The organism is Kribbella sp. NPDC051770, from assembly GCF_040681455.1.
In the GTDB taxonomy this organism is placed as follows: Bacteria; Actinomycetota; Actinomycetes; order Propionibacteriales; family Kribbellaceae; genus Kribbella.
Genome location: NZ_JBFAYT010000002.1, coordinates 113612 through 170152, shown reverse-complemented (window position 1 = coordinate 170152; position 56541 = coordinate 113612). Strand labels below are relative to the sequence as shown.

Genomic DNA, 56541 nt, shown 5'->3' with positions numbered 1-56541 from the left:
TCGACTCCGGCCGGTACGACGGCTCGCTGCGCTCGCTGAACTACCTGGTCGACGTCTACGGCCTCTGGTACTCCGCCCGCCTCTTCCAGCAGCGCGGCTGGGACCTGCCGCGCACCTGGCCCGAGCTGCTGGCGCTGGGCGCCGAGATGCGCGCCGCCGGGCTCGGCCCGTTCACGTACGCCGGGGTGCACCCGTACTACGTGTTCGAGGCGGTGCTGACGCTCGCCGTGAAGACCGGCGGCCACGACGTCGCCAAACGGATCGACAACCTCGAGGACGGCGCCTGGAAGGACCCGAGCGTCACCCGCGCGATCACCGCCTTCGGCGAGCTGGCCCGGCGCGGGCTGATCGCGACCGGGACGTCCGAGCTCGACCACACCGGCTCGCAGACCCGGCTGATGCAGTCGAAGGCCGGTCTGCTGCCGTGCGGGAACTGGCTGGAGAACGAGATGAAGCCGGTGATCCCGGACGGCTTCGGGCTGACCGTGTTCGGGCTGCCGCCGCTGGACGGGTCGCCGGCGCTGCCGCGCGGCGTGCACGTCGAGCCTGGGTCGCCGCTGCTGGTGCCGGCCAAGGGGCCGAACGAGCCCGGTGGCGTCGAGTACCTGCGGGCGATGCTGTCACGCGAGGTCGCCGGGCAGGTGACCAAGGAGACCAACCGGCTGACCGTCGTACGGGGTGCTGCCGACGGCCAGGAGATCGGTACGGCGTTGCGCTCGGCGCGTGACCTGCTGACGGCGGCGGGGGACCAGGCGATCCGCTGGTACTTCGCGGACTGGTACCCGACGCTCGGGACGACGGCCGGGCAGCTGACCGGGCAGTTCCTCGCGGGTGCGTTCCGTGTCGACGAGTGGACCGCGCGTGTGCAGGCCGCGGCGGACAAGGTGAAGCAGGACAGCGCGATCACGAAGTACCACCGGGATTGAGTAAGGTAAGACAAACCTAATCCCTTGTGAGGTAGTGATGCGCTCGATCCTCCGGCCGCTGGCGTTGCTGGCTGTCGTTCCGTTCGTCCTGACCGCCTGCGGCTCCGGTGCCGAGGAACCGGCCGCGTCCGGCGAGGGCAGCTCGGCCGGCTCCGAGGCGGGCGCGTTCCCGGTCTCGATCAAGAACAAGTTCGGCACCGCCGAGATCAAGGCCGCGCCGCAGCGGGTCGTCTCGGTCGGGCTGATCGAGCAGGACGCGCTGCTCGCGCTGGACGTCGTACCGGTCGGCACCACCGAGTGGTTCGGCGAGAAGCCCGGCGCGCTGTTCCCGTGGGCCAAGGACAAGCTCGGCGACCGGCCGCTGCCGACCGTGCTGAAGGACAAGGACGGGATCCAGTTCGAGCAGATCGCCGCGCTCCGGCCGGACCTGATCATCGGGCTGTACTCCGGGATCACCGCCGACGACTACAAGAAGCTGACCGCGATCGCGCCCACGGTCGCCCAGCCGCCCGGCCTGCCGGACTACGGCGTCGCCTGGCAGGACGCGGCCCGCACCGTCGGCCAGGCGGTCGGCAAGCCGAAGCAGGCCGACGAGCTGGTCAAGGGCATCGAGGACCGGTTCGCGAAGGTCCGCTCCGAGCACCCCGAGTTCCAGGGCAAGCCGGCGCTGATGGCGACGCCGTACGAGGGCTACTTCATCTACGGCAGCCAGGACCCACGCTCCGGCCTGCTCACCGACCTCGGCTTCACCCTCCCGAGCGGCCTGGACAGCCTGATCGGCGACAAGTTCGGCGCCAACATCAGCGCCGAGCGGATCAAGCTCCTCGACCAGCAGGCGCTGGTCTGGTTCCCCACCAAGGGCGGCACCGCGAAGCTCCAGGCCGACCCGCTGTACAAGAACCTCCCGGTCCGCACCCAGGGCCGCGACATCTTCGTCGAGGAGAACTTCGACGACCCCCTGTACGGCGCGACGAGCTTCGTCTCGGTCCTGAGCTTGCCGATCGTCCTCGACCAACTGGTCCCCAAGCTCAAGGCCGCCGTCGACGGCGACCCGGCGACCACGGCCTAAGGCCAGATGACCTCGTCGAGGAAGTTCTCGACGGCGGTGGCGACTTCACCCAGCACAGCGGTGGAGGCGGCGAGCGGGCCCGGGACGTACATGCCGTGGTCCGCTCCTGGCACCTCCAGCACGTACGGCGTGAGCTGGCGCGCCAAGTCGCCGTCCCACAGCGGGTCGGCGGTGCCGCCGACGAGCAGGAACGGGGAGCGGGAGCGCTCCAGCGCTGCGCGCACCTGGGGGTAGGTCAGCAGGGGCGTCAGCCAGACCGCTGGGTGGCCGCGTTCGGCGGCCAGGGCTGCTGCGTGGGTGCCGAGGGACTTGCCGACCAGCAGCAGGCCTGACCCCGCGGCGCCGAGCGGTAGGTGTGGGGAGACCTGGCCGATCACCCAGGCCTCCAGCTGGGCCTCGGTGAGCTCCAGGGCCTTCTCCCGGTCCTTCCACTCCACCGGGTGGAGGGTGGCGCCCCGGCGTTCGGCCGCGTCGGCGCTGAACATCAGCAGAGGCGCGTGCGGGCCGTACTGGCCGCCGGGAACGATCACCGCGTGCCGTGAGGTCATAGCTCGGAGTCTATGACCCGTCAGGGTTCCGGTATGAGGAATCCGACACCGTCCCCGGGTACGGGACCGACCCGGGACGGTGTCAGAATCGGGGTATGTCTGCAGCCGTCGTCCCCTCCGCGATGCCCTGATGGCGACGATCGGTGTCGCGATTCCGATCGCCGAACCCTTCGGCTCGGAGCTGCAGAAGTACCGGGCCGACTTCGGGGACCCGATGGCCTCCTCGATCCCGACCCACGTCACGCTGCTGCCGCCGACCGAGGTGGCCGACGAGGACCTGCCGCGGATCGACGAGCACCTGCGCGAGCTGGCCGCCCGGTTCCCGAGCTTCCGGATCCGGCTGCGCGGCACCGGTACCTTCCGGCCGATCTCGCCGGTGGTCTTCGTGATGGTCGCCGAGGGCATCTCGTCCTGCGAGGTGCTGCAGTCCCAGGTCCGCTCCGGGCCGCTCACGGTCGACCTGCGGTTCCCGTACCACCCGCACGTCACGGTCGCCCACGACCTCGACAAGGAGTCGCTGGACCGGGCCTACGAGACGCTCACCGACTACGACTGCGCGTTCGACGTCGCGGCCTTCAGCCGGTACGAGCACGGCGCCGACGGCGTCTGGCGCCCGCAGCGCGCCTTCCCGCTCAAGGGCTGAGGCACCTGCCAGGCTGTACGGCGTACGGGCTGGTGGTCGGGGTACAGGAGAGCAATGGGCGTCAAGGAACGGGGCAAGGCGGTCTGGGCGCGGTTCAGCCGCACGCAGCTGTGGCGGGCCTGGAAGCGGTACGGCGACCGCCGCGGCAACCGGTTGGCCGGGGCAACGAGCTTCTTCGGCTTCCTGTCGATGTTCCCGCTGATCGTGCTGGCCGCGGCCGTCGTCGGCAAGCTGCTGCCGCCGAGCGCCATCGACGTGATGAAGAAGGCGCTGGCCAAGAACCTGCCCGGGATCGGCGACCAGATCGACATCGACTCGCTGATCGCCAACGCCGGCACCATCGGGCTGATCTCCGGCGTCTCGCTGCTGCTCACCGGGCTGGGCTGGATCGACTCGTTGCGCGCCTCGATCCGGTCCATGCACGAGCTCGACGACCAGCCCGGGAACGCGGTCAAGCTGAAGGTCGAGGACCTCGGCGCCCTGATCGGTCTCGGCCTGATCGGCATCCTGGCCACGCTCGCCTCGTCGGTGCTGTCCGGGCTGTCGAAGAGGATCGTCGGCTGGGTCGACCTGGACGGCACCTGGCTGGCCGACTGGGGGCTCGGCACGATCAGCGTCGTGGTCGGGATCGCGGCCGGCGCGGTGCTGTTCCTGTACCTGCAGACCGCGATGCCGCGGATCATCCTGCCCCGCAAGGTCGCGCTGATCGCCGCACTGGCCGGCGGGGTCGTGTTCTTCGCGGCGCAGAGGCTCGGCAACGCGTACGTGAAGAACGTGATCGGCAACAACGCGGCGTACGGCGCGCTCGCGCTGCCGCTGGCGCTGCTGGTCTGGATCTACCTGATGACCCGGGTGATCATGCTGATCGCGGCCTGGACGAAGGAAGCCACGCTCGACCACCGCTGGCACACCGGTGAGGCGGAGGAAGCGGCCCGCGCCGCGATGCCGTTCGAGACCGAGCAGCCGGTGCCGCGGCGGCGGACGAACGGTTCGACGAACCCGGAGCCGGACGAGAACGGGCTACTCCCGGGGCCGCCCGGGAAGAAGTTCAAGGTCGTCCCGATTCCGGCCCGCAAGGCCGACTCGGTCGCTGTCGCCGCCGGAGCGCTGCTCGGCGTCACCGCTACAGCTATCACCGTCCAGCTCGCCAGAGCAGCTCGTTCTCTGAGGCGTTAGTGCCTTCGGGCCTTGCTCTTGCGGTTGTGGACGCGGAGCGCTCGGGGCCTGCGCAGGAAGAGCGCGAGGAGCAGGAACAGCGGGGCGGCGTACGCCCAGGACGGGACCCGCAGCGCGAGCGTCTGCACGGCCAGGCCGGGCATCGTGACCGCGCGGGTGCGCTTCGGCAACGGCGTACCGGCGGCGGACTTCTTCGAGATGTTCGGCCCGGTCTTCGCTGCCGCCGCCGGCTTGACCAGCGTGCCGATCGGGCTCAGCGCGGTGTAGTGGTCGAACGACCAGTCGAGCAGCTTGGTCGCGTCCTCGGTGATGCCGTGCGGTGAGTTCATCAGCGTGACGACCAGGGTGTGCCCGTTGCGGCGGGCTGCCCCGATGAACGTGTTGCGGGCCAGCGTCGTGTAGCCGGTCTTGACCCCGAGCGCGCCGTCGTAGTTGAACAGCAGCTTGTTCTGGTTCGCGACCTGGTACGTCCCGGCCTTGGCGAGCGGGAAGTTCGTGTACTTCGTCGACGCGTACTTCGCGAAGTCCGGCCGCCCCAGCCCGGCCTGCGCGAACAGCGCCAGGTCGTACGCCGACGACACCTGCCCGTCGGAGTCCAACCCGGTCGGGTCCGTCACGTGCGTGTCGAGGGCGCCGATCTCGGCGGCCTTCTTGTTCATCCGCTCGATCGTCGCGGCCGTCCCGCCGGCGTCGTGCTCGGCCAGCGCGTGCACCGCGTCGTTGCCCGACGCCAGGAACATGCCCTGGAACAGCAGGTCCACGGAGTACCGCAGGCCGGGGTACACGCCGACCTTGCTGCCCTCGATGCCCGCGTCGCCGTCCGACCCGACCACCACGTCGGCCTTGTTCAGCCGCGGCAGCAGCACCAGCGCGGTCAGCGTCTTGAGCGTGCTCGCCGGGCGCAGCTTGGCGTGCGGCGCCTTGGCGGCGAGCACGGTCCCGGTGTCGAGGTCGGCGACGACGTACGAGCCTGCCTGCACCGCCGGCGGCTTGGCGCCCGCCGTGACGACCGTGGCGTCCGCGGTCAGCTGGGCGCCGCCGACCGGGCTCCGGGAGCCCTGGGCGGCGGCAGTCGCTGTGAGCGGGCCGGCCACCAGCATCACGGTGGTCGCGCACGCCGTCAGGAGCACACGCATCGGCGGCACTCTAGACAACCTCCAGTCCAAACACCACGCGGACAACCTGCCGGGGCCGGTCCCTGCCAGGGCAGAGGACCGGACCACGGTTCAGGTGGTATCAGGCGCGGTACGCCGTCCACATGCTGCTGATCCGGGAGCTCTGGCCCGGGGTGAACTGGTTGTAGCAGGAGTCGTAGGAGTAGTCCATGTAGTTGTGGATCGGGTCGTTGCCCGGCAGCGAGCAGGAGTTCCGGCCGGTCGGGCAGCCGCTGCTCGCGCTGCCCTGGGCCGGGGTGTCGGCGACGGAGTCGTTCGTCGACGTACAGCCGCCCTGGAAGGTGTGGTAGAGCCCGAACCAGTGCCCGGCCTCGTGCGTCGCGGTCTTGCCGAGGTTGAAGTTCGTCGAGGAGCCGCCGGGCAGCGAGCTGTACTGCACCCGGATGCCGTCGATCGACGGGTTGCTCGAGTAGTCCCACGGGAAGGTCGCGATCCCGAGGTAGGAGAAGTTGACCAGCCAGATGTTGAGCGCGTTCTTGCCGCCCTTGCGGGTCTGCGACCGGTACGTCGTGCTCTGGCCGTCGCGGTGCCAGGTGTTGTTGTTGTACCGGTAGGTCCCGGCCAGCGAGAAGGTGAACCCGGTGTTCGCCGCCGCGCTGGACTCGCCGCCGGCGAAGTTCTGGTTCATCTCGGCGATCTGCTGGGTGATCTGCGCGTTGGTCACGTCACCGGCGCCGGTGCTGCTGCGCATGACGTGGACGTACACCGGCACGTTCGCCGCGGCCAGCTTCCCGGGCGCCGGCGCGAGCCCCCGGGCCCGCTTGGCCGCGACCAGCTCCGCGGTCCGCGCGTCGATGGCCTTCTGCTCGGCGACACTCAGCTCCCGGTGGTCGGCCTCCTGACCACCACGCGCCGACGTCGACTCCGCCGGACTGAAACACGGGTTCCCGGTGACGTCGGCCGGCAACTTCGCGTTCGCCTGACCACCGAGCGGACTGAACGCGAGCGCAGCACCAGCCAGCAGTACGGCGAACGCGCGGGGACGGTTGACGAAAGATCGCATGACGCGCTCCTCCAGATCGGGCCACTTGGGCGGTGCGGCCGAATCACCCGATTTTCAGCACGGTTCCGCGGTTTCCGAAGACCCACCAGTGCCACGGCAGTACTGCGCCGTGCGTCAGGAAGTGGAAGCAGCCGAAGAAAACAGCACTCGCATTGCGACCGAACTCGCTGACCGGAATCGGACATCCGCCCGATCTTCCTTGGAAACAAGGCCTTTCGGGCGAAAAGTGTCCGTGGCGTTCGGCAGACTGCCGGTATGACGTACTGCGACGAGCGACCCCCGTGGTCCATGGCCGGCAGCGAGATGCTGCTGGCGCTCGACGACGTCCAAGCGTGCGTCGACCGGCTCCAGAGCTACCGCCTGCGGCTCCTGGCCGCCTTGGACGCCGGCGGCCACGCCGCCGAGATCGGTGCCCGAGACACCGTCCAGCTGATCGCCGTACGCCATCGGCTGGACCCGATCGAGGTTCGCAGAGATCTTCGACTGGCGACAGCTCTGCCGAGGTACGCGGAGGTCGCGGCGGCTCTGCACCGGCGGGCAGCTGACGAGGCGGGTGCGCTCCGGCGCGCAGTTCGTCAGCCGGTTCCGCTGCCTGCGGACACGCCGGACGCATCGGGCACGCCGGATGCATCGGACGCGCCGGGTGCAGTGACACTGGTCGATCAGCTTGCGACACCGGCCGGTTTGTTCGCGGGCGGAACTGCCGTTTCGCCTCCTGATTTGGGTGCCGCATCCACCGAACTGCAGGCATCCGCGGGTGCCGAGCCATGCACCGAAGCTCCTGTGCTGCGTCCGGCGCAGGCTGAGGCGATCGTCACGGCCCTGGAGCGGATCCCCAGCACTGCTCAGATCCCGGTCGAGGACCTGCAGGTCGCCGAGCGTGAGTTGGTGAAGGCCGCCCAGGTCCTGTGCCCGGCCGAGCTACGCAAACTGGGCAAACGGGTTCGGGACACTCTCGACACCGACGGCCCCGAACCGGCCGAGCACCGGGCGCTGGCCGCGGAGACCCTGTGGCTCAAGCGCGGCGACCAGGGGACCGAGTTCGGCGGCTACCTCGCCGGCGACAACGCCGAACTCCTCCACACGCTGATCTTCGCCGGTGCCAAACCCCACCAGACCGCAGACGGCGCCCGCGATCCCCGCAGCCGCGGCAAGCGACAGGCCGACGCGCTGACCGCCGTTCTCACCACGGCCGCCGCGACCGGCGCCGCCGCCCCGGCCCACGGAGACATCAAGCCCCACGTCACCGTCACCGTCGACCTGAACGACCTGTCCGCAAGCACCGGCGTCGGCACCCTCGCCTCCGGCGCGACCCTGTCCACCGGTGCGATCCGTCGCCTGGCCTGCGACGCCGGTGTCATCCCGCTCGTTCTCGGCTCGACCTCGGAGCCCCTGGACGTCGGCACCGAGCACCGCTTCGTCACCCGCGCGATCCGCCACACCCTGAACGCCCGCGACAAAGGCTGCGTCATCTGCCAGGCCCCACCGGCGATGTGCGAGGCCCACCACGTCACCCACTGGGCGAACGGCGGCCCAACAGCCCTCACCAACCTGGCCCTGCTGTGCAAGGCCCACCACATCGACGTCCACCAGGGCCACTGGACCATCACAGTCGACCAAGGGCACCCGACGGTAACCCGCCCCACCTGGGCCACCCCGAACCAACCTCCGTAGCCTACGTCCGCCCGTGCACGTGCCCCCTGCGCGGCGGCGCTGGCGTTCGCGCGTGTCCGCCCGTGCGTGTGGCGCGTGCGCGGTGTGCTGCCGCCTGACCAGCGCATGCGCGGTGCAGTGTCGCTCGGCCCACGTCTGGCCGTACGACCTTGCGCCTGACGCCCGCGCTCTGCAGTGACGTCCGGCGAGACGCCTGTGCGGTGTGCCGGCGCGCGGCTCGCGTCCGCTAGTGCGAGCGTGCGCGTGACGCTTGCGCGTTGCATTGACGCGCGGCGAGGACTGCGCGGCGTGATGCCCGGTCGGTGTCGGTGCCTTGTGCTGACGCTTGGCCGGCGCGTACGTGGTGCACTGACGCCCGGTGAGCGCGTGCGCGCTGTGTTGCCGCATGGCTCGCGTCCGCCCGTGTGCGTGAGGCGTGCGCGGCGTGCTGCCGCTCGGCCCCCCGTCCGCCCGTACGACCGTGCGCATGAAGACCGCGCGGTGCAGTGACTCCTGGCCAGCGCCTGCGTGTTTCCTGCCGCTCGGCTCGCGTTCGCCGGTACGACTGTGCGCCTGGCGCCCGCGCGGTGCGCTCCGCCGGCTCGCGTCCGCTAGTGCGAGCTTGCGCGTGACGCTCGCGCGGTGCACTGACGCCCGGCGAGCACTGCGGGGCGTGCTGCCGCTCGACTCGCGTCTGCCGTGCGTTCTTGCGCCTGACTCCTGCGTGGTGCTGTGACGTCCGACGAAGCATGTGCGGTGTGCCGGCGCGCGGCTCGCGTCCGCCCGTGCGAGCTTGCGCGTGGTGTTTTGAGCGGTGTGCCGATGTCTGGCGAGCGCCTGTGCGGTGTGCTGGCGCTTGGCTGGCGTCCGCTCGTACGAGACCGTGCGCGTGAGGCCCGCGCGGTGCACTGACGCCCGGCGACCACTGCGCGGCGTGATGCCCGGCGAGTGTCTGCGCGGTGTGCTGGATACCCGGCCAGCGCCGGTGCGTGCGCTGATGCAAGCCTGCGCCTGTGCTGATTCTCGGCCTGAGCCTGCGCTTGGTGTGGGTCTGCGCTCGGCCTGAGCCTGCGGCCGGCTTCGGCTGGGCCTGCGCCTGAGCCCGGCCTGCGTCCTATGCCACCGACGCCTCACGCCGTACTTGCTGTTGATCCGGCTCCGGCCTGCGCAAGCGGTTGGCTGAGGTCGAGCGAGGGATGTCACTACCTGCAACAACCTGGCCGGGGCGGCTGTCGGGGGTCGAGGCTGAAGGCGGACACACACCCCTCTCGAGAGCGAGCCCTCCCATGAACGTTCTTCGTCCGGTCGCCGCGGCGGCGCTTGCTGGTCTTGCTGTGGTGACCACCGGTCAAGGGCCGGCCGCGGCCGCTGTGCAGTTCGCGCCGGACACGATCCCGAAGCTGTGTGCTTTCGCGACGATCATCGACCCGGACTGCAACGAGTTCGCGCAGGGGACGATCAACTGGGGCAACCGCACCGCCACCATCACGATCAAGGTCGGGGACAAGTCCAGCGGCGGGACCACCCGGGTGTTCTTCGACGCCTTCGCCGGGTCGACGAAGGTGGACAGCGACGTCCGCTCGGCGGGCGGCGTCACCGTCACCCACACCCCGTTCGTGATCGGCGACCCGAACCGGCCCGGTGGCATCAACCGGATCCGTACCCAGGTCTGCTACTTCAACGCCTCCAACCAGCGCGTCTCCTGCAGCACCCAGTGGAACGACATCCGCGACTGACATCGGCCGCTGGACGACAACATCGAGTGGGGTCTGTAGCCGCTGGCTGAGGCTCCGCGCCGGTCTGCCGCAGGCTCGACTGCGGCAGATCCGGCGTCAGAGGTGGGGGATCTTGGCGTAGTGCCCGCCGTCCTGGCGCTTCCAGTACGTTCCGCCGTGGAGATCGGCCCACACCCGAGCACGTGCTTCGGCCAGTACCGGGTCGCCCAGGAAGTTGTAGTCGGTGAAGCCGGGTTTCACGTAAGCCGTCACATCGTCGTACTTGACCGTCCAGGTGCCGTTGGCCGGTTGCTGGGACACCGAGCGAATCGGGCCTAGGCTCATGGTGTTGTTCTCCCTAGCGCGGCTACTGCAGCTCCGACTCCGCCTGTTGGATGGCGGCGAACTCCTCCTCGGGGGCTGAGGCGACCAGGTGGTGGCGGCTATAGAGCCAGAAGTAGGCGATGGCGGCGAGGAAGATCGCGGCGGTGATGGCGGCGGCGAGCTTGTCGACGAAGAAGGTGGCTACGACGGCGATCACCGCGAGGGTGAGGGCGATGCCGGTGGTGACGGTGCCGCCGGGGGTGCGGTAGGGGCGGGGGAGGTTCGGCTCGCGGACTCGCAGGACGATGTGGGACAGGGTCATCAGGACGTAGGAGACCGTGGCGCCGAAGACCGCGATGTTGATCAGGAGGGCGCCGTCCTGGGTGATCGCGGCGAGCAGGAAGCCGATGGCGCCGGGGACCAGCAGGGCCAGGTACGGCGTCTTGCGCTTGCCGGTGACGGACAGGAAGCGCGGCAGGTAGCCGGCCCGGGAGAGGGCGAAGAGCTGGCGGGAGTAGGCGTACACGATGGAGAAGAAGCTCGCCACCAAGCCCGCCAGACCGACGTAGTTGACGAAGTCGGCGGCCCAGGGGTCACCGCCCAACGCCGTACGAAGTGCCAACGGCAGCGGGTTGTCCGAGTCGGCGACGACCGAGGATCCCGCGCCGCCGGCGGTGAAGACGAGCATCAGCGCGGCGAAGACGAGCAGGATGCCCATCGCGGTGATGATGCCGCGCGGCATGTCGCGGACCGGATCGCGCGCCTCCTCGGCGGCCAGCGGGACGCCCTCGACGGCCAGGAAGAACCAGATCCCGTACACCAGCGCCGCCAGCACCCCGGCGTACCCGAACGGAATGAACTCACTCGCCCCCGCGGCGTCGTTCGGCACGATGTCGAAGAGCTTGTCGGCGTCGAACTGCGGGACCATCGCGATCACGAACACCACCAGCGCGACCACCGCAACGGCGGTGATACCGAGAGTCAGCCGCAGCGCCTCGCCGACGCCGTACAGGTGGATGCCGATGAAGATCACGTAGCAGCCCAGATACACCGGCCAGCTCGAGGTCAGCCCGAACAACCCGAGCGCCTCGATGTACCCGCCGATGAAGGTCGCGATCGCGGCCGGCGCGATCGCGTACTCGATCAGGATCGCCGTACCGGTCGCGAATCCGCCCAGCGGCCCGAGCGCCCGCCGGGCGAACCCGTACCCCGCACCCGCGACCGGGATCGCCGACGCCAGCTCGGCCAGCCCGAACACCATGCAGGTGTACATCGTGGCCATCAGCACGGTCGCGATCAGCAGGCCGCCCCAGCCGCCCTCGGCCAGCCCGAAGTTCCAGCCGGCGAAGTCGCCGGAGATGACGTAGGCGACCCCGAGCCCGGCCAGCAGCACCCAGCCGGCCGCGCCCCGGCGCAGCTGGCGTTGCTCCAGGTACTCCTTGCCCACCTGCTGGTAGTCGACGCGCGAGGTCTTCCGGCTCATCGTGGCTCCAATGGTCTACGGGCATACCACTAGGAATGGCCACGAGGTTCCTCGCGCCGACCGGCACTGTCAAGGGATCGCGCGCATTGACATCGGCCCGGTCGCTTGCGTCAATGGACTGACCGCAGACCAATAGAACCCGGGAGAGACCGTGGCCCCAACCGGCAAGCTGACCGTGCAGCAACTGCGGGACCTGGTGGCCGAGGGGGCGGTGGACACGGTCCTGGTCGCGATCACCGACATGCAGGGCCGGTTGCAGGGCAAACGCTGCGGCGCGCGCTACTTCCTGGAGGAGGTGCTGCAGCACGGCACCGAGGGCTGCAACTACCTGCTCGCCGTCGACGTCGACATGAACACCGTCGACGGCTACGAGATGTCGTCCTGGGAGCGCGGGTACGGCGACCTCCTGATGGCGCCCGACCTCGACACGCTCCGGCTGCTGCCCTGGCTGGAGGGCACGGCGCTGGTGCTCTGCGACGTGCAGTGGCTCGACGGCCGGCCGATGCCGGCCAGCCCGCGGCAGATCCTGAAGGCGCAGCTCGACCGGCTCGCCGAGCGCGGGCTGTCGGCGTACGTGGGGACCGAGCTCGAGTTCATCGTGTTCAACGACACGTTCGAGCAGGCCTGGTCCAAGACCTACAAGGACCTCGATCCGGCCAACCAGTACAACGTCGACTACTCGCTGCTCGGCACCGCGCGGATCGAGCCGCTGCTGCGCGACATCCGGAACGCGATGGAGGGTGCGGGCCTGTACGTCGAGTCGGCCAAGGGCGAGTGCAACCTCGGTCAGCAGGAGATCGCCTTCCGCTACGACGAGGCGCTGAAGACCTGCGACAACCACTCGATCTACAAGACCGGCGCGAAGGAGATCGCGGTCAAGCACGGCAAGAGCCTCACGTTCATGGCCAAGTACGACGAACGCGAGGGCAACTCGTGCCACATCCACCTGTCCTTCCGCAGCACCGACGGCGACCCGGTGCTCGCCGGGGACCGTGAGCACGGCTTCAGCCAGCTGATGGAGCAGTTCATCGCCGGGCAGCTCGCCTGCCTGCCCGAGCTGACCTACCTGCTCGCGCCGAACATCAACTCGTACAAGCGTTTCCAGCCCGGCAGCTTCGCGCCGACCGCCGTCGCCTGGGGTCTCGACAACCGCACCTGCGCGCTCCGCGTCGTCGGCCACGGCCAGTCGCTGCGCGTCGAGAACCGCCTGCCCGGCGGCGACGTGAACCCGTACCTGGCCGTCGCGGCGCTGATCGCGTCCGGCCTGTACGGCATCGAGAACGAGCTGGAGCTCGAGCCGCTGCTGGCCGGGAACGCTTACACCAGCGACAAACCGCACGTCCCGACGACGCTGCGCGAGGCCGCGGCGCTGTTCGGCGGGTCGAAGATCGCCCGCGAGGCGTTCGGCGACGAGATGGTCGACCACTACCAGAACGCGGCCCGGGTGGAGCTGGACGCGTACGACGCCGCCGTCACCGACTGGGAGCGCGTCCGTGGCTTCGAACGGCTCTGAGCGGCCGCGGATCGGCATCACGACGTACCTCGAACCGACCATCTGGGGAGTCTGGGAACGTGATGCCGCACTGCTCCCGCGCGTCTACCTGGACTCCGTCGTGGCCGCGGGCGGCGTCCCGCTGCTGCTCCCGCCGGTCGGCACCGACCCGTCGATCCTCGATCTCCTCGACGGACTGGTGATCGCGGGCGGTTGCGACGTCGACCCCACGTCGTACGGCGCTGTGCCGCACTCGGAGACGGTCGACACCCGGCCCGGCCGCGACGACCACGAGGCTGTGCTGATCCGAGCGGCGCTGGAGAAGGATCTCCCGCTGCTCGCGATCTGCCGCGGCCTACAGATGCTGAACGTCACGCTCGGCGGCACGCTGCATCAGCACCTGCCGGAGGCGGTCGGTCACGACGAGCACCGCCCGTCACCCGCGATCTTCGGGCGGACGGATGTGAAGATCGATCCCGGTTCGCTGACCGCGGAGCTGTTCGGCGACCGCACCACCGTCCACTGCTACCACCACCAGGCCCTGGACGTCGTCGCCGAAAGCCTGCACGTCACCGCGCGCGCCGGTGACGGCACGGTCGAGGCGGCCGAGGTGACCGGCCACGGCTTCGCGCTCGGCGTGCAGTGGCACCCCGAGGAGAACCCCGACGACCTGCGGCTGTTCAGAGCGCTGGTCGCCGAAGCATCGAGGAGACGAACCACGTGACGTACGACGTGATCAACCCGGCCACCGAGAAGGTGGTCCGGACGGTCGAGCTGGCGTCGGTCGAGCAGACCGACGCCGCGATCGCCCGCGCGGCCGCGGCGTTCACCAGCTGGCGCGCGGTCGCGCCGGCCGATCGCGGCCGGTTGCTGCGCCGGTTCGCGGACGCGGTCGACGCCGACCTGGAGAACCTGGCCGCGCTGGAGGTCGAGAACGCCGGCCACACGATCGGCAACGCGCGCTGGGAGGCGGGCAACGTCCGCGACGTCCTGCACTACTACGCGGCCGCTCCCGAACGGCTCTTCGGGAGGCAGATTCCCGTTGCCGGAGGCATCGACCTGACGGTGGCCGAGCCGCTCGGCGTGGTCGGGGTGATCGTGCCGTGGAACTTCCCGATGCCGATCGCCGGCTGGGGCTTCGCGCCGGCGCTTGCCGCGGGCAACACCGTCGTCCTGAAGCCGGCCGAGCTGACGCCGCTGACGGCGCTCCGGCTCGGCGAGCTCGCGCTGGAGGCGGGGATCCCGCCGGGCGTGCTGGAGATCGTGCCCGGCGCGGGCGCGGTGGTCGGGCAGCGGTTCGTCACGCATCCCGCGGTCCGCAAGGTGGTCTTCACCGGTTCGACCGGCGTCGGCAAGCAGGTGATGGCCGGGTGCGCGGACCAGGTCAAGCGGGTGACGCTGGAGCTCGGCGGCAAGTCCGCGAACGTGGTGTTCGCCGACGCCGACCTGGACAAGGCCGCGGCGCAGGCGCCGTACGGGGTGTTCGACAACGCCGGGCAGGACTGCTGCGCGCGGTCGCGGATCCTGGTCGAGCGGTCGGTGCACGACCGGTTCCTGGAGTTGCTGGAGCCCGCGGTGCAGGGCGTGCGGGTGGGCGATCCGAGCGACGCAGCGACGGAGATGGGTCCGCTGATCTCCGCGCGGCAGCTCGAGCGGGTGGCGTCGTACGTCGACGAGGCGGCGGTTGCCTTCCGCGGCTCGGCGCCCGACGGGCCGGGGTACTGGTTCCCGCCGACCGTGCTGACTGGGCTCGCCGATGACGCGCCCGCGCTGACCGAGGAGATCTTCGGGCCGGTCGTCGTGGTGGTCCCGTTCGAGGACGAGGCGGACGCGATCCGGCGCGCCAACGACTCGGCGTACGGGCTGTCGGGCTCGATCTGGACCCGGGACGTCGGCCGCGCGCTGCGGGTCAGCCGCGGGATCGAGGCCGGCAACCTGTCGGTCAACTCGCACTCGTCGGTGCGCTACTCGACGCCGTTCGGCGGCTTCAAGCAGTCCGGGCTCGGTCGCGAGCTCGGTCCGGACGCGCTGGCCGCGTTCACCGAGACCAAGAACATCTTCATCGCAGCAGATTGATCGGGAGGACTGACCCATGACCGAAGTCAACGCACACCGCCTGGAGGGCCGCGTCGCGGTCGTCACCGGCGGCGCGAGCGGCATCGGCCTGGCGAGCGTACGACGGCTCGCGGCCGAGGGCGCCAACATCGTGATCGGCGACCTCGACCCGGTGGCCGGCAAGACCGCCGCCGACGAGGTGGGCGGGCTGTTCGTCCCGACCGACGTCACCGACGCGGCCGCGGTGGACAACCTGTTCCAGCAGGCCTTCGACACCTACGGGTCGGTCGACATCGCCTTCAACAACGCGGGGATCTCGCCGCCCGAGGACGCCTCGATCCTGGACACCGGGCTGGAGGCGTGGCGCAAGGTGCAGGAGGTGAACCTGACCTCGGTCTACCTGTGCTGCAAGGCCGCGATCCCCTACATGCAGCGCCAGGGCAAGGGCTCGATCATCAACACCGCATCGTTCGTCGCGGTGATGGGCGCGGCGACCTCGCAGATCTCGTACTCCGCGTCGAAGGGCGGCGTGCTGGCGATGAGCCGCGAGCTGGGGGTCGAGTTCGCCCGGCAGGGGATCCGGGTGAACGCTCTGTGCCCCGGGCCGGTGAACACGCCGCTGCTGCAGGAGCTGTTCGCGGCCGACCCCGAGCGCGCGCAGCGGCGCCTGGTGCACGTCCCGATGGGCCGCTTCGGCGAGCCGGAGGAGATCGCCGCCGCGGTCGCGTTCCTGGCCTCCGACGACTCGTCGTTCGTCACCGCCAACACGTTCCTGGTCGACGGCGGCATCTCGGGCTCCTACGTCACCCCGCTCTGAGCCGTCCTTGAAGCACCGGCCGGCCACAGATCGTGGCTGAGCGCTGCTCGAAGTCAGGGGATCTAGGGTGGGGGTCCGACGGGGAGAGGTGGCGAGGTGGTCGAGGAGGCGCGCGCTGGGGAAGCGCTGTTCCGGCCGGTGCGGACCGGCAACCCGTTCGAGGAGACTGTCGAGCGGCTGCTGCAGTCGATCAAGCTCGGTGTCGTCGCGCCGGGCGAGCGGCTGCCGTCCGAACGCGACCTCGCCGCGCGGCTGAACGTCTCCCGCGTCACCCTGCGGGAGGCGATCCGCGCGCTCACCGAGGCAGGGTACGTCGAGTCCCGCCGCGGCCGGTACGGCGGGACGTTCGTCAACACCCGCCTGCCCCGCCCGCGGCGGGTCGGCGCGAAGAAGCTCGTCCGGGAGCTCGGTGACGGGCTCGAAGACGCTCTCGTCCTTCGCTCCGCTCTGGAGGTGGGTGCGGCTGACGCGGCCGCGTCCCGGTCTCTCAGCGGCGAGGAGCAGGACCACCTCACCCGCTGCCTGGCCGACACCGCGGCGGCCAAGCTGACCGACTACCGGCGGATGGACTCGCGGCTGCACCTCGCGATCGCCGAGGTCAGCGGCTCGCCGTCGCTGACCTCCGCGGTCGCCGACGTCCGGATGCGCCTGAACGCGCTGCTCGACGCGATCCCGCTGCTGGAGCGCAACATCGTGCACTCCGACGAGCAGCACCAGCAGGTCGTCGACGCGATCCTGGCCGGCGACCCGGCGGCGGCCCGGGACGCGATGCGGCTGCACCTGGCCGGGACCGCCGCGCTGCTGCGGGCTTTTCTCGGATGACGAGGGTGGGCGGCGGAACAGGAAATTTTGGCGTGCTCCCGGGCGACACGCCGGACGTTTGTGCAGCGCCGAACGGGGTCAGGCGTGAACAGATGGGTAACGAGGGGATGGCGTCCGGATATCCGTGTGTGACACTCGCCGTGTCCAGTGGCACTCGACTGTGATGTCCGCGAATGTAATCCTTCGGGGAGAATGTTGATCGATGACTGACGACGAGCTGGTCGGGCGCGCCGGACTGGTCGAGCGTGCGCGGACGCAGCTCGAGACCAGTGGCTCCGTGCTGCTCTACGGCCCGACCGGTATCGGCAAGTCCGCGCTCGGCCGGGCGCTGGTCGCCGACCGGGCCCGCTCCGGCTGGCGGGTGCTGAGCGCCGCGCCGTCCCAGAGCGAGGCCGGCCTGCCGTACGTCACGCTCCTGGACCTGCTGTCCAACCAGCTCGAGCTGGCCTGGCAGGTGCTGCCCGACCACCTGCGGCAGCCGCTGGAGGTCGCGCTGCTCAAGGCCAGCGCACCGGACACCGTCCGGGACGAGCTGGCTGTGCGGCTGGCCGTGCTGCACGTACTGCGCCGCCTGGCGGCGTCCGGGCCGGTGCTGCTCGTTGTCGACGACATCCAGTGGGTCGACCCGTCCAGTCTCGAAGTGCTGACCTTCTGCGCCCGGCGGCTGACCGATGGCGTGCACATGCTCGCCACCGAGCAGGTAGCCGACGGCGATCTCCCGGTGATGGCCGAGGCCTGCCCGGAGCCGGTGCTGCAGCTGGAGGTCCCGCCGCTGGTTGAGCCCGACGTACTGGCGTTGCTGCGCAATCGCCTGTCCAGCCCGCTTCCGGTGCGGACCGCGCGGCGAATCTACGCCGCCAGCGCGGGCAACCCGTTCATGGCGCTCGAGCTGGGCCGCGCCGTACTGCGACACCCGCAGGGCGTCTCGCCGAACGACCCGCTCCCGGTGTCATCGCGGCTGAAGACCCTGCTCGGTGACCGGCTGGCCGATCTCAGCCCGGCGACGCACGAGCTGCTGCTGCACGCCGCCTCCTCACCGCGACCGACCACGTCGCAGCTGGCCGCGTCGATCGGCCGCCCGGTCGACCTGGAGCTCGCTGAGGCCGAGGCGCTCGGGCTGATCGACGTGTCCTCGGAGAGGCTCCGGTTCAACCACCCGCTGCTCCGCGAGTTCGTGTACGCCGAAGCAACGTCCGCCGCGCGCAGGCAGGCGCACGCCCGGCTGGCCGCGGTCGTCGAGGAGCCGGTCGAGAACGCCACTCACCGGGCCCTGGCCACCCAGGAGGCCGACGCGGACCTCGCCGCCGCGCTGGAGGAGGCGGGGACGACTGCAGGCGCTCGTGGGGCGCTGGGCGCCGCCGCGACGCTCTGGCGGCTCGCTGCCGACAGGACCCCGGCGGACTCGCCGGACGACCGGGCGCGACGACTGACTCGCGCTGCTGACGACGCGGCGGCTGCTGGACACCTGGTGGAGTCGGCGGAGATGGCGCGGCTCGCCGTACAGGCTGCCAGCCACGCCGAGGTGAAGGTGCCGGCGCTGCTGCTGCTCGTCGACGCCGCCTGGCCGGAGCGAGAGCACCGGATCGAGCTGCTCGCCGAGGCCTTCGAGGCCGCCCAGGGCAACGACCGGCTCGAGGCGCAGGTTCGGATCATGCGCAGCCACAGCGCGTACTTCGACCGGCGGCTCGACGACGCCCGCGAGGACGCGCGAGTCGCCGAGGAGCTGGCCCGTCGCTGCGGCGACACCGAGGCGCTGGTCGACGCGCTGAGCGCGGCGCACCCGGTCGAGGTCGCGGTCGGCGGCGGGCAGACGTCGGACCGGCTGCTGGGGATGGCCGGTGAGCTGGCGATCGGGCTGCCGCTGACCAAGAGCGTCGTGCACGCGCGGCAGATGGCGGCGATGCGGGAATTGTTCCGCGGCAACAACGCGGCCGCGATCGAAGGCATCAGCACGCTCGTCGAGGAGGTCCGGGTCGGCGGCGCGGTGCGCTGGCTGGCCGGGATCCTGATCTCGGCGACCGCGATCTACGAGCGCAGCGGCCGCGGTGCCGACGCGCTCGCGGCCGGGCACGAGTGCCTGCAGCTGATGCAGGACCTGGGCGACGAGCCCGAGGTCGGCATGGTGATCGCCGCCCGCGCCGAGTGGGCCGGCGGGACCGCGACGATGGCGCGCGAGATGGCCGAGGCGTCGCTCGAGGCGGTGCGCGTGATCGGGAACGACGAGTGGACCGGGCCGGCGCTGTCGGCGGTCGGGCTGGTCGGCGTACTGGTCGGGGATCCGCAGCGGGCGGTCGAGGCGTTCGACGCGATCGCCGAGTCGGGTGAGGCGGCGATGCCGTACGACCCGGCCGTGATCCCGTGGCACGCGGACTACGCCGAGGCGCTGGTCGCCTCCGGCCGGCTGGACGACGCGGCGGCGCTGATCGCCGACATCCGGGACCGCGCGGACACGCTCGACCGGGACGTGGTCCGGGTCGGGCTGGCGCGCTCCGAGGCGCTGCTGATCGCCAAGCAGGGCGATCCGGCGGCGGCGCTCGACCTGCTGGAGAAGACGATCGCGACCGCGGGGGACCGGGTCTACCCGCTGGACCTGGCGCGCTGCGAGCTGACCCGCGGGCGGGTCGCGCGGCAGGCGCGGCGGCGTTCGGTCGCGCGGACGGCGTTCCTGGACGCGATCGAGCAGTTCGAGCAGTACGGCGCGCCGGCCTGGCGCGAGGTCGCGGAGACCGAGCTCGCGCGGCTCGACGTACCGAGTCGTAGTCGTCAGCCGTCGGAGCTGACCGACAACGAGCTGCAGATTGTGGCGATGGTCCGGGACGGATCGACCAACCGGGAGATCGCGGCCGCGCTGTACCTGAGCGTGAAGGCGGTCGAGTCGCAGCTCACCCGGCTCTATCGGCGCTTCGGCGTCGCGAACCGGACGCAGCTGCTCCGGACCGTCGACCGCGGGGGAACCGACCTCGCGCAGAGGTAAACCCTTGAAGTGACCCGCCGGTAGCTTCTTTTGCTTGCTCTGGAGTCACTCGGTCGCGCAGGGTCGAACTCACGTGGAGAGCTCGCCCCTCGCGGGGCGGCCGAGTGAGGCGCGGCCGCCCCCTACGTGCACACTGGCAGGGTGAAACTGGAACGCAAGCACGCACTCGTCCTGCTCGCCATCGCGGTCTGGAACGTGGTCACCTACGTGACCTTCATCAAGAACCTCGCGGCGACCGAGGGCCGGCCGACCGGGTACTACGTGGCGCACACGGTGCTGATCGTGGTGAACCTGGGGATCGCCGGGCTGCTCGGGACCTGGGGTGTTCGGGCGTACAAGGCGGCGAAGGCGGAGTCGCCTGCGAAGGTCGACGCGCTGTAGCTCGCGGACGTCGTACGGCTGCGGGCGCGAGCTGGGCGAGCCGTCAGGGCTTGGCGAAGGCGCTCGGCGTGACACCGAGCATCCGGCGGAAGTGCCGCGTCAGGTGCGCCTGGTCGTAGAACCCGGCCAGCGTCGCGACCTCAGCAGCCGGCCGGCCCTCCAGCAGGTAGCGGCGAGCCAGGTCGACGCGGCGCCCGGTCAGGTAGCGGTGCGGCGGCATGCCGTACTCGCGGCTGAACGCCCTGACCAGGTGCGCGGGGTGCGCGTGCACCAGCTTCGAGGCCTCGTCGAGAGAGACACCAGTCGGCAGCCGCGCGTCCAGGAGGTCCCTGAGGTCGCTGGCGACACCTGGGTCCTTCAGCCGAGCCGGCGGAGTCTGGCGGCGCAGGTACTGCCGTAGCCGCTCCTCGATCAGCGTCAGCCGGCTCTCCGCCTCCAGCGGCTCCTGCCCGACAGCCAGTACGCCGTGCAGCTGCTCGATGCGCCGCCGGAGTACCGGGTCGAGCAACTCCGGCTGGTCGACAGCAGCTCCGGTCAGATCGGTGCCGAGGCGGTCGGGCTCCAGGTACAGCACCCGCTTCCGGAACCCCTCCGGCCGCACCGACCGCCCGTCGTGCGGCACGTTCGGCGGCAGCAGCGACACCTGCGTCCGGCTCTGGTCGTGCTCGCGATGGTCCAGGTCGTACCGCACGACGCCTTCGTCGACGAGCAGCACGGTCCAGGCGTCGTGCGTGTGGCTCGGGTAGGCGTGCGACGGGAAGTAGGCGTGCAGCACCTCGACGACACCGTTCAGTCCCGGTCGCCAGGCTCGTACCTGCGCCCTCGCGCTCACCCTTCAGAACACTACGCTGGCCTGCTGACGCAGCACGAGCAGAGGTAGCCCGGCTCCGCCGGGGAGGCCAGCCGCAGCGTCGCCTCCGGGCGCGGGCGGAGAGCGGCGTAGGACCAACTGTTCCGGCCGCGGCTGCGTCAATCAAGTACCGGCCACCGATCGAGGGTCTGCACTCGAGAAGCGTGGACGGATGACGACGTCCGAGGAAAAGGGTGGGTAACGGGTGAAGGTGTACATCAGCGCGGACATGGAAGGCATCACCGGCCTGGTCGACGCCGAGGACGTCCAGCCCCCCGGCCGCGACTACGAACGCGGCCGCGCCCTGATGACCGAGGACGTGAACGCCGCCGTCCGCGGCGCCTACGCCGCCGGCGCGACGTACGTGCTGGTCAACGACGCCCACGGCCCCATGCGCAACCTCCTCCCCGACCTGCTCGACCCCCGTGCCCTCCTGATCAAGGGCCGCCCGAAACCGATGGGCATGATCGAGGGCCTGACCCCCGACTTCGACGCCGTCGTCTGCATCGGCTTCCACTCCCGAGCCGGCACCCTCGGCGTCCTCAGCCACAGCTTCATGGGCCACGAAATCGAAGACATCTGGCTCGACGACCGCCCGTGCGGCGAAATCGGCCTCCTCCACGCGACCGCGACGTCGTACGGCGTCCCGCTGGCAGCCCTCACCGGCGACAACACGGCGTGCATCGAAGCCACCCAGTGGGACCCGGCGATCCACACCTACCCGGTGAAACAAGCCAAAGACCGCTTCGCCGCCCAACTCGTCCCGGTTGCAGACTCCCGGTCAGGCATCGAACAGACCATCCGAACAGCCCTCACCACTCTCCCTACCGGGCCCGCCCCCGCCCCCGCCGCCGCGGAGGGTAATCACCCGGGCCCCTCCAAGCCCGTCCACCAGCTCACGGTCCGCTGGCAGTCCGCCTCAGTTGCTTCCCACCTCGAAGCCGTCCCAGGCGTCCACAAAACCGACGACCGCACCGTCACCACCGAAGGCGAAATGCCCCACCTCTACCGCCTCTTCAACCTGTACTTGCGCGTGGCCACAGCAGTCACAAGCAATCCGCCGTACTGCTGAGGAAGCCGTCGAGCTCTTCGTCAACGCTCCGCAGTTCGAAGTCGCGGACGATGATCGGTCCGCCTTCCAGATGGCGTATCCGCTGGCAGCGCCTACCCGGCGGAGGCGAACGCGCGTGTTGCATACGAGGATCGCAGTGGGTCATGCTGACGGACAACTCCGAGGACGCTGTGGTGGCGGAGATGAGACGGCAGCTGCGAGCGGGCGCGGAGGACCTGGCGACAGTCCCAGCGAGCCGGAGGACGACTTGCTGATGGCGCTCGCGTTCAGTGCGACGTTCGCTGTGAGTTCGGTGCAAGCGATCCGCGCGAACCGGTGCTGCACCTCGGCCTCTACCTCCCCGTAGCCACAGCACTCACCTCGAACCCGCTGTACTGCTGACCTCGAGCCGGTGGATGTCGCAGTAGTCGACGTCGTCCAGGCCCGTCACCGACTGGATCAGCATGTTGTGCGTGACGGCGATGAACGGCGTCGAGCCGGCCTGCCGCCGCAATGCGGCGACCGCCCGGGATCGCAGTGCGGACAACGGCTCCCACCGGCGCGTCTCGCCCGGTGGCCACTCGCCCTCACATCGGTGAAGGTCCTCGCTGAGCGCCTGGATGTCCGTGTAGTCCCGCCAGGACTGTGTCGAGTCGGGCTGCCATTCGCGGAGGTCTAGTTCAACAGCAGTGACCGGCAGCCCGGTCTCTGCGGCGATCAGCGTTGCGGTGTGCATCGCCCGAGTCAACGGCGAACTGACGATGCGATCCGCCTCCGAGGAGCGGAGTGACCGGCCGGCAGCCTTCGCCTGCTCAACACCGCGCGGCGTGAGCGGCGCGAGATCTCGCATGGTTCCCCACCACCCTTCGTCGTCGATCTGTGCTGAACCGGCTTCGCCGTGCCGGACGAGGTAGACGTGATTCATGCAAGGAACGTACAAGCCTCGGAGGCGGCTGGGCGGGGAGATTGGGGGCTGTGGATGACGAGATCAGATTCGATACCAAGATCGCCGTGCTCCTGCGGGACGACCTGGCGACCTGGCAGCGGTTGAACGTGACGGCGTTCTTGGTGTCCGGGTTGGCCAAGGCGGAGCCGGAGTTGTTGGGGTTGCCGTACGTCGACGCGGACGGGACCGAGTACCTGCCGATGTTCCGGCAGCCGGTGCTGGTGTTCGAGGGGGCGAAGGAGCAGATGGCGGTGTCGCACGGGCGGGTGCTCGGGCGGGGGATCCTGCACTCGGTGTTCACCGCGGATCTGTTTGCTACGGGCAACGACCGGGACAACCGGGCGGCGGTGAAGGCGGTGGCGCGGGACCAGCTCGACCTGGTCGGGATCGCGGTGCACGGGCCGAAGAACGCGGTGGACAAGATCCTGAAGGGCGCACGCATGCACCCGTGAGGCGCCCCGGAGAGGTGCAACTCTCCGGGGCGCCACGCGGGGTTACCGCGGAGTGTGGATCGTGGTTTCGCCTGACCGGGTCAGGCTCTGGCCGGTCACGTGGATCGCCAGCGTCGAGCCGTGCAGCAACGGGACCTGCACGAACGCCTGCATCCTCCCGGCGCTAGAAGCGCGGCCGTGCGCGACGGGCAGGATGCCCATCCACACGGTCCACGGCTCGTTCGGCGCGAGGCCCGCGGCGGTCACCGACACCGTGCTGCCCGTGGGCGCCGGCGAAGGCGCGGCGTCGACCGAGAAGGTCGAGCCGCCACGGACCGGCCCCAGGTCAGCAGAGGTGAGCGGCGTCGCGAGCAGCGACCGTACGGCGAGGTACTGGATGTCCGGCCTGACCACCTCGTAGAACGCGGTCGCCCACAGCGGCTGACCGGCCGGAACGTTCAGTGTGCGCGACACCGGCGCCTTCTCCTCCGGGCTGTACACGACCGGGATGTCCTCGGCGTACAGCTCCTTCGGCCCGGTGTAGGTGTCCGTGCCCTGCCCGACCAGCAGCGAGAACAGCCCGCTGTACCCCGCCGGACGGTTCGTGAGCGTCAGCTGCAGTTGCTGCCCACTCCCGCGGCGGAACGTCGCCCAGAACGGCTCTGCCATAGCAGGCCGACCAGTGAGCCGGCTCTTGTCCAGGTTCCGGTACGTCGCCACAGCAGCGCCGTCGAGCACCAGGTCGAGCCGGTCCACCCCGGTCACGTCGTACGAGCGCGCCAGCGCCTGTTCCGGGTCCGCCTGCAGCGTCGCGAAGATGACGTCGCCGCTGGTCAGCTTGTAGCGCAGGGTCGGGAAGACCGTCCGCTCGCCGTGGTTGACGAAGCTCACCTTCGCCTTCCCCTCGGACTTGGCGATCGAAGCAGAGCTCGCCGCTCCGGCCACGGGAGTCCAGCTGACCGTCTTGCTCTGGCCGGCCCGCCCGTGGTCGAGCTGAACGGTCAGAGTCGCCGTGAGCTTCTCAGCGCGGGTCTCCACGCGTGCGGACGACCAGTCGATCGCCGGGAACGTCCCGCTGTCGACAGGCATCGTCTGGTCCAGGTACACGCTCGTGCGGCCCTTGATGGTGACCCGCACCGAGCCCTTGCCGCTCAGCGCACCCACCAGCGCGACGAACGGGTTTCCGTCGAACGCCTGCCGGTCGTCACCAGCCAGCCCACGCAGCACCACCGGAGTCACGGTCAGCGTGTCCCGCACCGTCTTCCCACCAGCACGCACCTCCACCGTCACCTGCCCAGCGGCCAGCCCAGTCGGCAGGGTGACCAGCTGGCCGACCCGTCCGTCCTCGCTGGTCCGCCCGCTGCCGAGCACCTTCCCCTTCACCAGGATCTGGTAGCTACTACCCGGCGCCAGCCCACTGGCGACCACAGCCACCGGACGACCGGCCAGCGCGTACTCCGGCTTCACCGTCGCCTGCGCACCCGACCCGCCACCAGGCGGTCCGGTCCGCGGGTCGCTGGTCACCACCACGTACGACGTACGCCCGCTGTCGCCGAAGCTCACCCGGCCCAGGTACTGCCCGCCGGGCTCCAACCCCTTCCAGGACAGCGCAACCGGCGTACGGCTACCGATCTCCAGCGACACGGTGGACGGGTCTGCCTTGAACGACCCCGCTGACTCGTTCAGCGCGAAGCCGGTCAGGCTGAACCCCAGCGGACCGCTCCCCGCGTAGAAGCTGACCTCCACGACGTACAGCCCGTCGCGGGGGTCGTCCAGGTCCAGCTGCTCACCAGCGGACGGCGTAGCGGCCCGGGCGACCAGCTGCTTGTCGCCGTACTCGTTGAACCGGTACACCGACAGATCCAGGTCAGCACCAGGCGTCTGAGTGCTCAGCACGAAGCGGGCGTGTGTAGTACCGGCAGGGACCTCCACTACCTGGCTCTGCGGAGCTGAGCCGACGGTGCCCGAGCCAGCCACGCTCTGCCCGCGGCTGAGCCCAGTCACAGCCAGCGGCACCTCCTGTACGTCGCCACCAGCGACAGTCAGCGTCGTGCTGCCGGTACTACCTGTGCCAGTCACCTCAGCAGGAGTCACCAGCGCAACAGGTCGCACAGCAACAGCACTGCGCACGGTCTGGTCGCCGCTGCGCCACGTCAGCAGCCCGGTCGCGTACTCGTCGAGCGGCGCGGTCGTCCGGGTGAACGTCACCTGGAAGCTCTTCGACTGCCCGGCCGCGGTGAAGCTCAGCGTCGACGGCTCCACGACCGTCGTGACACCAGGGATCGAGACCGGGTCGGCCACGAACGTCCCCGGCGCGGTCGACGTCACCGTCCGGGTGACGGTCTGCCGACCGGCCAGCGCGCCGACGCCGATCGACGCCAGGTTCAGGTCCGACGGGTCCGGAGCCGAGGCATCGCCGTGGATCGCAGCAATGTACGCCGCCCAGTCGTCAGGACCGTTCAAGTACAGCAGTCCCGGCTTCAGATACCGCGTCGGATCGACCTGACCGTTGCCTTCAGCAAACACATCGCCGGCGGCGGCGCCGGCCGTCGGCCGGGTCGTCGTCATCAGCGCCGACTTGATCTCGGCAGGCGTCGCAGCCGGGTGCAGCCCGAGGTACAGCGCGGCCAGGCCGGCAATGTGCGGCGACGCCATCGACGTCCCCGACAGGAACGCGTACTCCGGCCGCTCCCCGGACGCGTTCGCCGCGGCAGCGAGGATCCCGACACCCGGCGCCGCCAGGTCCGGCTTGATCAGGTCGCCGCCGTCCGCGGTCACCGGACCGCGCGAGGAGAACCCGGCGATCTGCGGCGCCGCCGGCTCGGGCAGGTGCATCGGGTTCCCGTTGACGAGCGTTGCGGTCGCATCGGCGCCGGCCGCGAAAGCCGTCAGTACGTCGTACGCATCGGCATCGACCTGCACGGTCGGCAGCGTGTGCGCGTCGAGATCGACCGAGTCGGGCGTCGGGTTCACCAGCACCATCCCGAGGCCTCCGGCCCGCTTCACCTCGGCCGACTTCGCCAGCCGGTCGACGATCCCGCGCTCGCACAGCACCAGCTTCCCCGCGACCTTCGCCGGGTCGAGCGTCCCGGCTCCGCACATCGACGGCTGCGAAGCGGTCGCCGTACCGGACGCCGAGGCCGCGACCAGCGAACCGCTGACCGGTGCGCTCGGCAACGAAACCGAGGCGCCGAGCAGGTCCGTTCCGTTGCCGAGCCGCACGGTCGCGGTCCAGGTCGGGATCGTGCTCGCCGCGGCGGTCGTGATCCACGGCGACGCGTTGTCGATCGTCGAACTGCCCGGACCGGCGTTGCCGCCGGCCGCGGCGACGAAGATCCCGCTCGCGGCCGCGTTCCGGAACGCCTCGTCGACCACCGAGTCGGTGCTCTCGGCACCTGAGGCCATCCCGATCGAGTAGTTGATCACGTCGACGTTGTCGGCTACCGCCGCGTCGATCGCGGCGAGCAGGTCACCGGTCGCACAGCCGTCGTCGTCCGGCCCGGCGATCGGCCCGCTCCAGCACGCCTTGTACGCCGCGACCTTCGCCGCCGGCGAGACACCGGAGATCCGGCCCATCGGTACGCCGCCGAGGTCGGCCTCGACGTCGTGCGCACCGGCCGCGGTGCTGCTGGTGTGCGAGCCGTGCTCGTTGCCGTCGCGCGGCGACAGGTACTCGCCGGTCTCCGGGGTGCCGATGTTGCCGGCGCCGAAGTTGGCGACGAAGTAGCGCGCCGAGATCAGCTTGGTGGTGCAGTTGGCGGCGGTGAACTGGACGCCCGTCGTACAGGCTCCCGTGAAGGTGCCGCCGTCGGCCTTGCGGTAGGTGATCGTGCTGCCGTCCAGGTACGGCTCCGCGCCCGCGGTCGTGCCGAGCGGGGCTCCGGCGAACGCGGGGTTCTCGGGCGCGATGCCGGTGTCGACGACGCCGACCACGACGCCCTGCCCGGCCTTGCCGACGCCGCCGTTGGTCGCCCAGACTCCGGCGTCGCCGCTCAGGCCGAGGTAGTCGGTGGAGGGGGCCGCGAGGGGTTTGCGCAGGACGTCCTCGACGACGGACTTGACCGACGGGTCGGTGCGAAGCTGCTCGGCCTGTACGGCGGACAGCTTGCTGGTGAACCCGTTGAGGGCCGCCGAGTACGACGAGATGACGCTGCTGCCGACGGAGGCCGCGGCGGTCTGCTGGCGGGCGCGGAGGTAGTCGCGGTACGCCTTGACCGGGGCGGAGTTGGCCTTGAGGCCCTCGCCCTGCCGGGGAGCGGTGCGGGCTTTGCCCGCGACACCGCCGACGTACGAGGCGGCTGCTGGGTCGCGCAGCGTGACGATGTAGCGCTTGGGGACGGAGGTGTCAGGAGCCGCAGCCGACTGATGAGCCGGGGGAGCGGCGGCGGCTGGAGGCGCTGACACGACGGCGGTACCAAGGACCGCGAGGGTCGTCAGTACCGCAAGTGACGCACGGGGCATGGGGGCGGTCCTTCGGCAGGGGAAGCTCACCCTTCAGTGAGCGGTCACAAAGTTGTAGCCCTGCGATCCCCGTCGCCTCAACGAAGTCTGCTGACCAGTCTGGCCATGGCACCCACACGCCACGGCGCCCGGGAACCCCGCGGTTCCCGGGCGCGCGTGACACAGCGTCAGCAGACGAACTGGAAGCTCTCCGCGTCGTTGTCGAAGCCGACCTGCTCCAGGTTCGGGTAGTTCGTGTTCGCGGCCAGGTCCACCGAGCGCCCGGCGAAGTTGTCGTCGGCGTACAGCCGGATCTTGCAGGCCGTCTCGTTGCGCACCGACGAGATCTCGTTGTCGCCGTCCCACCCGTCGATGTCGCACCCGTCCGGGCAGTTGTCCGGCGTCGCGGTGACGTACTGGCTGCCGGTGTAGTCCGGGTCCTCCCACATCCGCACGTTCCCCGCGGCCGGCGCGTCCTCGGTCGCGTTCGCCGGGCTGACCATCCCGAACCCCGCGACGGCGAGCCCACCGGCCAGGATGACTGCTACACGCTTGCGGTACATGTCACTCCTTCTGTCAACGAATCCTGCGGAACACCTCCAGCAAAGGCGCCCCCGGTGTCACTCCGCTGTCAGCTGACTGTCGACATGCGCCTGAGATGTTCATGTCGCTCATCCGCAACATTCCATTGGTGCCCACAGCAACAAAACGGCCGGCGCCCTGTCTCGGGGCACCGGCCGTGAAACTCTCTGTTTTTCAGAACCTGTGAGCCGCCACAAACGCCGCAACAGCCAGCGCGAGCGCCGCCGCCCCCACTGCAACTTCGGCCACCCACCGCCGCCGCAACCGCAGCCAGCGCCGCCGCGGCCCGTCGAGAACGGCGTAAACCGCCGCGTACGGCGCGGCCGGCTGATCGACAGAAACCTGCGGAGCCTCGAACATGGTCACCACGGGAAGCACCTTCCCCATCAACTTGCTGCGGGCGACATGTCTGTACCCAACAAGACATAGTCACCAGGAGTCGCCCAGGTAAACCTCACAAACGTGCAACGGTCGCCCACGGCGGCGCCTGAGCCTCGCGCCACCCGCCCGCGCGGACACCCACCACTCACCAACCACCCGATTCGCCACCCGCCGACGCTCCGCTGAGCGTGAACCATCCCTGAATCCCGACGTTAGTGAGTGCTGGACGTCCGCCCAACACCTCTGACCGCCGATCAACCACCACCGTCCAGAGCCCAGCCCACGCTGACCAGCCAGCCCACCGCAGCCGCGCCGGAGCCGAGAGCTGATCAGCCCAGTGCCCGCCCAGACCCGGCGCGGGCATCTCGCGCCGCCCGACCGCGTCGACACCCACCACTGACCAACCACCTGCGTCCCCGCCTGATGACGCTCCGCTGAGCGTGAAACACCCTGCGATCCCGGCGTTGGTCAGTGCTGGGTGTCGCCCGACCGGTGACCGCCGCTCAACCGCCGCCGCCAACAGCCCCGACCCCGCCAGTGCCGGTCCCTCGGCGCCAGCCGAAGCGGGCATCTCGCGCCACCCGACCGCGTCGACGCCCACCACCGTCCAACTACCCGCTTAGCGGCGCGCCGATGACCCTCTGAGCGTGAAGCCGCGCTCCAATCCGACGTTGGTGGGTGGTGGCCGTCGCCCTCATCCCGGCGTAGACCGTCCAGTGTCAGTCCACACAGGGGCCAGCCGCCGGCTAGAGCCGGGAGCCGGACAGCTCAGCCCAACGCGGCGTCCGCAGCATGCCCGAAGGGGCCGGGCGAGGGGTGCAGGTACCAGCCGCCGCCGGCGGCTCGCCTTCGGCTGGAACGACGAGCGTTTCGGTCGGTGCACAGCTGGGTGCGGTAGCTACCTCGCTGCCGACCGGGTGCAGGTACGTGCGATCGTCAGCGGCCGACCGCCTCCTGTCGTCCGATGGAACGGTGGGCGCGGTGATTGGCTAACGGCTGGATCCGGCGGCTCCTTTACCCACCCGAGAGGTACACGCACCAGCCGGCTTAAGCAATCCGCCGCCCCTACCGTCCGATGGAACGGCAAGCGCGGCGGCTGTTGCGCGGCTGGATGCTCTCACACCCGCCGGAAGATCAGCGCTCGCTTCACTTCCTGGATCGCCTTCGTGACCTCGATACCCCGCGGGCAAGCGTCGGTGCAGTTGAACGTCGTGCGGCAGCGCCACACGCCTTCCTTGTCGTTCAGGATTTCCAGGCGCTGCTCGGTGCCCTCGTCGCGGCTGTCGAAGATGAAGCGGTGCGCGCCGACGATCGCCTGGGGGCCGAAGTACTGGCCGTCGGACCAGAAGACCGGGCAGGAGGTCGTGCAGGCCGCGCAGAGGATGCACTTGGTGGTGTCGTCGAAACGGTCCCGGTCGGCCTGGGACTGGATGCGCTCGCGGGTCGGCTCGTGCCCGCTGGTGACCAGGAACGGCATCACCGAGCGGTACGCGTCGAAGAAGGGCTCCATGTCGACGACGAGGTCCTTGAGGACCGCGAGCCCCTTGATCGGCTCGACGGTGATTTCCTTGTCGGGGTTCAGGTCCTTGATCAGGGTCTTGCAGGCGAGCCGGTTGCGGCCGTTGATCCGCATCGCGTCCGAGCCGCAGACGCCGTGCGCGCAGGAGCGGCGGAAGGTGAGGGTGCCGTCCTGCTCCCACTTGATCTTGTGCAGCGCGTCGAGCACCCGGTCCGTCGGCTGCAGGGTGACCGAGTAGGTGATCCACTCGGACTCCTCGGTGACCTCCGGGTTGTACCGGAGGATCTTGACCTTGACGTCCATCAGTACTTGCGCTCCATCGGCTTGTAGCGAGTCTGGACGACCGGCTTGTAGTCCAGCCTGATGTTGGTGTTGCCGTCGGCATCGACCTCGCGGTAGGCCATCGTGTGCCGCATGAAGTTCACGTCGTCGCGCTTGTCGTAGTCCTCGCGGAAGTGCCCGCCGCGCGACTCCTTGCGCTCCAGCGCCGACACGACCAGCACCTCGGCCAGGTCGATCAGGAAGCCCAGCTCGACGGCTTCGAGCAGATCGGTGTTGAACCGCTTGCCCTTGTCCTGTACGGCGACGTTCGCGAACCGCGTCTTCAGCGCCTCGATGTCGACCAGCGCCTGCTTCAGCGAGCCTTCGGTCCGGTACACCTGCGCGTTCAGGTCCATCGTCGCCTGCAGGTCGGACCGGATCGCGGCCACCCGCTCGGAGCCGGTCGCGTCCCGCAGCCCTTCGACCAGGTCGACGACGAACTGCTCCGGCGCCTCCGGCAGCTCCTCGAACTCGGCCGTCGCGGCGTACTCCGCGGCCGCGATCCCCGCGCGCCGCCCGAAGACGTTGATGTCGAGCAGCGAGTTCGTGCCGAGCCGGTTGGCGCCGTGCACGGACACGCAGGCGACCTCGCCGGCGGCGTACAGGCCGGGGATGACGTCGTCGTTGTTGGCCAGCGCCTCGCCGCGGATGTTGGTCGGGATGCCGCCCATCGCGTAGTGCGCGGTCGGGAAGACCGGGATCTGCTCGGTGTACGGCTCGACGCCGAGGTAGGTCCGGGCGAACTCGGTGATGTCGGGCAGCTTCGCGTCGATGTGCGCGGGCTCGAGGTGGGTCAGGTCGAGCATCACGTACGCACCGTCCGGCCCGCAGCCGCGGCCTTCGCGGACTTCGTTGGCCATCGCGCGGGCGACCATGTCGCGCGGCGCGAGGTCCTTCACGGTCGGCGCGTAGCGCTCCATGAACCGCTCGTTGTCCTTGTTGCGCAGGATTCCGCCCTCACCGCGGGCGGCCTCCGACAGCAGTACGCCGAGGCCGGCCAGACCGGTCGGGTGGAACTGGAAGAACTCCATGTCCTCCAGCGGCAGCCCCTTGCGCCACACGATGCCCATGCCGTCGCCGGTGAGCGTGTGCGCGTTGGACGTCGTCCGGAAGACCTTGCCGAAGCCGCCGGAGGCGAAGATGACCGACTTGGCCGAGAAGATGTGCAGCTCACCGGTGGCCAGCTCGTAGGCCACGACACCGGTCGAGCGGCCGCCGACCATCAGCAGGTCGAGCACGTAGAACTCGTTGAAGAACTCGACGTTCTGCTTGATGCACTGCTGGTACAGCGTCTGCAGGATCATGTGGCCGGTGCGGTCCGCCGCGAAGCAGGACCGGCGTACGACGGCCTCGCCGTGGTTGCGGGTGTGGCCGCCGAAGAAGCGCTGGTCGATCTTGCCCTCGGCCGTCCGGTTGAACGGCAGGCCCATCTTCTCCAGGTCGAGGACGGCGTCGACGGCCTCACGGCACATCACCTCGGCGGCGTCCTGGTCGACCAGGAAGTCACCGCCCTTGACGGTGTCGAAGGTGTGCCACTCCCAGTTGTCCTCCTCGACGTTGGCCAGCGCGGCGCACATGCCGCCCTGGGCCGCGCCGGTGTGCGACCGGGTCGGGTAGAGCTTGGTGAGGACGGCGGTCCGGGTGCGCTTGCTGGACTCCAGCGCGGCCCGCATCCCGGCGCCGCCGGCGCCCACGATCACTACGTCGTACTGATGCCGTTGCATCTGAGAACTGTCCTTACTTGCAGACCGACAGCGTGCTGTGCGGGTCCAGGCAGGGGTCGAAGGTGAAGATGACCAGGGTGCCGAGCACCACGATCACGATCGAGGCGGTGATCAGCAGGGCCTTCAGCCAGAACCTGGTCTGGTCCTTCTCGGCGTAGTCGTTGATGATCGTGCGCATCCCGTTGGTGCCGTGCAGCATCGCCAGCCACAGCATCAGCAGGTCCCAGACCTGCCACAGCGGGTTGGCCCACTTGCCGGCCACGAAACCGAAGTCGAGCGCGTTGATGCCGTCGCCGAGCATCAGGTTGGTGAACAGGTGGCCGAGCACCAGCACGACCAGGGCCAGGCCGGACAGCCGCATGAACAGCCAGCCGTACAGCTCGAAGTTGGTCTGGCCGGAGCGGTTGCGGCCGCCGCCCTTGAGCGAGCGGGCCCGGCTGGAGGAGCGGGGCTGGGCGATGTCGGTCATCTCAGCCTCCGAAGACGTGCGTCAGGTGCCGGATCACGAACGGCACGAACAGGACCACCCAGACGACGCCGACGCCGATCATCAGCTGGCGCTGGTAGCGCGGGCCCTTGGCCCAGAAGTCGACCAGGATCAGCCGGACGCCGTTGAAGGCGTGGAACAGGATCGCGGCGACCAGCCCGACCTCCATCAGGCCGACGATCGGGTTCTTGTAGGTGCCGATCACCTCGTTGTACGCCTCCGGGGAGACCCGGACCAGCGCGGTGTCGAGCACGTGCACCAGCAGGAAGAAGAAGATCCCGACGCCGGTGATCCGGTGCGCCACCCACGACCACATGCCCTCGCGGCCGCGGTACAGGGTGCCGGCTGGTTTGCTGGGCAAACCGATCCTCCGATCGGACGACAGACCGAGAGCCGGGGGACGCGACTCCGGGGGCGGGGGACTCAGCTGCGGCCGCGATCGGCTCGGCCCGGAAGGGAACCAGACCGTTTCTGATGCTATCGCTGTGCCGAACCCTTTCCCGACGGTCCTCATGTGACATCGATCTCCCGGGTGTCGCGGGTAGTGATCGGGCTCACTGAGTCGGGTGATCTCGCCCGATCTGCCCAGCAGATCCCACCGCGATTGGCCCTCTCCCGTTGCCCTTTGCGCGCCTAGTGTCGGCAGCGGGACACCGAGAAGAGGGGACGGACGATGAACTTCTGGATCTGTGCGACCTGCGCGGTCGAGCACAGCGAGCAGGTCGAGGTGTGCGCGATCTGCGCCGACGAGCGGCAGTGGGTGCCGGCCGACGGCCAGCACTGGACGACGCTGGAGGAGCTGGCCGCGGCGGGGTACACGGTGAAGCTCAAGGAGGTCGAGCCCGGGCTGCACGGGATCACCTCGGAGCCCGGCGCGGGGATCGGGCAGCAGTCGATGCTGGTCAGCACGAGCGAGGGGAACCTGCTCTGGGACCCGATCGGGTTCCTGGACGACGCGGCCGTCGAGGCGGTGGCGGCGCTCGGTGAGGTGAAGGCGATCATCGCCAGCCACCCGCACATGTTCGGCGTCCAAGTGGAGTGGAGCAAGCGGCTGGGCGGCGTACCGGTGTACGTGTCCGAGGCGGACGCCGAGTGGGTCGCACGGCAGGACCCGGTGATCCAGACGTGGTCGGGCACGCTCGACCTGCTGCCGGGCGTCACGCTGATCCAGCCGGGCGGTCACTTCCCCGGCAGCGCGGTCGTGCACTGGGCAGAGGGGGCCGAGGGCAAGGGTGTGATCCTTGCCGGGGACACCGTGTTCGCGAACCCGGACCGTACGTCGGTGAGCTTCATGCGCTCGTACCCGAACCGGATCCCGCTGTCCGGCGCGGTCGTGGACCGGGTCGCGAAGGCGCTCGACGGGTTCGCCTACGACCGGCTGTACGGGAACTTCGGCGGTTCGATCCCGGTGAACGCCAAGCAGGTCGTCCGGTTCTCCGCGGACCGGCACGCTGCGTGGGTCCGCGGAGACTTCGACCACCTGACCTGAGGTCGCGTCGGCTCAGGCCGCCAGGCGGTCCTGCGTGAGTTGGGTGTGCAGTTTGAGCATGTGCTGAACGCACGAGTCCCAGTCGTAGAGCTCGGCCCGCGCCCGGGCCGCGGCTCTGCGGCCGGGGACCGTGATCAGTTCCTGTACGGCGTCCGCGAGCGCCCGCGGATCAGCCGGCGCCCAGCGGCCGCAGGTCTCGTCGACCAGCTCGCGGGCGCCGCCGGTGTTCGCGGTGACCACCGGCGTACCGGCGGCAAGCGCTTCGAGCACAGCCAGGCCGAAGGTCTCGCCGGGGCAGACCGACAGTGCGATGTCCGCCTCGGCGAGGTGCCGGGCGAGCGTCGTACGGCCGTCGACGTAGCCGTGGAAGTGGATCGGCGCGTTGCCGGCGATCGCGATCAGCTCGTCGAGGTGCGGGCCGGAGCCGTACACGTCCATCCGCAGCGGTACGCCGCGACGGTGCAGCTCCGCGGCGGTCGCGACGGCGAGGTGCGGGCTCTTCTCGCGCGAGAGGCGGCCGGCGTGAACGAGTTTGAGCAGCCCGTCGTCGACCGGTTCGGCGCGCGAGGGGTGGAAGGTCTCCAGGTCTACGCCGAGCGGGATCCGGATCAACGGGGTGGTGACCTCGTCGAACTCGGCGGCGGCGTACCGGCTGGTGACCACCACCGCGTCGTACGTGCGGCTGAGGAGTTTGTAGAGGGCTCCGACCGTCGCGGCGACTCCCAGTTGCCGCCCGGTCCTGAGCGACAGCATCGCGTCGAGGCGCTCGTGGCTGAACAGCACCGAGCCGATGTCGTTCTTCTTCGCCCAGCGCGCGACCGGGAGCAGCGTCGACTTGTCGGAGATCTCGACCGTGGTCGGCTCGAAGCGCTCCAGCGTCTCGATCACCCGCCACGGGTCGGTGATCAGCCGGTAGCCGCCGCCGACCTTCGGCGCCTTCATCTTCACGATCGTGCCGTGCTCGGTCCGGGTCACGCTGTCGCGCTCGCCCGGGGTGATCAGGATGCGTTCGGCGCCGGCCTCGACGTAGCCCTGCCCGAGGTGCTCGATCGCGGTCCGCATCCCGCCGGAGGTCGGGCCGACGAAGTTCGCCAGCTGGGCGATCCGCAGGCCGGTGCGCGGCTGTTCGCCGTACGGCGTGAGCAGGGTCATGCGGCCCGCCGGACCCGCGTCGGGGCGTGCTCGGCCAGGACTTCCGCGTAGTGCCGGTCGACCAGGTCGTCGACCACCGCCGGCCAGGTCCGCGTCTGCACCCGCCGCAGGCCGTGCGCCGCCATCGACGCCCGCGCGTCCGGGTTGTCGAGCACGAACGCGACCGCGTCCTTCAGCGACCCGGGCTGTCCCGGCTCGAACAGCAGCCCGTTCTCGCCCGGGTGGATCAGATCCAGCGGACCGCCCGCGGCCGGCCCGACCACAGCCACCCCTGAGGCCTGCGCCTCCTGGATCGTCTGGCAGAACGTCTCGTGCTCACCGGTGTGCACGAACACGTCCAGCCCGGCGAAGATCGACGCCAGCTCGGCCCCTCGGCGCATCCCGAGGAAGGTTGCTTGCGGCAACTTCTGCTCGAGTGAGGCCCGGTCCGGCCCGTCGCCCACGACCACCACCTGGCAGTCGAGCTCGGCCAGCTCCGCGAGCCGTCGTACCTTCTTCTCCGCGGCCAGGCGCCCGACGTACCCGACGATCGGCTTGCCCTCGGGAGAGATCTCGCGCCGCCAGGCCTCGTCGCGATGGCCCGGATCGAACAGATCGAGGTTCACGCCGCGGCCCCAGTGCTGAACCCGCGGTACGCCGGCCTGCACCAGCTGCGCCATCGCCGCCGACGACGGCGCCAGCGTCCGGTCGACCCGCGAGTGCGTCCGCCGCAGCCACGCCCACACGGCCCGGTCGGTCTTCGCGAACCACGGGTACTGCCGCGCGAACCCGGCGATGTCGGTCTGGAAGATCGCCACCGTCGGCAGCCCGAGCCGCCGCGCGGCCCGCAGCCCGTACGCGCCCAGGATGAACGGCGACGCCAGATGCACCAGCTCCGGCCGGAACTCGGCCATCGCCCGCTCGATCCCCGGGTCGGGCAACCCGACCGGGAACTCCTTGTACCCCGGGATCCCGAAGCTCCGTGCCCGGAGCACCCGCACCCCGTGGTAGGTGTCCGGCCCCGGGCCGGCGGCAATGATCAGCAGCTCGTGCCCGCGCTCGAGCAACCGGTCGGCGACATGACGAACCGTGTTCGCCACGCCATTGATCTGCGGCAGGAAGGACTCAGCGACCATCACGATGCGCACGCCTCGAAGGTTCCCGCCCGCCGGTGAACCCTCGGCGACGCCTCCGTGACCGAAGCCCGATCCCCTGGCGACGCTGTCCCGGCCACGGGGTGACCACTCGGTAACCACCAAACGATCGCCGGTTGCTGCGAGCCGAACACCGGGCGTCACCGAGCGGTCGCGGTACGCCGCCGAGTGGTTGTCGGTGGGGCTCTCTAGGCTCAGGCGACGCACCCACCGCCAACCCCGAGGAACCGTCGTGACCGAAGGCCTCCGTGCTCTGCTTCCCGCTGATCTTCCCGCAGGTCAGCTGATCGGGTTGACCGACGACGCTCCGCTCTACTGGCTCAGCGAGGGGCCGGTCGACCTGGAGCTCTACCGCCGCCTGGTCGTCGACCATGCTCCTACGGGGCTCTGGCCGGTCATCGCCGAGGCTCTCGACCACGACGTCAGGCTGCCGTGGTTCGACCCGAGCGGGCTGACGCCTGAGTCGGTGGCAGCGGTCGACAGCCACGACCCCGCCGGAGTCCTGCAGGCCTTCTGGGCGGAGGTGGTCGAGGACGACGAGGAGTCCGCGGAGGCTCTCGATCCGTTCGGGATCAGCTTTCCCGGCCTCGCTGCTCCCGGAGCACCGACCGAATCACCCGAGGACCTCGCGATCTGGCTGGCCACCGACGAGCAGCCGTTGCCCACGTCGCGACTGCTTCTCACGAAGGCCGCCCGCACCGCCGACCTGCTCGCCGTGGTCGGCTGGAACGGGCCGCTCAACCACTCCAACGAGATCGCTCCGCTGGCGGCGGTCCTGCGCAGCTGGGAGGACCGGTTCGGTGCGCGGGTCGTGAAGGTGGGCTTCGACACCCTCGATGTCAGCGTGGCCGCCCCGCCCACCTCCGAGGCCCACGCTCTCCAGGTGGCCGCGGAGCACTTCGCGTTCTGTCCGGACAACATCGACCAGGGCGCGGGGTCCCTCCGCGAGTACGCCGAAGCGATCCAGGACGCCAACAGTTGGTCCTTCTGGTGGGACTGAGACCCCGCTCACCCTGCGTGCTCGATCTCACCACGTACGGCGTACCAGTCCGCGTACTGGGCGGCTTACCGTAAGGGGATGAGCCATCAGACCGAGTCCGGGTCGGACTTCAAGGCTGTGTATGGGCCGCTCGACGGGTTCGATCCGGCGGAGAAGCTCGGAGAGCCGGGGGAGTACCCGTTCACGCGGGGGGTCTACCCGACCATGTACACGCAGCGGCCCTGGACGATGCGGCAGTACGCCGGGTTCGGGACGGCCAAGGAGTCGAATCAGCGGTATCACCAGCTGATCGATGCGGGGACCATGGGGTTGTCGGTGGCCTTCGATCTGCCTACGCAGATGGGGTACGACTCCGATGCCGAGCTGGCGCACGGGGAGGTCGGCAAGGTCGGGGTGGCGATCGACTCGATCGATGACATGCGGATCTTGTTCGACAGGATTCCGCTGGATCAGGTGTCGACGTCGATGACGATCAACGCGCCGGGGTCCGTGCTGCTGTTGCTCTACCAGTTGGTTGCCGAGGAGCAGGGGGTCAGTGGCGACAAGCTGACGGGGACGATTCAGAACGACGTGCTCAAGGAGTACATCGCGCGGGGGACCTACATCTACCCGCCGAAGGAGTCGCTGCGGCTGATCAGTGACATCTTCGGGTACTGCCAGGCCGAGTTGCCGCGGTGGAACACGATCTCGATCTCCGGGTACCACATGGCCGAGGCGGGAGCGACGCCCGCGCAGGAGATCGCGTTCACGCTGGCGGACGGGATCGAGTACGTGCGGGCCGCCGTTGCCGCCGGGCTCGATGTCGACGCGTTCGCGCCGCGGTTGTCGTTCTTTTTCGTCGCGCGGACCACGCTGCTGGAGGAGGTGGCGAAGTTCCGGGCGGCGCGGCGGATCTGGGCGCAGGTGATGCGGGACGAGTTCGGGGCGAAGAACCCGAAGTCGCTGATGCTGCGGTTCCACACGCAGACCGCGGGGGTGCAGCTGACGGCGCAGCAGCCTGAGGTCAACCTCGTGCGGGTCGCCGTGCAGGGGCTGGCCGCCGTACTGGGTGGCACGCAGTCCTTGCACACCAACTCGTACGACGAGGCGATCGCGCTCCCCACCGAGAAGGCGGCGCGGCTGGCGCTGCGGACGCAGCAGGTGCTCGCGTACGAGACCGACGTGACCGCGACCGTCGACCCGTTCGCCGGCTCGTACGTCGTGGAGGCGCTGACCGACGAGGTCGAGGCCGCGGCGCGGGAGCTGATGGAGCAGGTCGAGGAGTACGGCGGCGCGGTGGCGGCGATCGAGAAAGGCTTCCAGAAGCAGGAGATCGAGCGGTCGGCGTACAAGATCGCGCTGGAGATCGACAGCGGCGAGCGGGTCGTTGTCGGACTCAACAAGTTCCAGGCCGCCGAGGAGGAGCCGTACGAGCCGCTCCGCGTCGACCCGGCGATCGAGGCGCAGCAGGTCGCGCGGCTGGCGACGCTGCGCGCCGAGCGCGACCAGACGGCCGTCGACAAGGCGCTCGCCGAGCTGCAGAACGCTGCCCGGGGCAACGACAACTGCCTGTACCCGATGAAGGAGGCGCTGAAGGCCCGCGCAACGGTCGGCGAGGTCTGCAACGCGCTGCGCGAAGTGTGGGGCGTTTACGTCCCCACCGACGCCTTCTAGTCCAACAGCGCCGAGGACACCAGGATCTTCGTCCCCAAGTCGATCGCGTCCTCGGACGGATCGAAGCCCGGCGTGTGCAGATCAGCAGCGCTGTCCTGACCAACCGGTCGCACCCCGAGCCGCGCCATCGCCCCCGGCACGTGCTCGAGGTACCACGCGAAGTCCTCGCCGCCCAGGCTCTGATCGGTCTGCGCAAGAGCATCCGAATCCAACGTCTGCTCGACAGCAGACCGGAACACCTCAATAGCCGCAGCGTCGTTCATCACCGGCGGAACGCCATGCGTGACCTCGGTGTCCACCTGTACGCCGTACGGCGCGACCAGCTGCTCCGCGAGCCCCGGGATCAGCTCGGCGGCCAGCCGCCACGCGTTCACGTCGAGGCAGCGCAGCGTGCCCTCGGCCTCGCCGCGGGCCGGGATCGCGTTCGCGGCCGAGCCGGACGTGATCCGGCCCCAGACCAGCGACATTCCCGCCCGCGGGTCGACGCGCCGCGACAGCGCAGCCGGGAGCTCGGTGACGAGCGTCGCCAGCGCGTAGACCAGGTCCCCGGTCAGGTGCGGCCGCGACGTGTGCCCGCCGGGCCCGGTCAGCCGAACCAGGATCCGGTCAGCCGCCGCAGTCAGCGCGCCGACGCGCAGCCCGACCTGGCCGACCTGCAGCCGCGGGTCGCAGTGCAGCCCGTAGATCCGCCGTACGCCGTCCAGGCCGCCGGCAGCGATCACACCCAACGCGCCGCCGGGCATCACCTCCTCGGCGGGCTGGAAGATCAGCCGCACCCGCCGGTCGAGCAGACCGTCGCGCGCCATCCCGGCCAGCACCAGCGCGGCGCCGACCAGCGCCGACGTGTGGATGTCGTGCCCGCAGGCGTGCGCGACGCCGTCGATCGTGGAACGCCAGGGATTCGGTACGCCGTCCGGCACCGGCAGCGCGTCGATGTCCGCGCGCAGCGCCACGCAGGTGTCACCCGAGCCGATGTCGCAGATCAGCCCGGTCCCGGTCGGCAGCACCTGCGGGGACAGGCCGGCGTCGACAAGTCGTTGCCTGATCACCTCGGTCGTGCGCACCTCGTGCCAGCCGAGCTCCGGGTGCGCGTGGAGGTCCCGCCGCAGCGCGACGGCCTCCTCCCGCACCCCCTCGACGCGAGCCCCGACCTCGGACAGCAACAGGTGGCGCGAGTTTCCCATCGGGCGATCATCTCACCCGGTGACGACCGGCCCGCGAGGGCCGCCATCGCGGCTACCCAGCGTGACCGATTCTGATCGCGCCGAGACGGCGTGGAGGCGCTCGGTGACAGCGAACCTGCGCTCCGTGACCGATCGGGAGAAGTTGCGGAGTTGTGACGAAAGTGCCGGTCACTTTCCGGTATCGAGGCCGTCTTGACGTTCAAAGAATGTGGGAGCGGCCCCTATAGTCTGCGGATGCGGCCCGCTGGGGAAGGCGTGCCGCGCAACAGGCAATCGGTTCGACGAAGGAGACGTCCGGTGAAGAAGTACGTGCGGGGACTGGCGATCGTGGGCGCGGTGACGCTCGCCGTCGCCGCGTGTGGCAGCAAGCCGACCGAGGACTCGGCCGGCGGCAGCGCCAACAAGGACTTCAAGGCCTGCATGGTCTCCGACTCGGGTGGGTTCGACGACAAGTCGTTCAACCAGACCTCGTACGCCGGCCTCCAGGCCGCGGTCAAGGAGAAGGGGCTGACCGAGGTCAAGGCCGAGTCGAAGTCGGACAACGACTACCCGACCAACATGACCGCGATGGTCCAGGCCGGCTGCAAGGTCATCGTCGCGGTCGGGTTCAAGCTCGAGGACGCCACCGACAAGGCGGCCGCGGCCAACCCCGACATCAAGTTCGCGATCGTCGACTCGGCCCCGGCCAAGCCGATCGCCAACGTCAAGCCGCTCGGCTTCAACACCGCGCAGTCCAGCTTCCAGGCCGGCTACCTGGCCGCCGCGATGTCCACCTCGGGCAAGGTCGGCACCTTCGGCGGCATCAAGATCCCGCCGGTGACCATCTTCATGGACGGCTTCGCCGAGGGCGTGCGCTACTACAACCAGGCCAAGGGCAAGAACGTCCAGGTGCTGGGCTGGGACGACGCCAAGCAGTCCGGTCTGTTCACCGGTGACTTCGAGGACAAGGCCAAGGGCCAGAACACCGCGCAGAACCTGATCACCCAGGGCGCCGACATCATCTTCCCGGTGGCCGGCCCGTCCGGTCTGGGCGGTCTGCAGGCGGCCAAGGCCAGCAACGGCAAGGTGAACGCGATCTGGGTCGACACCGACGGCTGCGAGAGCGCCGCGGAGTACTGCTCGGTGCTGATCACCAGCGTCAAGAAGGGCATGGACGTCGCCGTCCAGGACGCGGTCACCTCGGTGGTCGACAACAAGTTCGACAACAGCCAGTTCATCGGCACCCTGGACAACGGCGGTACGTCGCTGGCGCCGTTCCACGAGTTCGACAGCAAGGTCCCGGCCGAGCTGAAGACCGAGCTGGAGACGCTGAAGGCCGACATCATCAGCGGCAAGGTCCCGGTCGCGTCGAAGGCCCAGCCGAAGGCCTCCTGACCGACGGCTGTACCACGTAGTACGGTGCGAGCCAGGAAGGCGGAACCCCCACCGGGGTCGCCTTCCTGGCTCGCCGTCTGAGGAGAGGCTGCCCGCATGCATCTCGAGCTGTCCGGCCTGACCAAGAGCTTCGGCTCGCTGGTCGCCAACGACCACATCGACCTGGTCATCGAACCGGGTGAGATCCACTGCCTGCTCGGTGAGAACGGGGCCGGCAAGTCGACCCTGATGAACATGCTCTACGGGCTGCTGCAGCCCGACTCCGGCGAGATCGTGATCGACGGCCAGAAGGTCGCGATCACCTCGCCCAGCGACGCGATCAGCCACGGCATCGGCATGGTGCACCAGCACTTCATGCTGGTCCCGGTGTTCACCGTCGCCGAGAACATCATGCTCGGCCGCGAGAACACCCGGGCGGCCGGCGTCCTGGACCGCAAGAAGGCGCACGCGCTGGTCAGCGAGCTGTCCGACCGGTACGGCTTCGAGGTGGACCCCGAGGCGCTGGTCGAGGACATCCCGGTCGGTGTGCAGCAGCGGGTCGAGATCATCAAGGCGCTCACCAACGACGCCCGGGTGCTGATCCTGGACGAGCCCACCGCGGTGCTCACCCCGGCCGAGATCGACGAGCTGATCACGGTGATGCGCCAGCTCAAGGAGAACGGCACCTCGATCGTCTTCATCACCCACAAGCTCAAGGAGGTCAAGGCGATCGCGGACAAGATCACCGTGATCCGCCGGGGCAAGGTGGTCGGCAGCGCCGAGCCGTCGGCGTCCGAGGAGGAGCTGGCCGAGCTGATGGTCGGCCGCGCGGTCGACCTGGTGGTCGACAAGGAGCCGGCCCAGCCGGGCGAACCGGTGCTCACCATCGAAGGCCTGACCGTGATCGACGAGCGGGGGTTCACCGCCGTCGACGCGGTCGACCTGCAGGTCCGGGCCGGTGAGATCCTCGCCGTGGCCGGTGTCCAGGGCAACGGCCAGACCGAGCTGGCCGAGGCGCTGCTCGGGCTGACCCCGATCGCGGCCGGCAAGATCTCCGTGGACGGTGTCGACCTGACCGGCCGCAGCACCCGGGACCGGCTCGACGCCGGGATCGGCTACGTGCCCGAGGACCGCGGTCACGACGGTTTCGTCGGGCCGTTCACGGTCGCCGAGAACCTGGTCCTCGACCTGTTCCGCAACGAGCCGTTCGGTCGCGGGCTGTCGCTGCGCACCGACGAGATCGAGAAGAACGCGCACGCCCGGATCGAGGAGTTCGACATCCGCACCCAGGGCGCGGACCTGCCGGTCTCGTCGCTGTCCGGCGGCAACCAGCAGAAGGTCGTGCTGGCCCGGGAGCTGTCCCGGCCGCTGAAGCTGCTGGTCGCCTCGCAGCCGACCCGCGGGGTCGACGTCGGCTCGATCGAGTTCCTGCACACCCGGATCGTGCGCGAGCGCGACCAGGGGACGGCGGTGCTGATCGTGTCCACCGAGCTGGACGAGATCGCCGCGCTGGCCGACCGGGTCGCGGTGATGTACCGCGGCAAGGTGGTCGGCGTCGTACCGTCCGACACGCCCCGCGACGAGCTGGGCCTGATGATGGCCGGCGCCAGCAAACGTGAGGCCGAGGCCGAGGCGACCGAGCACCCGACGACGTTGGGAACCATCTAGATGAGCAACGACACGGCCACCGAGCCGGAGCAGACGCCGGCGCCCGCGAGCCCGGTGAAGGAGCCCGCGACCAGCGGGCTGCCGTCCTGGGCGGTCCAGGGCCTGGTCTCGCTGAGCGCGATCGTGCTGGCGCTGGTCGTCGGCGCGATCCTGATCATCGTCGGCGACGACGAGGTGAAGGCCGCCGTCGGGTACTTCGGTGCCGCGCCGCTGGACACCCTGTCGGCCGCCGCGACCGCGGTCGGCGAGGCGTACAAGGCGCTCGCGGTCGGTGCGCTCGGCGGGATGAACCCGATCGCCGAGTCGCTGACCCAGGCGACGCCGCTGATCTGCGGCGGCCTCGCGGTCTCGCTGGCGTTCCGGACCGGTCTGTTCAACATCGGCGCCCAGGGACAGCTGATCATCGGCGCGATCCTGGCGGCGTACGTCGGTTTCGCCTGGCACCTGCCGCCGGTCCTGCACCTGGTGCTGGCGATCGTGGCCGGCCTGATCGGCGGCGCGGTCTGGGGCGGTGTCGTCGGGTTGCTCAAGGCCCGGACCGGCGCGCACGAGGTGATCGTCACGATCATGCTCAACTACGTCGCGATCTACCTGCTGCAGTGGTTGCTGACGACAACGGCCTTCAAGCGGCCCGGCCGCGAGGACCCGATCAGCCCGATCGTCGACGCGAACGCGCAGTACCCGCAGATGGGCGACACCCGGCTGCACGTCGGGTTCCTGCTCGCGCTGCTGGCCGCGGTCTTCGTCTGGTGGCTGCTGAACCGCTCGACGATCGGCTTCGAGCTGCGCGCGGTCGGCGCCAACGCCGACGCCTCCCGGACGGCGGGCATGTCGGTCGGCCGGGCGTACCTGGTCGCGATGGTCGTGGCCGGCGCGCTGGCCGGTCTGGCCGGCACCCAGCAGGTGCTCGGCACCGACCTGCCGCTGACCGACGGCGTCGCCGCGTCGATCGGCTTCGACGCGATCACCGTGGCGCTGCTCGGCCGCGGTACGCCGCTCGGCACGGTCCTGGCCGGCCTGCTCTTCGGCGCGCTGAACGCCGGCGGCCTGCAGATGCAGCTGCAGACCCAGACCCCGCTGACCCTGACCACCGTCCTGCAGGCCGTGATCGTGCTGTTCGTCGCGGCCCCGGCACTGGTCCGCTCGGTCTTCCGCTTCCTGCCCAAGGAACGCGGGATCGGCGCCGTCCTCGCGAAAGGCTGGAACGGATGAGCTCCTCTGTGCAGGACGTGGTGCGCGACCCCGCGCCCGCCGCGATCGAGGCTCCGGCCGACCGGATCCGGCGGCTGCGCGTCGGCGGCCTGATGGTCGTCTTCGCGCTGATCGGCTTCGGGCTGGCGATCTTCACCAACGGCGGCAAGGCCACCTTCCAGCTGGTCTCGGGCGACCTGCAGAACAACCTGCTCGGCGTACCGGCCCAGCCGGTGGCGATCTTCCTGGGCGTGCTCGGACTGGTTGCCGCGGGCGCCTACATCGTCCGGCGGGTGCCGCAGAAGTACTCCGGCTGGCTCGCGGTCGTGCTGGGGATCTGCTTCATCGGCGCGTTCCTGTGCTGGGCGGCCGCGGGCAAGACGTTCCCGCTGGCGAACCAGTTCCAGGGCACGCTGAACTTCGCGACCCCGCTGGTCCTCGGCGCGCTCGCCGGTGTGCTGTGCGAGCGGGCCGGTGTCATCAACATCGCGATCGAGGGCCAGTTCCTGGTCGGCGCGTTCACCGCGGCCGTCGTGTCCAGTACGACGGGCAGCGCGGTGGCGGCGCTGGTCGCGGCCGCGGTGAGCGGCGTACTGATGGCCTGGCTGCTGGCGATCTTCTCGATCAAGTACCTGGTGAACCAGGTCGTGCTCGGCGTCGTGCTGGTGGTGTTCGCCTCCGGTATCACCGGGTACCTGTTCGACCAGTTCCTGCAGGAGGACGCCGAGAACCTGAACACCCCGACGGTGCTCTCGGCGCTGAAGATCCCGGGGCTCGGTGACATCCCGTTCATCGGGCCGATCCTGTTCAACCAGACGATCCTGGTCTACCTGACCTATCTCGCGGTCGCCGTCGTCACGTTCGTGCTCTTCCAGACCCGCTGGGGCCTGCGGGTGCGCGCGGTCGGCGAGCACCCGAAGGCTGCTGACACGGTCGGCATCCGGGTCAAGCGGGTCCGGTACTCCGCTGTGCTGTGGGCGGGGGTGCTGGCGGGGCTCGGTGGTGCGTTCTTCACCGTCGGGTACGCCGGGTCGTTCTCCAAGGAGATGACCGCGGGCAACGGCTTCATCGCGCTGGCCGCGCTGATCATGGGCCGCTGGCACCCGATCGGCGCGATGGTCGCGGCGCTGTTCTTCGGCTTCGCGACCCAGCTGCAGTCGCAGCTGCAGATCATCCAGACCCCGATCCCGGGCGAGCTGCTGCTGATGGCGCCGTACCTGGCGACGGTGATCGCGGTGGCCGGGCTGGTCGGGCGAGTGCGAGCACCGAAGGCCGATGGTGAGCCCTACGTCACCGAGTGAGAACGTCGACTGGGTTGCCCTGCGTGCGGCCGCTGTGCAAGCGATGCGGCGGGCGTACGCGCCGTACTCCGGGTACGCCGTGGGTGCGGCCGCCTTGGTCGACGACGGCCGGATCGTTGCCGGGTGCAACGTCGAGAACGCGTCGTACGGGCTGACGCTCTGTGCCGAGTGCGGCGTGGTCTCCGAGTTGCACTCGAGCGGCGGCGGACGGCTCGTCGCCTTCACCTGTGTCGACCACAACGAGGAGCTGCTGACCCCCTGCGGGCGATGCCGGCAGCTCCTGCACGAGCACGGCGGGCCGAACCTGCTGCTCGAGTCGAAGACCGGTAGCCGGCCGCTGAGCGAGCTGCTGCCGGAGGCCTTCGGGCCGGAGAACCTGGAGGAATGATGTCGTTCGACGCCGTGGACGTGATCCGGACCAAGCGTGATCGCGGGGAGCTGAGCGACGGGCAGATCGACTGGGTGATCGACGCCTACACCCGCGGCGCGGTCGCCGACGAGCAGATGTCCTCGCTGGCGATGGCGATCCTGCTGAACGGGATGACCCGCCGCGAGATCGCCCGCTGGACCGCCGCGATGATCGCCTCCGGTGAGCGGATGGACTTCGCGAAGCTGTCCCGGCCGACCGCCGACAAGCACTCCACCGGCGGCGTCGGCGACAAGATCACGTTGCCGCTGGCCCCCTTGGTCGCGGCCTGCGGCGTCGCCGTACCGCAGCTGTCCGGGCGCGGCCTCGGCCACACCGGCGGGACGCTCGACAAGCTGGAGTCGATCCCGGGCTGGCGCGCGGCGCTGTCGAACGCCGAGCTGATGAACCAGCTCGAGGACGTCGGCGCGGTGATCTGCGCGGCGGGCGACGGGCTCGCGCCGGCCGACAAGAAGCTGTACGCGCTGCGCGACGTGACCGGGACCGTCGAGGCGATCCCGCTGATCGCCAGCTCGATCATGAGCAAGAAGATCGCCGAGGGGACCGGTGCGCTGGTGCTCGACGTGAAGGTCGGTACGGGCGCGTTCATGAAGGACCTCGCGGATGCGCGCGAGCTGGCCGAGACGATGGTTGCCCTGGGCACGGATGCCGGGGTGAAGACGGTCGCGCTGCTGACCGACATGTCGACACCGCTCGGGCTGACCGCGGGCAACGCGCTCGAGGTGCGCGAGTCGCTGGAGGTGCTCGCTGGTGGCGGCCCGGCGGATGTCGTCGAGCTGACCGTCGCGTTGGCGGCGGAGATGCTCGCGGCTGCTGGTGTGACGGATGTCGACCCGGCGGAGAAGCTGCGCGACGGTACGGCCATGGACGTGTGGCGCCGGATGATCGCGGCCCAGGACGGCGACCCGGACGCCGAGCTGCCGGTGGCGCCGGAGCAGCACGTGGTGAAGGCGGAGTCGACCGGCGTACTGAGCCGCCTGGACGCCCTGGCCGTCGGCGTCGCAGCCTGGCGTCTGGGCGCGGGCCGGGCGCGCAAGGAAGACCCGGTCTCCCCGGTCGCCGGGATCGAGCTGCACGCCAAGCCGGGCGACGAGGTGACCGCGGGCCAGCCGCTGCTCACGCTGCACGCCGACGACCCTGCACGCTTCGAGCGCGCGCTCGAGTCGCTGGTCGATGCGGTGGAGATCGGTACGCCGTACGAAGCGCAGCCGTTGATCATCGACCGCATCACCGGCTGATCGCTGGGGGCTGGTCGCCGCTGCCCCGCCGGATCACGTGGTGGGAACGTCCCACCGCTGCCGGCGAGGGAAGGCGAAGTAGGGCGCCGGTCGCGTGAGTCGCGGCGAGGGAAGGCGGAGTAGGGCGCGCAAAACAGTCGGTGGGGTCCGGCAGAGTGGGGTGCATGACGGGTTCTGCGCATCAGTTGACCGCGGCCGCGCCGTTCGACTTCGGGTTGTCGTTGCGGTTCGTGGGGGGATTCTCGCCGACCGCGGGGGAGCAGCGGATCGGTGATGGGCGGTTGGTGAAGGCGCTGCGGGTCGCCGGGGAGACGGTGCTGGCGGAGGTCTCGGCGGGCGGTGTCGGGGTGGACGTCAGGCTGCGTGGTGCGCGCTATGACGCGGCGGTTGACGCGGCGTTGGATCGGGTGCGGTTCTACCTCAGTCTGGACGACGAGCTGGAGGAGTTCTACGCGCTCGCGGACGATGACTTCAAGGTCGTGGTGGAGCGGCTGTACGGGTACCACCAGGTGAAGTTCAGCTCGCCGTGGGAGAACGTCGCGTGGGCGATCCTTTCGCAGCGTACGCCGAGAAGCGTTGCGGTGCAGGCGAAAGCGGCGTTGATCCGGCGCGCCGGGACGGTGATCGAGGTCGATGGCGGCGAGTATCCGGCGTTCCCCGACGCCGAGCAGGTGGCGGGGATCGGCGATCTCGCCGAGGTGATCGGGAACGTCCGGAAGGCCGGTTACCTGCAGGGTGCTGCGCGGCGCTGGTTGGAGCTGTCCGAGCTGGAGCTGCGGACCGCGCCGTACGACGACGCCAAGGAGCAGCTGCTGGCGTTGCCCGGGATCGGGCCGTGGTCGGCGACCTTCGTGATGATCCGCGGGCTCGGCCGGACCGACGAGGTGCCGACCGAGAAGGAGTTCCTCCGCGCGGCCGCGCGGGTGTACGGGCGAGCCGTCGACGAGGCGGACGTCATCCAGCTCGCCGAACGCTACGGCCCATGGCGCGGGTACTGGGCGCACTACCTGCGCGCCTCCGGATGAGCAGCCCACCGGCGATCATCAGCCAGACCGGTACGCCGTACGCGGTCACCCGCTCCATGCCGCCGACGCCCAGCCCGAGCCCGTGGCCGCCGAAGTGCAGGACCATCGCGACCAGGCCGAGGAGGCCGAGCGTGACGCCGTACCAGCGGGCTCGGCTGATCGCGCTGCCGGGGCGAAGCGCCCCGGCGAGGAGGAGGGCGAGGTTCCCGGCCAGGAAGATCACGACCGCGCCGCCGAGGACGTGCAGGTCCTCGTTGACGTCGGCCGGGGCCAGGCCGGCGATCGCCCAGCCGACACCTGTTGCCGCGAGCAACACTCGGGTCAGCGTCGAGACGACGCCGCGCGGCCAGGCGGCGCGGGTCAGAACGACGCCGCCGACGATCAGCAGGCCGCCGAGGACGAACGACGCGTTCATCAGGCCGTGCAGCGGTGAGCAGACGGACCGGCCGCCGAAGTCGCCGCAGTGGACGTTGCCGAGGTCGCTGATGTTGTTGTCCGCCCAGCTGTACGGCGTGGTCCAGGCGAGCTGGACGACGATCATCACGACGAAGAACTGCAGGGCGCCGGCCAGCCAGGCGATCGCGCCGATTCTTGGGTTCATGCCTCGACGCTAGAGAGCGGCAACGCTCGGGGACATCGCCTGCGCACCCGGGCGACGGTAGCGAGGACGCGACTCAGCCGGACTTGGTGGTGAGGCGTTTGTACTGCTGCTTCGCCAGGGTGCTCACCAGGGTGGTGTCGGGCTGGAGGTTGCCGGTGATCGGGCCGGTCTGGCGGACGGTGATCTGGGCGAGCAGGTTGCCGGTGACGAAGGAGGCCTGGGCGACCGCCTCGGCCTCGTCGGGGACGCCGTTGGGGCCGACGCGGCGGCCGGTGCGGATGTCGGGCACGCCCGCGACGGAGAACTTGGCGGTGAAGGTCTCCTGGCTCCAGAAGCCGGTCCGCAGGTCCTGGGCCTTGCGCTTCGAGCCGGTCCGGAACAGGCGGATCGTGTACTGCTTCTGGCGGTCCGGGCTGACCCGCACCGCCTGGTAGCCGTCGGTGAAGCTCGCGTTGAGCAGCAGTGCGCGGTCCTCGGCCGGGACGCCGGAGATGGTCGCGACGAACGACGGCAGCGTGAACGGCCCGCTCGGCTCGCGCCCGTCGGCGCCGTACCCGCCCGGTACGACGATCAGCCCGGCCAGCGCGCTCTTCGGCGCGGCCGGCGTCGGCGGCGCGCTCGGAGCCGGCGGTGCGGCGGCGTTGTTGCTGCCGGCCTCGGCGGTGACGGCGCCCGCGTCACCGCCCGCGCACCCGGGTAACGCCAGCACGGCGCAGACGACCAGTACGGCCACGCCCGGCGCAGTCCGCCTCACAACTCCTCCGCCAGTTCAGGGGATCCTCGTAGGAACCCCACCAGACGAAGGTGAACGCCAAGCAACCACCGGACGACGAAACCCGCCGTGACCGGCGTGTCACACGCTGATCGAGCCGAACGAGTGGAAAGCCGCGCAGGGGTGTGCGGTCGCGGGGGCGCCGGGTCACGGAATCGCGGGGTGCCCGGCTGGGGCGCGGGGTTGCCGGGGCGCGGCGCCGCCGCCTTCGCGGCCGGTCAGCGACTCGCGAGGGCGAACCCCGCGTTGTTCACAGCCCGGCGAACCCGCCCGATCGCCGGGTTCTGCCGGGTCGGGTGCACCCGGTTGGTCAGCAGTACGACGTACGCCCCGCGCTCCGGGTCCACCCACAGCGACGTCCCGGTGAAGCCGAGGTGCCCGTAACCGCGCGGCCCGATCAGGTCCCCGGCGACCGAGTCGACCGGGTCGACGCCCTGCCAGCCCAGCGTGCGCCGGAGCGTCAGGTGATCGGTCCGCGGCGCGATCATCGCGGCGTACCCGGCCTCCGACAGCACCCGACCGGCAGCGCCGCACCCCCGTGCGCACAGCGTCCGGCCGAGGGCTTCCAGATCCGCGAGCGTGCCGAACAGCCCGGCGTGCCCGGCCGGTGCACCGAGCACCACCGCGTTCTCGTCGTGGACCTCGCCCTGCACGACCCGGCCGCGCCACGGATCGTCCTCGGTCGCCACCGCTGGCGCACGATCCGGTACGCCGTACGCAGCGCCGAGCATCCCCGCCGGCCGCGTCACCCGCTCGGCGACCAGCACGTCGAGCGTCGCCTCGGCCGCCGCCTCGGCGATCAGCCCGAGCAGGATGAACCCCTGCGAGCTGTACGCGACCTGCGCGCCGGGCGGCCCCAGCAGTGGCAGCGAGCGAATCGCGGCCAGCAGCTCCTCCCGCGTCCGCGCCCATCGCCAGAGCGGTTGCTGCCCAGGGATCCCCGACGTGTGCGCGAGCAGCTCGCGGATCCGGATCCCGGCCTTGTCCGTCCCGGCGTACTCCGGCAGGTGGTCGGCGATCGTGTCGTCCAGCGTGAGCACACCGTCCTCGACCAGCGAGAGCACGGCCATCGCCACGATCGGTTTCGTGACGGACGCCAAGTCCCAGCGGCTGTCCTCGGTCACCCCAGCCGACCCCCAGGCCGTCGTACCGAGCAACCCCCGGCTGAATGTCTCGGAAGCCGACCCCACCGACCACGCAGCCGCCGAGAACACCCTGCGCCGCCGCGCCTCGGTGAGCAGCTCCTCGATCACCGGCATCACTTGACCAGGTCGCCTTCGCGCGCGTTCAGCGCGGCGTAGTGCGCCAGCTTCTCCTCGTCCACGCTCACCCCGAGCCCGGGACCGTCCGGCACCGTCAACCGCCCGTCCTGCAACGGAATCGGGTCGATGATGTCGTCGTCGTGCAGGTAGTACATGCTGTCGATCGCCCGGTTCAGCACCGGCGTGGACGCGACCACCGCCAGGTGGGCCGCGGTCGCGATGCCGAGCTCACCGCCGCTGTGCAGGTTCATCCCGAGCCCGAAGGTCTCGCAGTGCGCGGCCAGGTCCTTGGTGGCCTTGATCCCGCCCCACTTGTAGACGTCGCCGTGGATCACGTCGACCGCGCCGAGCCGCATCGCCGGCGCGAAGTCCTCGAAGGCGACCACGCACATGTTCGTGCAGAGCGGGATCCGGATCTTCTCCCGCACCTGGGCCATCCCGTCGATGCCCCAGCACGGGTCCTCCAGGTACTCCAGGTCCAGCTCCTCCAGCCGCAGCCCGGCCCGGATCGACTCCGGCACGCTCCAGGCGGCGTTCGGGTCGACCCGCAGCTCGGCCTCGGGCAGCGCGCTGCGCAACGCCTGCATGATCCGTACGTCGCCGTCGACGTCCTTGGTGCCCTTCAGCTTCACCGCGGTGAAGCCGCCCTCGGCGACCACCTTCGCGGCGAACTCGGCGAGCGCGCCGGGCAGGTCGGCGTCGCTCGCGCCGGGCGCGTCCGCGCGGGTGATCAGCGCGGTGATCGGGACGGTGTCGCGGACCCGGCCGCCGATCAGGTCGGTCAGCGGGCGGCCGGTGATCTTGCCCATCAGGTCCCAGCAGGCGACGTCGAGACCGGCCAGGGCGGCGTACCCGATGTAGCCGTAGAAGAACGGGACCATCCGGTGGGTGGCGTGGAACTCCTCCAGCGCGAACGGGCTCTTGCCGATCAGCGACGCGGCCAGCTGCTCGGTCAGCCGCGCGACCGGCGCGCCCCACATCGTCTCGCCCCAGCCGACGTGCCCGTCGTCGGTGGTGATCCGGACGACGGTCCGGGTCTCGCCGGTCTTGGTCTCGAACGAGCTGCGGAACGGACTGGTCAGCGGCAGGTTGACGACCTGGACGTCGATGCCGGTGATGATCATGCCTGAGGACCTCTTTCGGTCAGTGGATGGGAAGTGGTGGCTTCGTCGAGCCCGCGCAGGGCGGCGACCAGCCCGGCCACGCGGCGGCCGAGCAGCAGCCGCCCGGTCTCGGCCGTCGCCTCCGCGGCGTCGTCAGTGACCCCGCCGACGCGCGGCCACTCGCCGTACCGCTCGACGGTGAGCCCGGGCGCCGGGCTCTGGTTGAACAGCGGCGGCGGATCAGCAGGCTGGAAGGGGCGATCGTCGGCGACGAGCTCCGGATGGACGGCCAGCATCAGCGACGTCTCGAACCACCCGGCGTGACCCGGCGTGCGTTCCGGCCGCTCAACCGCCGCCGCCTCCGCCGTCGTATCGGCGCTCAACGTCCAGTACGAGCAGGCAGCCGCCGTCCCCTCCGCCTGCAGCGAGTGCGCCTTCACCGCCAGCCGGACCAGCTCGTCGTTACCGCCGTGCCCGTTGACGATCACGATCCGCCGGAACCCGCTCTGCGCGAGCGACGCCAGCACATCAGCCAGTACGTCGGACAACGTCGCCGGGCGCAGACTCACCGCCGCCGCGAACAGGTGATGCGGGCTGTGCCCGAAGGTCATCGTCGGCAGCCGGACCCACGTCGTACTGTCGTCAGCCAGCTGCTCCAGCGCCCGGTCGAGAACCGCCTCCACCAGCAGGAAATCGGTCCCGAGCGGCAGGTGGTCGCCGTGCTGCTCGACCGCACCGATCGGCAGGACGGCGACAGCGCCGTCGGCGGCCAGGGTCCGGACGACTCCGCGGGTGAGCGTGGCCAGGTGTCGTACAGTCATCGCAACGATCTCCGATCGGACGGACCCGAGGTCGGGCGCCGACCCGGGCCCGAGTGCTCAGGCAGGATGGAACGATGGTCGATCTGCCCCGCGGCAACCGGCACTTGCAGCCGGTCGGCGCCGAGAACGCGGCGATCGACCGCGGCGACAGTGCGACGGTCGGCGAGACCCTGATCGGCAGCGTCGAGCTGCTGGCCGGGTCGGTGCGGGTGGCGCTGGTGAGTTCGGCGGGCCGGATCGTACGGCGTGCCGAGCAGCAGTTCCCGGCGACCGACGACCCCGGCGTACTGCGGGCGGCTCTGCAGGACACGGTGGAAGGCTGCTTGGCCGGCAGCGACCCGTGCGGTGTCGGAGTGGCCAGTGCCGGTCTCGTCGACCACACCACCGGGGTGCTGCGGCGGATCGACGACCGGCCGGGCTTCACCGGCTACCCGATCGCCGCGTCGCTGAACCGGCTGCTCGGCTGCCCGGTGTTCGTGGATCACCGGGCCCGCCTGCAGGTGCTCGGCGACCGCTGGTTCGGTCAGGGCGCCGGGCGGGCGTCGTTCGCCTCGGTCGCGACCGGGGACACGCTCGGCGTCGGGCTGCTGTACGAGGGGCAGGTGATCGCGCCGCTCGGTGGCCGCAGCGGCGCGCACATCACGGTCGCGGTCGGCGGCCGGCGCTGCTCGTGCGGGAACCTCGGGTGCTGGAAGACGATCGCCACCTCGACCTGGTTGCGGCAGGAGGCGACGGTCCGCGGACTCGGCGAGATCACCGGCGTGGGCGATCTGATCGCCGCCGCCCGCGAGAACACGGGAGCGCGCCGCCTGATGGCCGAGTACGCCGACAACCTCGCCGTCGGGCTGTCCTCGGTGCAGCACCTGCTCGCGCCCGGGCTCTACATCGTGCACGGCGACGCGGCAGTCGGCGGCGGCGAGTTCCTCGGCCGGATCGAGGAACGGCTGCGCGCGGTCAGCGACTGGGCCGAGTTCGCCGAGCGCCCGCGCGTCGTCGCCGCGGACACCGCCGCGGACGACGTCGCGCTGCTCGGCGGCGCCGGTCTGGTGCTGTCCCGTCTCTCCGGCCAGTAAGCGCGCGCCATCAGAGGGGTCGCCGCGCGACCCGGCCGCGCTCACGCGACGTCCAGCGCTCGTCGTCGCCGTGCCCTCCGCGGGTCAGGCTCCAGCACGGCGTCCAGCAGCGCCCGCGTGTACGGATCGGACGGGCTGTCGAACACCGTTGCCACCGGACCGCTCTCGACCACTGCTCCACCGCGCATCACCGCGACCCGGTCGGCGAGCTTCCGCACCACCGCCAGGTTGTGCGACACGAACACGTAGCTCAGGTTGAACTCCCGCTGCAGCGACGACAGCAGGTCCAGCACCTGAGCCTGCACCGACACGTCCAGCGCGCTCGTCGGCTCGTCCAGCACGATCACCTCGGGCCGCAACGCCAGCGCCCGCGCGATCGAGATCCGTTGCCTCTGGCCACCGGAGAACTCGTGCGGGTACCGGGAGGCGACGTCCGTCTCCAGCCCGACGGCGGTCAGCAGGGAGGCGACCTGTGCCTCCCGCTCGGCCCGCCCACGCCGCCCACGAAGCTCCGGCTCGTGCGTCACCAGCGGCTCGGCCACGATGTCCACCACGCGCATCCGCGGGTTCATGCTGGAGAACGGATCCTGCAGCACGACCTGCAGATCCCGTCGCAACGCCCGGAGCTCGCCCGGCGGCAGCGCGAAGAGGTCCCGACCGCCGACCTCGACGCGACCGGACGTCGGCGGCAGCAGCCCGAGCATCATCCGGGCCAGCGTGGTCTTGCCCGAGCCGGACTCACCGACCACCGCGAGCGTCTCGCCGGCCCGCAGCTCGACCGAAACGTTGTCTACGGCAACGACTGGCGCGCGGCCGCGGACGTCGTACTCCTTGCACAGCTGGGAAGTGCTGAGCAGTACCCGCTGTTCGGTCATGCCGGGGTCTCCTCGCGCAGTCGGGGTGTGGCGGCCAGCAACTGCTGGGTGTAGGGGTGCTGCGGATCGGTCAGGATCGAGAGCACGTCGCCGCTCTCGACCACCTCGCCGGCCCGCATCACCAGGACGTCGTCGGCCATGTTCGCCACCACGCCGAGGTCGTGCGTGATCAGCAGCAGCGCCATCTGCCGCTCCTGCTGCAGCTCGGCCAGTACGTCGAGGATCTGCGCCTGGACCGTCACGTCCAGCGCGGTCGTCGGCTCGTCGGCGATCAGCAGCCGCGGCCCGGCGACCAGTGCCATCGCGATCATCGCGCGCTGCCGCAGCCCGCCGGAGAGCTGGTGCGGGTACTGCGCGGCGCGGCGTTCGGGGTCGTCGATCCCCGCGGACTCCAGAGCGGCGATCACCTCGGCGCGGTACCGGGAACCGCGGCCGCCGCGGTGCCGGCTGAGCACCTCGGCGATCTGCGCGCCGATCCGGCGGACCGGGTTGAGGCTGGACATCGGGTCCTGGAAGACCATCGCGATCTGCTCGCCGCGGACCTTGCGCAGCTCGGGTTCGGGCAGCTCGAGGAGGTCCTGGCCGTCGTACAGGATCTTGCCGGACGGGTACGCCGCGGGCGGCTCGGGGTTGAGCCGCAGGACGCTGCAGGCGGTGGCCGACTTGCCGCTGCCGGACTCGCCGACGATGGCCAGCGTCCGGCCGGCCCGCAGCTCGAAGGAGACGCCGCGGACCGCGTGCACGGTCCGGCCGGGCAGGGCGAAGTCGACGCGCAGGTCGTCGACGGACAGGATCGGTGCGCTCACAGCTTCGCCTCCGGCTCGACGGTCGGGTTCGGTGCGCTCATCGGCGGTACGCCCTCGGATCGACGGCGTCGCGGATCGCGTCGCCGGTGATGTTGATGGACAGCGCGGTCAGCATCAGCGCCAGGCCCGGGAAGACCGCGATCCACCACGACGTCCCGAGGTAGAGCTGGCCGTCGGCCAGCATCGAGCCCCAGGTCGGGATCTCGGCCGGGACGCCGAGGCCGAGGAAGCTCAGCGCCGACTCGACCACGATCGCCGAGGCGACGTTCAGCGCGGCGATCGTGATCAGCGGCGCGAACACGTTCGGCAGCAGGTGCCGGCGCATGATCGTGGCCGGCCCGACCCCGATCGCGCGGGCCTCCAGGACGAAGTCGCGTTCGCGCAGCGACAGCACGCTGGACCGGGTGACGCGGGCGTACGAGACCC

Annotated in this window: 51 protein-coding genes (2 of these 51 only partly in view); 26 read left to right on the top strand and 25 right to left on the bottom strand. The window is 70.3% G+C overall.

The genetic code is table 11. The annotated features are described in order from the left end of the window. On the top strand, positions 1-926 hold the 3' portion of the coding sequence (gene ngcE / locus AB0M01_RS07420) for an N-acetylglucosamine/diacetylchitobiose ABC transporter substrate-binding protein (protein ID WP_363666540.1). The gene continues 421 nt to the left of window position 1, outside the view; only the last 926 of its 1347 coding nucleotides appear in the window; the start codon falls outside the window, past its left edge; its stop codon occupies positions 924-926. Between the two features lie 37 nt (positions 927-963). Then, the gene (locus tag AB0M01_RS07415) at positions 964-1995 is read left to right on the top strand and encodes an iron-siderophore ABC transporter substrate-binding protein (protein ID WP_363666538.1); all 1032 of its coding nucleotides are present in this window, start codon (positions 964-966) and stop codon (positions 1993-1995) included. Here the strand turns inward: AB0M01_RS07415 and AB0M01_RS07410 are convergent. Then, on the bottom strand, positions 1992-2543 hold the full coding sequence (locus AB0M01_RS07410; protein WP_363666536.1) for an alpha/beta hydrolase: 552 nt from the start codon (positions 2541-2543) through the stop codon (positions 1992-1994). The genes AB0M01_RS07415 and AB0M01_RS07410 overlap by 4 nt on opposite strands. Before the next feature lie 130 nt (positions 2544-2673). Here AB0M01_RS07410 and AB0M01_RS07405 point away from each other — a divergent pair, with 130 nt between their 5' ends. Continuing rightward, the gene (locus AB0M01_RS07405; protein ID WP_363666534.1) at positions 2674-3186 is read left to right on the top strand and encodes a 2'-5' RNA ligase family protein; all 513 of its coding nucleotides are present in this window, start codon (positions 2674-2676) and stop codon (positions 3184-3186) included. 54 nt (positions 3187-3240) lie between these two features. After that, positions 3241-4362 (top strand): YhjD/YihY/BrkB family envelope integrity protein, encoded by a 1122-nt coding sequence (locus tag AB0M01_RS07400; RefSeq protein WP_363666532.1) that lies wholly within the window; start codon positions 3241-3243, stop codon positions 4360-4362. Here the strand turns inward: AB0M01_RS07400 and AB0M01_RS07395 are convergent. Together AB0M01_RS07395 and AB0M01_RS07390 are read right to left on the bottom strand one after the other, a co-directional pair. Further along, positions 4359-5498, bottom strand: a complete 1140-nt coding sequence (locus AB0M01_RS07395) for a D-alanyl-D-alanine carboxypeptidase family protein (RefSeq protein ID WP_363666530.1) — start codon at positions 5496-5498, stop codon at positions 4359-4361. The two genes, AB0M01_RS07400 and AB0M01_RS07395, sit on opposite strands and share 4 nt — an antisense overlap. A 100-nt stretch (positions 5499-5598) precedes the next feature. Further along, entirely contained in the window at positions 5599-6540 is a 942-nt protein-coding gene (locus AB0M01_RS07390) for a zinc metalloprotease (RefSeq protein WP_363666528.1), read from the bottom strand. Positions 6541-6795: 255 nt separating this feature from the next. On the opposite strand from AB0M01_RS07390, the gene AB0M01_RS07385 reads away from it, so the two are divergent. Both AB0M01_RS07385 and AB0M01_RS07380 read left to right on the top strand, forming a co-directional pair. Beyond that, positions 6796-8214 (top strand): DUF222 domain-containing protein, encoded by a 1419-nt coding sequence (locus AB0M01_RS07385; protein ID WP_363666526.1) that lies wholly within the window; start codon positions 6796-6798, stop codon positions 8212-8214. Positions 8215-9479: 1265 nt separating this feature from the next. Beyond that, the gene (locus tag AB0M01_RS07380; protein ID WP_363666524.1) at positions 9480-9929 is read left to right on the top strand and encodes a hypothetical protein; all 450 of its coding nucleotides are present in this window, start codon (positions 9480-9482) and stop codon (positions 9927-9929) included. A 96-nt stretch (positions 9930-10025) separates the two neighbouring features. On the opposite strand, the gene AB0M01_RS07375 is transcribed toward AB0M01_RS07380, so the two are convergent. Both AB0M01_RS07375 and eat read right to left on the bottom strand, forming a co-directional pair. Then, positions 10026-10253: a hypothetical protein gene (locus AB0M01_RS07375; RefSeq protein ID WP_363666522.1), complete on the bottom strand. Its 228-nt coding sequence runs from the start codon at positions 10251-10253 to the stop codon at positions 10026-10028. Between the two features lie 22 nt (positions 10254-10275). Then, positions 10276-11715, bottom strand: coding sequence for an ethanolamine permease (gene eat, locus AB0M01_RS07370; RefSeq protein ID WP_363666520.1), 1440 nt, complete (start codon positions 11713-11715; stop codon positions 10276-10278). 151 nt (positions 11716-11866) lie between these two features. Here eat and AB0M01_RS07365 point away from each other — a divergent pair, with 151 nt between their 5' ends. The 7 genes from AB0M01_RS07365 to AB0M01_RS07335 all read left to right on the top strand — a co-directional run bounded on the left by AB0M01_RS07365 (position 11867) and on the right by AB0M01_RS07335 (position 20256). After that, positions 11867-13228 (top strand): glutamine synthetase family protein, encoded by a 1362-nt coding sequence (locus AB0M01_RS07365; RefSeq protein WP_363666518.1) that lies wholly within the window; start codon positions 11867-11869, stop codon positions 13226-13228. Continuing rightward, positions 13209-13931, top strand: a complete 723-nt coding sequence (locus tag AB0M01_RS07360) for a gamma-glutamyl-gamma-aminobutyrate hydrolase family protein (RefSeq protein WP_363666516.1) — start codon at positions 13209-13211, stop codon at positions 13929-13931. Before AB0M01_RS07365 ends, AB0M01_RS07360 begins: the two co-directional genes overlap by 20 nt. Beyond that, the gene (locus AB0M01_RS07355) at positions 13928-15283 is read left to right on the top strand and encodes an aldehyde dehydrogenase family protein (RefSeq protein WP_363666514.1); all 1356 of its coding nucleotides are present in this window, start codon (positions 13928-13930) and stop codon (positions 15281-15283) included. The genes AB0M01_RS07360 and AB0M01_RS07355 overlap by 4 nt, the downstream gene beginning before the upstream one ends. A 16-nt stretch (positions 15284-15299) precedes the next feature. Next, on the top strand, positions 15300-16079 hold the full coding sequence (locus AB0M01_RS07350; protein WP_363666512.1) for a 3-oxoacyl-ACP reductase: 780 nt from the start codon (positions 15300-15302) through the stop codon (positions 16077-16079). Between the two features lie 96 nt (positions 16080-16175). Further along, on the top strand, positions 16176-16901 hold the full coding sequence (locus AB0M01_RS07345; RefSeq protein WP_363666510.1) for a GntR family transcriptional regulator: 726 nt from the start codon (positions 16176-16178) through the stop codon (positions 16899-16901). A gap of 202 nt (positions 16902-17103) precedes the next feature. Continuing rightward, positions 17104-19875, top strand: a complete 2772-nt coding sequence (locus AB0M01_RS07340; protein WP_363666509.1) for an AAA family ATPase — start codon at positions 17104-17106, stop codon at positions 19873-19875. Positions 19876-20016: 141 nt separating this feature from the next. Then, the gene (locus AB0M01_RS07335) at positions 20017-20256 is read left to right on the top strand and encodes a hypothetical protein (protein ID WP_363666507.1); all 240 of its coding nucleotides are present in this window, start codon (positions 20017-20019) and stop codon (positions 20254-20256) included. A gap of 43 nt (positions 20257-20299) precedes the next feature. On the opposite strand, the gene AB0M01_RS07330 is transcribed toward AB0M01_RS07335, so the two are convergent. Then, entirely contained in the window at positions 20300-21088 is a 789-nt protein-coding gene (locus tag AB0M01_RS07330) for an AraC family transcriptional regulator (RefSeq protein ID WP_363666505.1), read from the bottom strand. Positions 21089-21311: 223 nt separating this feature from the next. Between AB0M01_RS07330 and AB0M01_RS07325 the strand changes: the two genes are divergently transcribed. Continuing rightward, the gene (locus tag AB0M01_RS07325) at positions 21312-22178 is read left to right on the top strand and encodes a M55 family metallopeptidase (protein WP_363666503.1); all 867 of its coding nucleotides are present in this window, start codon (positions 21312-21314) and stop codon (positions 22176-22178) included. A gap of 355 nt (positions 22179-22533) precedes the next feature. Here the strand turns inward: AB0M01_RS07325 and AB0M01_RS07320 are convergent, their stop codons facing one another. Further along, positions 22534-23082 (bottom strand): histidine phosphatase family protein, encoded by a 549-nt coding sequence (locus AB0M01_RS07320; RefSeq protein ID WP_363666501.1) that lies wholly within the window; start codon positions 23080-23082, stop codon positions 22534-22536. Positions 23083-23132: 50 nt separating this feature from the next. On the opposite strand from AB0M01_RS07320, the gene AB0M01_RS07315 reads away from it, so the two are divergent. After that, positions 23133-23555 carry a DUF2000 domain-containing protein gene (locus tag AB0M01_RS07315; RefSeq protein WP_363666499.1) on the top strand — a complete coding sequence of 141 codons (423 nt, stop codon included), beginning with the start codon at positions 23133-23135 and terminating at the stop codon, positions 23553-23555. Positions 23556-23597: 42 nt separating this feature from the next. On the opposite strand, the gene AB0M01_RS07310 is transcribed toward AB0M01_RS07315, so the two are convergent. From AB0M01_RS07310 to sdhC, 7 genes are all read right to left on the bottom strand, one after another. Next, entirely contained in the window at positions 23598-27938 is a 4341-nt protein-coding gene (locus tag AB0M01_RS07310; RefSeq protein ID WP_363666497.1) for a S8 family serine peptidase, read from the bottom strand. Positions 27939-28162: 224 nt separating this feature from the next. Then, entirely contained in the window at positions 28163-28537 is a 375-nt protein-coding gene (locus AB0M01_RS07305; RefSeq protein WP_363666495.1) for a peptidase inhibitor family I36 protein, read from the bottom strand. A gap of 193 nt (positions 28538-28730) precedes the next feature. After that, positions 28731-28922: a hypothetical protein gene (locus tag AB0M01_RS07300; protein ID WP_363666493.1), complete on the bottom strand. Its 192-nt coding sequence runs from the start codon at positions 28920-28922 to the stop codon at positions 28731-28733. Positions 28923-30054: 1132 nt separating this feature from the next. After that, the gene (locus AB0M01_RS07295; protein ID WP_363666491.1) at positions 30055-30759 is read right to left on the bottom strand and encodes a succinate dehydrogenase iron-sulfur subunit; all 705 of its coding nucleotides are present in this window, start codon (positions 30757-30759) and stop codon (positions 30055-30057) included. Then, positions 30759-32501 (bottom strand): succinate dehydrogenase flavoprotein subunit, encoded by a 1743-nt coding sequence (sdhA, locus tag AB0M01_RS07290; protein WP_363666489.1) that lies wholly within the window; start codon positions 32499-32501, stop codon positions 30759-30761. The genes AB0M01_RS07295 and sdhA overlap by 1 nt, the downstream gene beginning before the upstream one ends. A 13-nt stretch (positions 32502-32514) precedes the next feature. Further along, positions 32515-32970, bottom strand: coding sequence for a succinate dehydrogenase hydrophobic membrane anchor subunit (locus AB0M01_RS07285; protein WP_363666487.1), 456 nt, complete (start codon positions 32968-32970; stop codon positions 32515-32517). Position 32971: 1 nt separating this feature from the next. Beyond that, positions 32972-33349, bottom strand: a complete 378-nt coding sequence (sdhC, locus tag AB0M01_RS07280) for a succinate dehydrogenase, cytochrome b556 subunit (protein WP_363666485.1) — start codon at positions 33347-33349, stop codon at positions 32972-32974. Positions 33350-33661: 312 nt separating this feature from the next. Here sdhC and AB0M01_RS07275 point away from each other — a divergent pair, with 312 nt between their 5' ends. Further along, on the top strand, positions 33662-34477 hold the full coding sequence (locus AB0M01_RS07275) for an MBL fold metallo-hydrolase (protein ID WP_363666483.1): 816 nt from the start codon (positions 33662-33664) through the stop codon (positions 34475-34477). 12 nt (positions 34478-34489) lie between these two features. Here AB0M01_RS07275 and AB0M01_RS07270 read toward each other — a convergent pair whose 3' ends face one another. Both AB0M01_RS07270 and AB0M01_RS07265 read right to left on the bottom strand, forming a co-directional pair. Next, a complete protein-coding gene (locus AB0M01_RS07270; RefSeq protein ID WP_363666481.1) occupies positions 34490-35629 on the bottom strand; it encodes a glycosyltransferase in 1140 nt (379 codons plus the stop codon). After that, a complete protein-coding gene (locus AB0M01_RS07265; protein WP_363666479.1) occupies positions 35626-36756 on the bottom strand; it encodes a glycosyltransferase family 1 protein in 1131 nt (376 codons plus the stop codon). The genes AB0M01_RS07270 and AB0M01_RS07265 overlap by 4 nt, the downstream gene beginning before the upstream one ends. 238 nt (positions 36757-36994) lie before the next feature. On the opposite strand from AB0M01_RS07265, the gene AB0M01_RS07260 reads away from it, so the two are divergent. Together AB0M01_RS07260 and AB0M01_RS07255 are read left to right on the top strand one after the other, a co-directional pair. Beyond that, complete coding sequence (locus AB0M01_RS07260; protein WP_363666477.1) at positions 36995-37762, top strand: DUF4253 domain-containing protein; 768 nt, start codon at positions 36995-36997, stop codon at positions 37760-37762. A gap of 78 nt (positions 37763-37840) precedes the next feature. Further along, positions 37841-39415 (top strand): methylmalonyl-CoA mutase family protein, encoded by a 1575-nt coding sequence (locus AB0M01_RS07255; RefSeq protein ID WP_363666475.1) that lies wholly within the window; start codon positions 37841-37843, stop codon positions 39413-39415. Here the strand turns inward: AB0M01_RS07255 and AB0M01_RS07250 are convergent. Then, positions 39412-40599 (bottom strand): amidohydrolase, encoded by a 1188-nt coding sequence (locus AB0M01_RS07250; RefSeq protein ID WP_363666473.1) that lies wholly within the window; start codon positions 40597-40599, stop codon positions 39412-39414. The genes AB0M01_RS07255 and AB0M01_RS07250 overlap by 4 nt on opposite strands. Before the next feature lie 297 nt (positions 40600-40896). On the opposite strand from AB0M01_RS07250, the gene AB0M01_RS07245 reads away from it, so the two are divergent. The 7 genes from AB0M01_RS07245 (at position 40897) to AB0M01_RS07215 (ending at position 48802) form a co-directional block, all read left to right on the top strand. Then, positions 40897-41973, top strand: coding sequence for a BMP family ABC transporter substrate-binding protein (locus AB0M01_RS07245; RefSeq protein ID WP_363666471.1), 1077 nt, complete (start codon positions 40897-40899; stop codon positions 41971-41973). Between the two features lie 96 nt (positions 41974-42069). Next, positions 42070-43620: an ABC transporter ATP-binding protein gene (locus AB0M01_RS07240; RefSeq protein WP_363666468.1), complete on the top strand. Its 1551-nt coding sequence runs from the start codon at positions 42070-42072 to the stop codon at positions 43618-43620. After that, positions 43621-44832 (top strand): ABC transporter permease, encoded by a 1212-nt coding sequence (locus AB0M01_RS07235; RefSeq protein WP_363666466.1) that lies wholly within the window; start codon positions 43621-43623, stop codon positions 44830-44832. Then, positions 44829-46112: an ABC transporter permease gene (locus AB0M01_RS07230; RefSeq protein ID WP_363666464.1), complete on the top strand. Its 1284-nt coding sequence runs from the start codon at positions 44829-44831 to the stop codon at positions 46110-46112. Before AB0M01_RS07235 ends, AB0M01_RS07230 begins: the two co-directional genes overlap by 4 nt. Then, a complete protein-coding gene (locus AB0M01_RS07225; protein WP_363666463.1) occupies positions 46087-46500 on the top strand; it encodes a cytidine deaminase in 414 nt (137 codons plus the stop codon). The genes AB0M01_RS07230 and AB0M01_RS07225 overlap by 26 nt, the downstream gene beginning before the upstream one ends. After that, a complete protein-coding gene (locus AB0M01_RS07220; protein WP_363666462.1) occupies positions 46497-47777 on the top strand; it encodes a thymidine phosphorylase in 1281 nt (426 codons plus the stop codon). Before AB0M01_RS07225 ends, AB0M01_RS07220 begins: the two co-directional genes overlap by 4 nt. Before the next feature lie 164 nt (positions 47778-47941). Further along, a complete protein-coding gene (locus tag AB0M01_RS07215) occupies positions 47942-48802 on the top strand; it encodes a hypothetical protein (protein WP_363666461.1) in 861 nt (286 codons plus the stop codon). Here the strand turns inward: AB0M01_RS07215 and AB0M01_RS07210 are convergent. From AB0M01_RS07210 to AB0M01_RS07190, 5 genes are all read right to left on the bottom strand, one after another. Further along, positions 48732-49403 carry a DUF998 domain-containing protein gene (locus AB0M01_RS07210; protein WP_363666459.1) on the bottom strand — a complete coding sequence of 224 codons (672 nt, stop codon included), beginning with the start codon at positions 49401-49403 and terminating at the stop codon, positions 48732-48734. The genes AB0M01_RS07215 and AB0M01_RS07210 overlap by 71 nt on opposite strands. A 73-nt stretch (positions 49404-49476) precedes the next feature. Next, positions 49477-50157: a hypothetical protein gene (locus AB0M01_RS07205; RefSeq protein WP_363666457.1), complete on the bottom strand. Its 681-nt coding sequence runs from the start codon at positions 50155-50157 to the stop codon at positions 49477-49479. Positions 50158-50393: 236 nt separating this feature from the next. Then, entirely contained in the window at positions 50394-51434 is a 1041-nt protein-coding gene (locus AB0M01_RS07200) for a serine hydrolase domain-containing protein (RefSeq protein WP_363666455.1), read from the bottom strand. Then, positions 51434-52561 (bottom strand): enolase C-terminal domain-like protein, encoded by a 1128-nt coding sequence (locus tag AB0M01_RS07195; protein ID WP_363666453.1) that lies wholly within the window; start codon positions 52559-52561, stop codon positions 51434-51436. Before AB0M01_RS07195 ends, AB0M01_RS07200 begins: the two co-directional genes overlap by 1 nt. Next, positions 52558-53361: a creatininase family protein gene (locus AB0M01_RS07190; RefSeq protein ID WP_363666451.1), complete on the bottom strand. Its 804-nt coding sequence runs from the start codon at positions 53359-53361 to the stop codon at positions 52558-52560. Before AB0M01_RS07190 ends, AB0M01_RS07195 begins: the two co-directional genes overlap by 4 nt. 74 nt (positions 53362-53435) lie before the next feature. On the opposite strand from AB0M01_RS07190, the gene AB0M01_RS07185 reads away from it, so the two are divergent. Beyond that, complete coding sequence (locus AB0M01_RS07185) at positions 53436-54434, top strand: ROK family protein (RefSeq protein ID WP_363666449.1); 999 nt, start codon at positions 53436-53438, stop codon at positions 54432-54434. Between the two features lie 41 nt (positions 54435-54475). Here AB0M01_RS07185 and AB0M01_RS07180 read toward each other — a convergent pair whose 3' ends face one another. The 3 genes in view from AB0M01_RS07180 to AB0M01_RS07170 are tightly spaced (at most 37 nt apart) and all read right to left on the bottom strand, a layout consistent with a single transcriptional unit that may run on beyond the window. Next, complete coding sequence (locus AB0M01_RS07180; protein ID WP_363666447.1) at positions 54476-55309, bottom strand: ATP-binding cassette domain-containing protein; 834 nt, start codon at positions 55307-55309, stop codon at positions 54476-54478. Beyond that, complete coding sequence (locus AB0M01_RS07175; RefSeq protein ID WP_363666445.1) at positions 55306-56115, bottom strand: ABC transporter ATP-binding protein; 810 nt, start codon at positions 56113-56115, stop codon at positions 55306-55308. The genes AB0M01_RS07180 and AB0M01_RS07175 overlap by 4 nt, the downstream gene beginning before the upstream one ends. A gap of 37 nt (positions 56116-56152) precedes the next feature. Continuing rightward, positions 56153-56541, bottom strand: the end of a protein-coding gene (locus AB0M01_RS07170) for an ABC transporter permease (protein WP_363666443.1). The gene runs 436 nt beyond the window's last position; 389 of the gene's 825 nt are visible here — the last part of the coding sequence; the start codon falls outside the window, past its right edge; the stop codon is at positions 56153-56155.

Bases quoted from the DNA above. Each gene is read 5' to 3' on its own strand.
- AB0M01_RS07415 (WP_363666538.1), top strand. From the start codon at position 964: ATGCGCTCGATCCTCCGGCCGCTGGCGTTGCTGGCTGTCGTTCCGTTC.
- AB0M01_RS07410 (WP_363666536.1), bottom strand. From the start codon at position 2,543: ATGACCTCACGGCACGCGGTGATCGTTCCCGGCGGCCAGTACGGCCCG.
- AB0M01_RS07405 (WP_363666534.1), top strand. From the start codon at position 2,674: ATGGCGACGATCGGTGTCGCGATTCCGATCGCCGAACCCTTCGGCTCG.
- AB0M01_RS07400 (WP_363666532.1), top strand. From the start codon at position 3,241: ATGGGCGTCAAGGAACGGGGCAAGGCGGTCTGGGCGCGGTTCAGCCGC.
- AB0M01_RS07395 (WP_363666530.1), bottom strand. From the start codon at position 5,498: ATGCGTGTGCTCCTGACGGCGTGCGCGACCACCGTGATGCTGGTGGCC.
- AB0M01_RS07390 (WP_363666528.1), bottom strand. From the start codon at position 6,540: ATGCGATCTTTCGTCAACCGTCCCCGCGCGTTCGCCGTACTGCTGGCT.
- AB0M01_RS07385 (WP_363666526.1), top strand. From the start codon at position 6,796: ATGACGTACTGCGACGAGCGACCCCCGTGGTCCATGGCCGGCAGCGAG.
- AB0M01_RS07380 (WP_363666524.1), top strand. From the start codon at position 9,480: ATGAACGTTCTTCGTCCGGTCGCCGCGGCGGCGCTTGCTGGTCTTGCT.
- AB0M01_RS07375 (WP_363666522.1), bottom strand. From the start codon at position 10,253: ATGAGCCTAGGCCCGATTCGCTCGGTGTCCCAGCAACCGGCCAACGGC.
- eat (WP_363666520.1), bottom strand. From the start codon at position 11,715: ATGAGCCGGAAGACCTCGCGCGTCGACTACCAGCAGGTGGGCAAGGAG.
- AB0M01_RS07350 (WP_363666512.1), top strand. From the start codon at position 15,300: ATGACCGAAGTCAACGCACACCGCCTGGAGGGCCGCGTCGCGGTCGTC.
- AB0M01_RS07340 (WP_363666509.1), top strand. From the start codon at position 17,104: ATGACTGACGACGAGCTGGTCGGGCGCGCCGGACTGGTCGAGCGTGCG.
- AB0M01_RS07320 (WP_363666501.1), bottom strand. From the start codon at position 23,082: ATGAATCACGTCTACCTCGTCCGGCACGGCGAAGCCGGTTCAGCACAG.
- AB0M01_RS07305 (WP_363666495.1), bottom strand. From the start codon at position 28,537: ATGTACCGCAAGCGTGTAGCAGTCATCCTGGCCGGTGGGCTCGCCGTC.
- AB0M01_RS07295 (WP_363666491.1), bottom strand. From the start codon at position 30,759: ATGGACGTCAAGGTCAAGATCCTCCGGTACAACCCGGAGGTCACCGAG.
- sdhA (WP_363666489.1), bottom strand. From the start codon at position 32,501: ATGCAACGGCATCAGTACGACGTAGTGATCGTGGGCGCCGGCGGCGCC.
- AB0M01_RS07285 (WP_363666487.1), bottom strand. From the start codon at position 32,970: ATGACCGACATCGCCCAGCCCCGCTCCTCCAGCCGGGCCCGCTCGCTC.
- AB0M01_RS07275 (WP_363666483.1), top strand. From the start codon at position 33,662: ATGAACTTCTGGATCTGTGCGACCTGCGCGGTCGAGCACAGCGAGCAG.
- AB0M01_RS07270 (WP_363666481.1), bottom strand. From the start codon at position 35,629: ATGACCCTGCTCACGCCGTACGGCGAACAGCCGCGCACCGGCCTGCGG.
- AB0M01_RS07255 (WP_363666475.1), top strand. From the start codon at position 37,841: ATGAGCCATCAGACCGAGTCCGGGTCGGACTTCAAGGCTGTGTATGGG.
- AB0M01_RS07250 (WP_363666473.1), bottom strand. From the start codon at position 40,599: ATGGGAAACTCGCGCCACCTGTTGCTGTCCGAGGTCGGGGCTCGCGTC.
- AB0M01_RS07240 (WP_363666468.1), top strand. From the start codon at position 42,070: ATGCATCTCGAGCTGTCCGGCCTGACCAAGAGCTTCGGCTCGCTGGTC.
- AB0M01_RS07235 (WP_363666466.1), top strand. From the start codon at position 43,621: ATGAGCAACGACACGGCCACCGAGCCGGAGCAGACGCCGGCGCCCGCG.
- AB0M01_RS07230 (WP_363666464.1), top strand. From the start codon at position 44,829: ATGAGCTCCTCTGTGCAGGACGTGGTGCGCGACCCCGCGCCCGCCGCG.
- AB0M01_RS07225 (WP_363666463.1), top strand. From the start codon at position 46,087: ATGGTGAGCCCTACGTCACCGAGTGAGAACGTCGACTGGGTTGCCCTG.
- AB0M01_RS07220 (WP_363666462.1), top strand. From the start codon at position 46,497: ATGATGTCGTTCGACGCCGTGGACGTGATCCGGACCAAGCGTGATCGC.
- AB0M01_RS07215 (WP_363666461.1), top strand. From the start codon at position 47,942: ATGACGGGTTCTGCGCATCAGTTGACCGCGGCCGCGCCGTTCGACTTC.
- AB0M01_RS07210 (WP_363666459.1), bottom strand. From the start codon at position 49,403: ATGAACCCAAGAATCGGCGCGATCGCCTGGCTGGCCGGCGCCCTGCAG.
- AB0M01_RS07200 (WP_363666455.1), bottom strand. From the start codon at position 51,434: ATGCCGGTGATCGAGGAGCTGCTCACCGAGGCGCGGCGGCGCAGGGTG.
- AB0M01_RS07195 (WP_363666453.1), bottom strand. From the start codon at position 52,561: ATGATCATCACCGGCATCGACGTCCAGGTCGTCAACCTGCCGCTGACC.
- AB0M01_RS07190 (WP_363666451.1), bottom strand. From the start codon at position 53,361: ATGACTGTACGACACCTGGCCACGCTCACCCGCGGAGTCGTCCGGACC.
- AB0M01_RS07185 (WP_363666449.1), top strand. From the start codon at position 53,436: ATGGTCGATCTGCCCCGCGGCAACCGGCACTTGCAGCCGGTCGGCGCC.
- AB0M01_RS07180 (WP_363666447.1), bottom strand. From the start codon at position 55,309: ATGACCGAACAGCGGGTACTGCTCAGCACTTCCCAGCTGTGCAAGGAG.